A 55427-nucleotide genomic window follows, 5' to 3' on the forward strand; every position below is an offset into this window, starting at 1 on the left:
GCCATCAAGGCCTTGCGTAATACAGAAATAGACAAGTGGGTGGTCCTCACAATCAGTGCCTGGGTAGCGGCAATGTGGCCGCACACGCAAAACCGGCGCGCAACTTACCTTCGCAGCTTCGATGCCGCAATCATCAATTGCCTTTCATGGCCTCTGGGCCGGGCAACCCCGGCCCAGAGCGCCTCGCATCGGGCTTACTTGCCCGACTTGATCTTGGTCCAGCTGCGGGTGATCACACGCTGCACAGAAGCGTCAGGCGCAGCGATCGCGTACAGCTGCTTCTTCACTTCGGCAGGCGGGTAGATGCTCGGGTCGCTGGTGATGTCTTTGTCCACGAACGCGGTGGCGGCAGCGTTGCCGTTCGGGAAGCGCACGGCGTTGGTGATCTCAGCCATGATTTCCGGCTGCATCAGGAAGTCCATGAACTGGTAGGCAGCGTCTTTATGCTCGGCATCTTTCGGGATGGCGACCATGTCGTAGAAGGTACCGGCACCTTCTTTCGGAATGACGTAGTCCACTTTGACCTTGTCGCCAGCTTCGTGGGCGCGGGCCTTGGACTGCTCCAGGTCACCCGAATAACCGACGGCTACGCAGATGTTGCCGTTGGCCATGTCGCCGATGTACTTGGAGGAGTGGAAGTAGGTGATCGAAGGACGGATCTTGAGGAACAGGTCCTCGGCGGCCTTCAGGTCTTCCTTCTTGGTGCTGTTGCTTGGCAGGCCCAGGTAGTGCAGCGCGGCCGGGATCATCTCGGTCGGCGCATCCAAGAAGCTCACGCCGCAGCTCTTGAGCTTGGCGATGTTCTCAGGCTTGAACACCACGTCCCACGAATCGATCTTGTCCACGCCCAGCGCGGCCTTGACCTTCTCCGGGTTGTAGCCAATGCCGATAGAGCCCCACATGTACGGGAAGGCGTGCTTGTTGTCCTTGTCGCTGGCATCGCCAACGGCCTTGAGCAGGTCGGTGTCGAGGTTCTTCCAGTTCGGCAGTTTGGAGCGGTCCAGTTCCTCGTACACGCCAGCCTTGATCTGCTTGGCCAGGAAGTTGTTCGAAGGCACGACGATGTCGTAGCCCGACTTGCCTGCCAGCAGCTTGGCTTCCAGGGTTTCGTTGCTGTCGAAGACGTCGTACTTGACCTTGATGCCGGTCTGCTTCTCGAACTTGGCGATGGTGTCCGGAGCAATGTAGTCCGACCAGTTGTAGACGTTCAATACCTTGTCTTCAGCCTGAACAGCGGTCGCCATGGCACCCATCAGGGCGGCGGCCAGCAACGTCTTGCCCATTTTCTTCATGCGTCATGCTCCAGATTTTTTTGATTAGCCATCCGTTCAGCTGCCAGGTCCCGCAGTACACGCGTCGGGCGACTGAAACAGTCGCTAGTCTGGCAAGTTACAAGGCGCTGTTTCAAGGAAAGCAGCCCCTTGTAACCAACTAATGTCACAACGCTAGCCTAGCAGGTGCTCATCTGATCGCTTCGAGGGTCAGGTCGAGGCACTTGCGCGCCTTTTCCACCAGCTCGTCGATCTCTGCATGGCTGATTACCAGTGGTGGCGCGATGATCATGGTGTCACCGACCGCGCGCATGATCAGGCCGTTCTCGAAGCAGAAGTTGCGGCAGATCATGCCCACGCCCTTGCCTTCGTAACGGCTGCGGGTGGCCTTGTCCTTGACCAACTCGATCGCGCCGAGCAGGCCCAGGCCGCGTACCTCGCCCACCAGCGGGTGGTCTTGCAGCTCACGCAAACGCTTTTGCAAATACGGTGCCGCTTCTGTGCGCGCCTGCTCGACGATTTTTTCGTCGCGCAGAATGCGCAGGTTTTCCAGGCCTACCGCGGCCGCGACCGGGTGCCCTGAATAGGTGAAGCCGTGGTTGAAGTCGCCGCCTTCGCTGATCACCTTAGCCACGGTGTCACGCACGATCACACCACCCATGGGGATGTAACCGGAGGTCAGGCCCTTGGCGATGGTCATCAGGTCTGGCTTGAGGTCGTAGTAGTCGGAGCCGAACCACTCGCCGGTACGGCCGAAACCGCAGATCACTTCGTCGGCCACGAACAGGATGTCGTACTTGGCGAGGATCTCCTTGACCTTCGGCCAGTAGGTTTCTGGCGGGATGATCACCCCACCGGCACCCTGGATCGGCTCGGCGATGAAGGCGGCGACGTTGTCTTCGCCGACCTCGAGGATTTTCTTCTCCAGTTGCTCGGCAGCCCACACACCGAATTCGTCCGGGCTCATGTCGCCGCCCTCACCGAACCAGTACGGCTGCGGAATGTGCACGATGCCCGGAATCGGCAGGCCGCCCTGCTCGTGCATGCCGCTCATGCCGCCCAGGCACGCACCGGCGAAGGTGGAGCCGTGGTAGCCGTTGATGCGGCCGATGATGGTCTGCTTGTGCGGTTTGCCCTTGAGTGCCCAATAGTGACGGACCATGCGCAGCACGGTGTCGTTGCCTTCGGAGCCGGAGCCGGTGAAGAACACATGGGTCATGCCTTCCGGCGCCACGTCGGTGATGGCTTTGGCCAGTTCCAGCGCAGGCGGGTGGGCGGTCTGGAAGAACAGGTTGTAGTACGGCAGCTCGCGCATCTGCTTTTCGGCAGCCTGCACCAGCTCTTCACGGCCGTAACCTACCGCCACGCACCACAGGCCGGCCATGCCGTCGAGGATCTTGTTGCCCTCGCTGTCCCACAAATGCACACCCTGGGCCTTGGTGATGATGCGCGGCCCCTTTTCCTTCAGCTGTTTGTAGTCGCTGAAGGGCGCGAGGTGGTGCTCGCCGCTCAGGTTTTGCCATTCACGGGTTTGCGGGTTTTTGACGCTCATGTGCTTCTCCGTTATCCGACAGCCGCGCTCCTGCGGCACCAGGGTTGATCAGACAGCAAACAGCAGGAACTCACGCTCCCAGGAACTGATGACGCGTTTGAAGTTTTCGTGCTCGGCGCGTTTGGTGGCGACGTAGCCAGTGATGAACTTCTTGCCCAGGTATTGGACCAGCGCACGGCTGATTTCCATGCGCTCCAGGGCGTCTTCGATGGTCAGCGGCAGGCGCAGGTTGCGGCGTTCGTAACCGCGGCCCTGCACCGGTGCACTGGCTTCGATGCCTTCGACCATGCCGATGTAGCCGCACAGCAAGCTGGCGGCGATGGCCAGGTAAGGGTTGGCATCGGCGCCCGGCAGGCGGTTCTCGACCCGGCGGTTTTGCGGGCCGGCATCCGGTACGCGCAGGCCGACGGTGCGGTTTTCTTCGCCCCACTCGACGTTCACTGGCGCCGAGGTGTCGGGCAGGAAGCGGCGGAACGAGTTGACGTTGGGGGCGAACAGCGGCAGCGCTTCGGGGATGAACTTCTGCAGGCCACCGATGTGGTGCAGGAACAGCTCGCTCATGCTGCCGTCTTCGTTGCTGAAAATATTTTTGCCGGTGACCACATCAACCACGCTCTGGTGCAGGTGCATGGCACTGCCCGGCTCGCCGGTCATGGGCTTGGCCATGAACGTTGCGGCCACGTTGTGCTTGAGCGCGGCCTCGCGCATGGTGCGTTTGAACACCAGGATCTGGTCGGCCAGGTGCAGGGCGTTGCCGTGACGGAAGTTGATTTCCATCTGCGCCGTGCCGTCTTCGTGGATCAGCGTGTCGAGGTCCAACTGCTGCAGTTCGCACCAGTCATAGACGTCCTCGAACAGCGGGTCGAATTCGTTGGCGGCCTCTATCGAGAACGACTGGCGGCCAGTTTCCGGGCGGCCCGAACGGCCTACCGGAGGCTGCAGCGGGAAGTCCGGGTCTTCGCTGCGCTTGGTCAGGTAGAACTCCATCTCGGGCGCGACGATTGGCTGCCAGCCTTTGTCAGCGTAGAGCTTGAGCACTTTTTTCAAGACGTTGCGCGGCGACAGTTCGACCGGGTTGCCCTTCTTGTCGTAGGTGTCGTGGATCACCTGCGCCGTCGGCTCAATGGCCCAGGGCACCAGGAACACGGCGTCTTCATCGGGGCGGCAGATCATGTCGATGTCGGCCGGGTCGAGCAGCTCGTAATAGATGTCGTCGTCGACGTAGTCACCCGTCACGGTCTGCAGCAGCACGCTCTCAGGCAGGCGCATGCCTTTTTCGGCGATGAACTTGTTGGTCGGCGAGATCTTGCCGCGCGTGATGCCGGTCAGGTCGCTGATCATGCATTCGACTTCAGTGATCTTGTGCTCTTTCAACCAATCGGTGAGCTGGTCGAGGTTGTTACTCATAAATACCTCAGGAGGTAAGGTGGTCCGCGCCTTGATTCTGGATGGAGAAGATTGCTAAAGCAAAAACCCCCACGCAGGAGCACAGTGGATACACTGAAAACAAGCGTGTCCGTAATGAGTTTGAAGGGCAGGAAGGCGAATCGAAGCGTGTGAAGCCGCTACGGGGAATGGTCCGGGTGCGCCAAGCGTCAATTATTGCGGCCAGGGCGGCCACACCGTTGACGGTGCGTGCATGAACGACAGGGGTACCCGATGGCACTGCGCAGGCAGTGCTTTCAGGTCGCGACAAGCGGACCATGTGACCCTCGTATTATTGTGTTCTGGGTTGAATCCGAGCTTAGCCTTGTTCATTTTTTTACACAACACCTCCGTAAAAAATAAAACACGGCACGCTTGAGATAGCCCTTCAGGCGGGAAATAGCGGATAATGGTTCGCCCCGATATGCAGCAAATCTGCCGTAGATGTGCCATTTCAGGGCATCATGGGGTTGGCTTGACATCAGTAGGGCTTTTCGATTGACTGGTCTTGCAAGCCCCCCTTGATTGATATTTTTAACAACAAAGGTGTTGCATCATGTCGGTACCCCCGCGTGCCGTTCAGCTTAACGAAGCGAACGCGTTCCTTAAGGAACATCCTGAGGTTCTCTACGTTGACCTTCTGATTGCAGATATGAATGGTGTGGTGCGCGGCAAGCGCATAGAGCGCACCAGCCTCCACAAGGTTTACGAGAAAGGCATCAACCTGCCGGCCTCCCTCTTCGCCCTGGATATCAACGGTTCCACCGTCGAAAGTACCGGCCTTGGCCTGGACATCGGCGACGCCGACCGCATCTGCTATCCCATCCCCGATACGCTGTGCAACGAGCCGTGGCAGAAACGCCCCACCGCACAGCTGCTCATGACCATGCACGAGATCGAAGGCGAGCCGTTCTTCGCCGACCCTCGTGAAGTGTTGCGTCAGGTTGTCAGCAAGTTCGACGACATGGGCCTGACCATCTGCGCCGCGTTCGAGCTGGAGTTCTACCTGATCGACCAGGAGAACGTGAACGGCCGCCCGCAACCGCCGCGCTCGCCGATCTCGGGCAAGCGCCCACAGTCGACCCAGGTGTACCTGATCGACGACCTCGACGAATACGCCGACTGCCTGCAGGACATCCTCGAAGGTGCCAAAGAGCAGGGTATTCCGGCCGACGCCATCGTCAAGGAAAGCGCCCCGGCGCAGTTCGAAGTCAACCTGCACCACGTCCCAGACCCGCTCAAGGCCTGTGACTACGCAGTGCTGCTCAAGCGTTTGATCAAGAACATCGCCTACGACCATGAAATGGACACCACGTTCATGGCCAAGCCCTACCCGGGCCAGGCAGGCAACGGCCTGCACGTTCACATCTCCGTGCTGGACAAAGATGGCAACAACATCTTCACCAGCGAGGATCCCGAGCAGAACGCCGCGCTACGTCACGCTGTCGGCGGTGTGCTCGAGACCCTGCCCGCGTCCATGGCGTTCCTCTGCCCGAACGTCAACTCGTACCGTCGTTTTGGCGCACAGTTCTATGTGCCGAATGCACCGAGCTGGGGCCTGGACAACCGCACCGTCGCGCTGCGCGTGCCGACCGGCTCTGCAGACGCCGTGCGCATCGAGCACCGGGTAGCCGGCGCCGATGCCAACCCGTACTTGATGATGGCGGCCGTGCTGGCCGGCGTGCACCACGGCCTGACCAACAAGATCGAGCCGGGCACGCCGATCGAAGGCAACTCGTACGAGCAGTTGGAGCAGAGCCTGCCGAACAACCTGCGCGATGCCCTGCGCGAGTTGGACGACAGCGAGATCCTCAACAAGTACATCGATCCGAAGTACATCGACATCTTTGTCGCGTGCAAGGAAAGCGAGCTGGAGGAGTTCGAGCACTCGATCTCCGACCTCGAGTACAACTGGTATCTGCATACCGTGTAACTGAAAACGCCGCCCAAAGGGCGGCGTTTTTCTGAGACCGGTGTCGCCTGCTTCGCGGGGCAAGCCCGCTCCCACAAGTCCTCCGCATGGCTCAGGCCTAGTGAGATTCCTGTGGGAGCGGGCTTGCCCCGCGAAGAGGCCGGTACAGGCTTACAAGGACTTCTCGAAAATCTTCGAATTACGCTGGTAGTTGTACAGCGATGCCCGCGCCGCCGGCAGCCGCTCCACGCCACTGGGCGCAAAGCCCCGCTCGCGGAACCAGTGCGCAGTCCGGGTAGTTAACACGAACAACGTATTCAGCCCCATCTGCCGCGCACGGCTCTCGATGCGCTCCAGCAACTCATCGCCCCGCCCGCCATGCCGGTACTCCGGGTTCACCGCCAGGCACGCCAGCTCCCCCGCCTCGGAATCGGCAATCGGGTACAGCGCTGCACACGCGATGATCATGCCCTCGCGCTCGACCACACTGAACTGCTCGATTTCCCGCTCCAGCACCTCGCGCGAACGGCGCACCAGGATGCCTTGCTCTTCCAGCGGGCTGATCAGCTCCAACAGGCCGCCCACATCCTCGATGGTCGCCTCACGCACGACTTCGAACTGCTCCTGCGACACCAGCGTGCCGCCACCACCGCGGGTGAACAGCTCGGTCAGCAGCGCGCCGTCTTCGGCATAACTGACGATATGGCTACGCGCCACGCCGCCCTTGCAGGCCTCGGCGGCCGCATCCAGCAATTCACCCTGGTAGTCGCTGCCCAGGCGCAGCAAATGCGGCGCCACCTGCTGTGGGCGCAGCTCACGCACCAGCTTGCCCTGCTCATCCAGCAGGCCCGGTTCGGCGCCGAACAGCAGCAGCTTGTCGGCACCCAGCTCGATGGCCGCGCGGGTGGCCACGTCTTCGCAAGCCAGGTTGAAAATTTCGCCTGTGGGCGAGTAACCCAGCGGCGACAGCAATACGATGGAACGCTCGTCGAGCAGGCGGCTGATACCTTTGCGGTCGACCCGGCGCACTTCGCCGGTGTGGTGGTAGTCCACACCCTCGAGCACACCGATCGGCCGCGCCGTGACCAGGTTGCCGGACGCCACGCGCAGGCGCGAGCCCTGCATCGGCGAGGCGGCGATGTCCATCGACAGGCGTGCTTCGATGGCCAGGCGCAGGGCACCCACGGCATCGATCACGCAATCCAGAGTCGCCGCATCGGTGATGCGCATGCCACGGTGGTAGTGCGGGGTCAGGCCACGGTCGGCCAGGCGGCTCTCGATCTGTGGGCGCGAGCCATGCACCAGCACCAGCCGCACGCCCAGGCTGTGCAGCAGCACCAGGTCGTGAACGATGTTGCCGAAATTAGGGTGGTCCACCCCATCGCCAGGGAGCATGACTACAAACGTGCAGTCGCGATGGGCATTGATGTACGGGGAAGCATGACGCAGCCAGTTGACGTAATCGGGCATGACAGGGCCTGTGGATAAGTGGACGGAGAACGGCGATACAGGGGGCGTTCAAGATCATCGTCGGAACAGGCTTGCGGTCACGCGCGGTCTCCTCTAGGCAGGAACGAATAAGCTCAATGGACGTTTAGTGCAGGCAATAGTGCCGAATCAAGTCACGCAATAGACGCACGGTAGGCTCGATTCGTGACATTTCCAGGTACTCGCCAGGCTGATGGGCACAGGCGATGTCGCCAGGGCCCAGCACGATGGTCTGGCAGCCCAGCTGCTGAAGATAAGGTGCTTCGGTGCCAAACGCTACCGCTTCGGCGCGGTGACCGGTCAGGCGTTCGGCCACCTGTACCAGCTCGGCGTCCGCCGCCTGCTCGAAGGCGGGCACTTCCGGGAACAGCGGGGCATAGTCGATGCGCACCTCGAACCGCTCCGCCACCGGCGCCAGCTTCTGGCGAATCGCTGCCCGCAGTTGCTCGACATCCATCCCCGGCAACGGCCGCAGGTCGAATTCCAGCGCGCATTGGCCGCAGATCCGGTTGGGGTTGTCGCCGCCATGGATGCAGCCGAAGTTCATCGTCGGTGTAGGCACGGTGAACTGTGGGTTGCGGAAGGTTTGCTGCCATTCGCCGCGCAACTGCATCAGTTCGCCCATCGCGGCGTGCATGGCTTCCAGGGCGCTGCGGCCGAGGGACGGGTCCGACGAATGGCCGCTGCGCCCGAGGATGTCGATGCGGTCCATGAGGATGCCCTTGTGCATGCGGATCGGCCGCAGGCCCGTGGGCTCGCCGATCACCGCGGCGCGGCCCAACGGTTGGCCGGCCTCGGCCAAGGCACGCGCGCCGGACATGGAGCTTTCTTCGTCGCAGGTGGCGAGAATCAGCAGCGGCTGCTTGAAGTCATGCTCCAGCAACGGCACCACCGCCTCGATGACCAAGGCGAAAAAGCCCTTCATATCGCAGCTGCCCAGGCCAACCCAACGGCCATCGACCTCGGTCAGCTTCAGCGGGTCGCTCGACCACAGCTGCTCGTCGTAGGGCACGGTGTCGCTGTGCCCCGCCAGCACCAGGCCACCCGGGCCGGTGCCACGGCTGGCCAGCAGGTTGAACTTGCCGGGGCTGACCTGCTGGATGTCGCACGTGAAACCCAGGTCACCCAACCAGCCGGCCAGCAGGTCGATGACCTGACGGTTGGACTGGTCCAGCGCAGGCTGGGTACAACTGACCGAAGGTGCGGCGATCAAAGCGGCGAACTGGTCTTTCAGCGTCGGCAACGGCATGCCTGTACTCCTCGGAAGCGTTGCCCATCATAGGACCATCTGCCGTCTGGAATAAACCGTTGACGGCCGACTCCTGTAGACTCTCTGCCAACGAGCCCCTCCTTCGAGCCTGCGATGCACAAAGAAACCGAACTCAAGCTCCGCGCCAGCCGCGAGACCCTTGCCGCCCTGCGTGAGCACCCCCTGCTGAAAAAGCGCAACAAGTCCGGTTGGCAGACCCGTGAACTGCTCAACCAGTACTTCGACACCCCGGAGCGCGAGCTTTCCGCCGCCCGTGTAGCCCTGCGCCTGCGCCGCGATGGTGATGCAATCATCCAGACCTTGAAGTGCCGCGGGCAAAGCGTGGCCGGGCTGTCCGAGCGCAACGAGTACGAGTGGCACCTGGACAAGGTCAAGCTCGACCTGAAAAAGCTCGACGGCACCTGCTGGCCCGAGCAGTTGGCTGCGCTCGACAAGAAAACCATCAAGCCGCTGTTCACCACCGACTTCAGCCGTGAATACGCCGAAATCGCTTGGGGCCGCGGCAAGAGCAAGGTCGTGATCGAGGCCGCGCTGGACCAGGGCTTCGTAATCGCCGGCAAGCGCAAGGAAGAAATCTGCGAGTTGGAGCTCGAACTGCGCGAAGGCGCACCTGAAGCCCTGCTGGAACTGGCCGCCGAGCTCGCCGCCAGCCTGCCGCTGATGCCTTGCGACATCAGCAAGGCCGAGCGTGGCTACCGCCTGCTGGAGCCCGAAAGCTACGAGCTGGGCCTGCCCCAGACCGAGCTGGACGCCGAAATGGCCCTGGACGATGCCTTCGCCGCCCTCGCCTGGCAGTTGCTCGGCAGCAGCCAGCGCCTGGCCGAGCAATACCGCCACAATGGCCACTGGCGCCTGCTGCAGGACTGGGTGCAGTCCCTGGCCGAACTGCGCGCACTGGTCGCCAGCCTGGGCCAGGCCGCACCGCGCGCCACCACCCGCGAACTGCGCGCCAGCCTCGACGCGCTGCTGGAAGACTGGCGCCCACTGGTGCAGGCCGGCAACGATGACGAAGACATCCGCCGCGCTGCGCCTGAGCAATTTGCCGAAGAACTCGAAGACGTGCGTTGGGGCCAGTTCTCGCTGGAAACCTCGCGCTGGCTGCTGGCCCGTGGCTGGACCGTCGAGCGCAAAGGCCGTGGCGAACGCCAGGGCAAGGCGCAACTGGCCAGCTGGATGGCGCACCTGCTGGGTGAAGAAGGCCGTTCGCTGAAACTGCCGCTGTACACCCAGCGCCCGGAAGACCTGGCCGAACAGCTGCCGCGCATCGAACAGTTGCTCGCCTGGCTGCACCATGCCCGCCAGGTGCTCGAAGCGCCGCAGATGGACCGCCTGTACGGCGACCTGAAAAAGCTGCACGAGCTGGCTGAACTGCCGCTGTCCGAAACGCCCGACGAGCTGCTTGAAGCCCGTATCGAGCAGGCCCGCGCGGTTGATCAAAGCCGTGGCTGGAAGTACCTGCTCAAGGCCTGATCGGCGTCGCTAGCCCTGTAGAAGCAGCCTTGCGCTGCGAAGAGGCCCGTTTTGCCACAGATTTTTTCTGGCCAAACCGGCCCCTTCGCAGCACAAGGCTGCTACAGATCGTGTCCTATCTCGACAGTGGCAGGCTGGTGGTGGATTTGATCTCCGAAAGCGCCACGATCGAATTGACCTCCTGAATCCCCGGCACATTCGACAGTTTTTCGAAGAAAAACCGTTCATACGCCTCAATGTCCGAGGTAACGATACGCAGCAGGAAGTCCACCGAGCCCATCAGCACGTAGCACTCCAGCACCTCCGGAAAACCTCGGATCGCCTCGGTGAACTCGGTGAAATTGGAGCGCCCGTGCGCGTTGAGCTTCACCTCTGCAAAAATCTGAGTATTCAGGCCGATCTTCTTGCGGTCGAGCAGCGTCACCTGCCCGCGAATCACCCCCTCCTCCTTCAGCCGCTGGATGCGCCGCCAGCAAGGCGACTGCGAAAGCCCCACACGCTCGGCGATCTGTGCGCTGGACAGCGAAGCGTCCTCCTGCAGCAATTCGAGGATGCGCCGATCATAGGCGTCCAGTTCGCTTTGCATTAATAAGTCTCCAAGTCACGATAATCCGAATAAAACAATCTGCCATACCGGCCAATTGGTCGAATCATAGCGAAAAAATACCCGCCTCAACGTGCAAGAATTTCTCCCACATTTGCGGAGACCAGCATGAACGCACTGCCACGTACCGACGCCTGGGCCGCCAGCAACGCCCACAGCACCGTGCACTACCGCCTGCAGGCCGAGGCCGAGCCCGACAGCTTATGCCGGGTGCTCAACCTGTTTGCCTTGCAGTTTCTGACCCCGCACCACGTGCAGGTCAGCCAACAGGATGACTGGCTCGCCATCGAGATCGGCATTGGCGGGCTGAGCTGGCACCGGGCCGAGGTGATTGCGCAAAAATTGCGCAACTTGGTGTGCGTGGGCGACGTAAGCCTGATGAACCTGGCGCGCGTGGAGCTGGCGGTGGTCTGACACCGCAAGATCCAGAAACCCTTTGCCCGCCGTAAGCGCACCACACCCGGCTAGCCTTCAGCAGGACTCCCCTCCTGGCAAGGACGCCGCCATGCATACCCCCGACAACCAAGCCCTCGACCTCAAGCGCCTGCTCCAGGCCTTGCTCACCGACCGGCACCTGGACGCCAGCGACACCCTGCTGGTACTGCAGCAGGCCGCGTCACGGCCGACCTGCCACCCTCTGGAACTCATCGCCGCCCAAGGCCTTGAAGACCGCAAGCACCCCGGACAGCCCTTGGACCTGGACCGCCTCTGCCAATGGCTGGCTGACAAGATCGGCCAGCCGTTCCTGCGCATCGACCCCATGCAACTCGACATGGCCCAGGTCAGCGGGCTGATCTCCCCCGCTTTCGCCCAGCGCCATGGCATTCTCGTCGTCGCCGCCGACCCTTCCGGCGTCACCGTGGCCAGCGCACAGCCCTATCAGGATGACTGGCAAGCGGACTTGGCCAGGAGCCTGGGCAGGCCCATCCGCCGCGTGCTGGCCAGCCCGCTGCAGATCCGCCAGCTGGGGCAGTCGTTCTTCCGCCTGGCCCAATCGGTACAGGGCGCGCAGCACCAGCAGTCAGCCAGCCTGGGCGAGCTCGAACACCTGCTGGAGCTGGGCAAACGCCAGGCCGAAGCCAGCGCCGATGATGCTCACATCGTGCACATCGTCGACTGGCTGCTGCAGTACGCCATCGAGCAACGCGCCAGCGATATCCACTTGGAGCCCCGCCGCGACAAAGGGCAGCTGCGCTACCGCATCGACGGCCTGCTGCACACCGTCTACGCCTTCCCCGCGGGCGTCACCCTGGCGCTGGTCAGCCGCCTCAAACACCTCGGGCGCATGGATGTGGCAGAGAAACGCCGGCCACAGGACGGCCGGTTGCAAAGCCGCCTTGCCGGCGGCGGCGAAGTGGAATTGCGCCTATCGACCTTGCCGACGCCCTTTGGCGAAAAACTGGTACTGCGCCTGTTCGACCCGCAACAGCTGCATGAAGGTTTCGACCGCCTGGGCCTGGAAGGGCAGCAACTGGAGCAATGGCGCGCGCTGCTGGGCCAACGCCAGGGCATCATCCTGGTGACAGGCCCCACGGGTTCTGGCAAGACCAGCACGCTCTACGCCAGCCTCAAGCTGCTGGCCACCCCGCAAGTCAACCTGTGCACCATCGAAGACCCCATCGAGCGGCTAGAGCCGGCCTTCAACCAACTGCAAGTCCAGCCCGCACTGGGCCTGTGCTTCGCCGACGGCGTGCGGGCGATGCTGCGCCAGGACCCGGACATCATCATGGTCGGCGAGATCCGCGACCGGGAAACCGCCCTGGTGGCCGTGCAGGCAGCCCTCACCGGGCACCTGGTGCTGTCGACCCTGCACACCAACGATGCCTGCGGCGCGATCACCCGGCTGCAGGAACTGGGCGTGGCTGATTACCTGATCAAGGCAACGCTGATCGGGGTCATGGCGCAGCGCCTGATTCGCACCTTGTGCAGCGATTGCCAGGGGTGTGCCTCGGCAGCCAGCGGCCAGCCCTGCCGCACCTGTCGCGGTACCGGTTTTCAGGGCCGTACTGGCCTGTTCGAACTGTTGATACCCAGCGAAAGCCTGCGCGCGCAGATAGGCCCACACACCGACCTGGCGCAGTTGCGACGCCAAGCGCTGAGCGAAGGCTTGGTAGACCTGCGCCGCTGCGGGGAGGCGAAAGTAGCCCGGGGCCTGACCGCTACAGAGGAAGTGCTAAGGGCCTGCTCCTGAGCAAAAAACCCTTGTATTCAAGGAACTTGCACCCCCTCGGCAGGATCAAAGCGCGCATCTTCAACCCTCACCCTTCGAGGTGTTTCAACATGCGTCTCAAAACCGCCATCGCGACCGCTGCCTTGCTTTCGCTGCCAATGGGCTCCGCCATGGCCGATACCTTCTGGCGTAACGTGATTTCTTCCGGTGCAACCACGGCGTCGACCTACCTGACGTCGAAGGATCACAAACTGGTAATGGCCGCGCAGGACGACGCCGGCAGCTTCGTGGCCAGTGAAGGCGCAATCCGCGGGCCGTTCCTGGAATCGGCGATGCGCCAGGTGCGCGCTGAAAACCCAGGGATGCAGGCAAGCGACATGGAACTGGCCAATGCCATCCTGGCCAAGAACGCGGTAGCCGAATAAGTTTTTGGGGGGCCAGCCCCCCAAAAATCAGCGATAAGCCTCCATCGGCACACACGCGCAAAACAAGTTCCTGTCCCCATACACATTGTCGACCCGGTTCACCGCTGGCCAATACTTGTGCTGGCGTACGTGAGCGCTGGGGGCGATGCCCTGCTCAAGGCTGTACGGCCTGTTCCACGGTGCCAACACGTCAGCCAAGGTATGCGGCGCATGCTTGAGCGGGTTGTCTTCGGCCGGCCAGTTGCCTTCCTGCACCTGAGCGATTTCTGCACGGATCGCCAGCATCGCTTCGACGAAACGGTCCAGCTCGGCTTTCGACTCACTCTCGGTCGGCTCGACCATCAGCGTGCCCGGCACCGGGAATGACATGGTCGGGGCATGGAAGCCGTAGTCCATCAAACGCTTGGCCACGTCTTCCTCGCTGATACCGGTCTGCGCCTTGAGCGGCCGCAGATCGAGAATGCACTCGTGGGCCACGCGCTGGTTACGCCCGCGGTAAAGCACCGGGAAAGCCCCGCCAAGTTGGCTGGCCAGGTAATTGGCCGAGAGGATCGCCACCTCACTGGCATCGGCCAGTTGCGGGCCCATCATGGCGATATACATCCAGCTGATCGGCAGAATGCTCGCGCTGCCCCAAGGCGCGGCACTGACCGCGCTGTTGTTCGGGTCCAAACCCGGCACCGGCACCACCGGGTGGCTGGCGACAAAGGGCTTGAGGTGGGCGCGGATACCGATCGGGCCCATGCCGGGGCCGCCGCCCCCGTGGGGGATGCAGAAGGTCTTGTGCAGGTTCATGTGCGACACATCGGCGCCGATGTCGGCTGGGCGCGTCAGGCCGACCTGGGCATTGAGGTTGGCGCCGTCCATGTACACCTGGCCACCGTGCTGGTGCACCACGTCGCAGATTTCACGAATACCCTCTTCATACACCCCGTGGGTCGAGGGGTAGGTGACCATCAGGCACGACAACCGATCCCCGGCCGCTTGCGCTTTGGCCTTGAGGTCCGTGAGGTCGACGTTGCCGTCGTCGTCGCAATCGACGATCACCACCTCCATGCCGGCCATCTGCGCCGAGGCCGGGTTGGTGCCGTGGGCCGAGGACGGAATCAGGCACAAGGTACGCTGAGGCTGGTGGCGGCTGCGGTGGTAGCGGGTGATGGCCATGAGGCCGGCGTATTCGCCCTGCGCGCCGGAGTTGGGCTGCATGCAGATGGCGTCGAAGCCGGTGATGGCACATAGCCAGCTTTCCAGCTCGTCGATCATCGCCTTGTAGCCCACTGCCTGGGCAGCCGGGGCGAACGGGTGCAACTGGGCGAAGGCTGGCCAGGTGATGGGGATCATCTCGCTGGTGGCGTTGAGTTTCATGGTGCAGGAGCCCAGCGGGATCATTGACTGGTTCAGCGCCAGGTCCTTGTTTTCCAGCTGCTTGAGGTAGCGCAGCATCTCGGTTTCGCTGTGGTGCAGGTTGAAGACCGGGTGCGCAAGGATCGGCGTGCGCCGCACCAGCCCCGCCGGGATGCCTTCTGGCAGCGCCAACTGGTCGAGCGCGGCAATGTCCAGGCCGTGATCGACGCCGAGGAAAATATCCAACAGGCGCAACACGGTCTGCTCGTTGCAGGTTTCGTCCAGGCTCACGCCCAGGTGCCCGCGCCCGAGGATGCGCAGGTTGATACGCGCGTGCTCGGCACTTTCGATGATCGCCGCCTGCGCGCCGCCCACCTCCAGCGTCAAGGTGTCGAAGAAATGCTGGTTGAGCCGCTTGATGCCCTTGGCCTCCAGGCCGGCCGCCAGAATGAAGGTCAGCCGGTGCACCCGCTGGGCGATGCGCTGCAAGCCTTCTGGGCCATGGTAGACGGCGTAGAAGCCGGCGATGTTGGCCAGCAGCACCTGGGCCGTGCAGATGTTGGAGTTGGCCTTCTCGCGGCGGATGTGCTGCTCGCGGGTCTGCAGGGCCATGCGCAGCGCGGTGTTGCCCCGGGCATCGCGCGACACACCGATGATGCGCCCCGGCATGGCCCGCTTGAATTCGTCGCGGCAGGCGAAATAGGCGGCATGAGGGCCGCCATAGCCCATCGGGACGCCAAAGCGCTGGGTCGAGCCCAACACCACATCGGCGCCCAGCTCACCGGGTGGCGCCAGCACCACCAGGCTGAGCAGGTCGGCGGCGACGCAGGCCAAGGCATGCTGGCTGTGCAGATGATCGATGAGCGGGCGCAGGTCGCGTACCTCGCCGTGGGTGTCCGGGTACTGCAGCAAGGCGCCGAATACCGCGTGCTTGGCCAGGTTATCCACAGAATCGACGATCAGGTCGAAGCCAAACCCTTCAGCGCGGGTTTTCAGCACCGAGAGGGTTTGCGGGTGGCAGTGCTCGTCGGCGAAAAACGCGTTGCTCTTGTTGCGCGCCACGCGCTTGGCCAGGGCCATGGCCTCGGCAGCGGCGGTGGCCTCGTCGAGTAGCGAGGCGTTGGCCAGGGTGAGGCCGGTGAGGTCGATGACCATCTGCTGGAAATTCAACAACGCTTCCAGCCGGCCTTGGGCGATTTCGGGTTGGTAAGGCGTGTAGGCGGTGTACCAGCCAGGGTTTTCCAGCACGTTACGCAGGATGACGGTCGGCGTGACGGTGCCGTGGTAGCCCATGCCGATGAGGCTGGACCAGACCTGGTTCTGCTCGGCATAACCGGCGAGCTTGGCCAATGCGGCCTGTTCGTCCAGCGCCGGCGGCAGGTCGAGGGGGCGATTGAGGCGGATCCCCGGCGGGACCGTCTGCTCGATCAGCTCGCTGCGGCTGGCAACACCCAACGCGCTGAGCATGGCCTGCTGCTCCGAGGCATCGGGGCCCAGGTGGCGACGCAGGAACGGGTTGAGCTCTTGCAGTTGATGCAGGGACGGCGACTGGGACATGACGACGCTCTCTTCCTAGACCAGGCCTCATGGAGACTTATAAGTCTAGGAAGGATTGCCGATTGTGCGGGGAAACTTGCTTGCAGGCCCGGCCTCATCGCGGGCAAACCCGCTCCTACAGGGGTATCAGCTGCCGTGCAGTACCTGTGGGAGCGGCTTTAGCCGCGAAGAAAGCGACGCGGTATTACTCGCCGATAGCAGCCTGATAACCCGCAGCATCCAGCAGCTTGTCCAGCTCAGCCTTGTCGCTTGGCTTCAGCTTGAAGATCCAGGCACCGTAAGGCTCTTCGTTGAGCAGCTCTGGGCTGTCGGCCAGTGCTTCGTTGACCGCGATCACTTCGCCACCGATCGGGGCGTAGATGTCGGAAGCAGCCTTGACCGACTCGACCACGCCAGCCGCGTCGCCTTGGGCGAACACCTTGCCGACTTCCGCCAGTTCGACGAACACGACGTCACCCAGGGCTTCCTGTGCGTGGTCGCTGATGCCAACGGTCACTGTGCCGTCGCTTTCCAGGCGTGCCCACTCGTGGCTTTCGGCAAAACGCAGTTCGGCGGGGATATTGCTCATGTCTTGAATTCCTCGATTGGCTCAGCGGTCGGCCCGCCGGTTAAAAATTATTCAAATCAGGATTTTGCCGTGGCGCACGAAGGTCGGTTTGACCACCCGCACCGGGTACCACTTGCCGCGAATCTCGACCTCGGCGCGGTCGCCGGTGGCCATGGGTAAACGCGCCAGGGCAATAGACTTGCTCAGCGTAGGAGAGAAACTACCACTGGTGATCTCCCCTTCGCCAATGCCGGCAACGCGAACCACCTGATGGGCACGCAAAACGCCGCGTTCTTCCAGCACCAGGCCAACCAGTTTTTCCTTCACACCTTGCTCGATTTCCGCCAGCAGGCCCGCGCGGCCGATGAACTCGCGCTCAGCCGGCTCCCAGGCGATGCTCCAGCCCAGGTTGGAGGTGAGTGGGGTATGGGTTTCGTCGATGTCCTGGCCATAAAGGTTCATGCCGGCTTCCAGGCGCAGGGTGTCACGGGCGCCCAGGCCACTGGGGGCGATGCCGGCGCCGACCAGGTCGTTGTAGAAAGTAACGGCCTCGTGGCCTGGCAGGATGATCTCAAGGCCGTCTTCACCGGTATAACCGGTGCGGGCAATGAACCAGTCGCCGTCGGCAATGCCTTCGAACGGGCGCAGCGCGCGAATCAGCGCGGCGCGCGAGGCGCTGAGCAAGGCGGCGACCTTGTCACGGGCCTGCGGGCCTTGGATGGCAAGAATGGCCAGGTCCGGGCGCACCTCGAAATCGACCGAGAACTCGCTCTGCTGGGCCTTGAGCCAAGCCAGCACCTTGGCGCGGGTAGCGGCGTTGGTGACCAGGCGGTAGCCGGCTTCGGTGCGATAGGCGATGAGGTCATCGATGACCCCGCCCTCTTCGTTGAGCAGTGGGCTGTACAGCGCCTTGCCGACACTGTCGAGGCGGGCAACATCGTTGGCCAGCAAATGCTGCAACCAAGCGGTAGCATCACGGCCACTGATGTCGATCACGGTCATATGGGAAACATCGAAGATCCCGCAGTCACTGCGCACCTGATGGTGCTCCTCGACTTGCGAGCCATAGTGCAGGGGCATGTCCCAACCGCCAAAATCGACCGTCTTGGCGCCGAGCGCCAGGTGCAGGTCATACAAAAGCGTGCGCTGTCCCATGGGTTTCTCCTTCCGGGCGTGGCGAAGCGGCGGCGGTCGATGACGTTTGGTCGTCAGCTCTTCTTGTAGGACCCGCCGCGCGAATGCCGCGCATTGTAGCCGCATGGGCGCAGGCTGGCATCCTTACTGTCAGTGACCGGGGCGCCGAGCTGAGCGGCGAATCAGCCCGATGACCGGCAGCAAGCCCACCAGCACCAGGGTCAAGGCAGGCAGCGAGGCACGCGCCCACTCGCCCTCGCTGGTCATCTCGAACACCCGTACCGCCAAGGTGTCCCAGCCGAACGGACGCATCAGCAAGGTGGCCGGCATCTCCTTCAACACATCGACGAATACCAGTAGGGCAGCACTCAGTGCACCGGGCACCAGCAACGGCAGATACACCTTGAAAAACAATGCCACGCCGCCGACGCCCAAGCTGCGCGAGGCCTCCGGCAATGAGGGCCGGATACGCTCCAGGCTGCTTTCCAGCGGCCCGTAGGCCACGGCGATGAAGCGCACCAGGTAGGCCAGCAGCAAGGCCGCAAGGCTGCCCAGCAGCAAGGGTTTGCCAGCGCCGCCCAGCCACGTCGAAATCGGCACCACCAGCCGGTTATCGAGGTAACTGAAGGCCAGCATGATCGACACGGCCAGCACCGAGCCTGGCAAGGCATAACCAAGGTTGGCCAGGCCGACCCCGGCGCGGATGCCGCCGGTCGGCGCCTGGCGCCGGGCGAAGGCCAGCAGCAGCGCCACGCTCACCGTGATCAATGCAGCCATGCCGCCCAGGTACAAGGTGTGCAACACCAGGCCGACATAACGCTCGTCCAGGTCATGCCGCCCACGCTGCCAGCACCACACCAGCAGTTGCAGCAGCGGTATGACGAAGGCACAGGCGAACACCAGCAGGCACCAGCCGCTGGCCAGCAGCGCCTTGGCCCCACGCAGGTGATAGAGCGCCTTGCCGCGCGCGCGCTCATTACCCGTGCGGCTCGCGCCGCGGGCACGGCGCTCGCCGTACAGCACCAGCATCACCGCCAACAGCAGCAGGCTGGCCAACTGGGCCGCGCTGGACAGGCTGAAGAAGCCGTACCAGGTCTTGTAGATGGCCGTGGTGAAGGTGTCGAAATTGAACACCGCCACCGCACCGAAGTCGGCCAGGGTTTCCATCAATGCCAGGGCGATACCGGCACCGATCGCCGGCCGCGCCATGGGCAGTGCGACGCGCCAGAACGCCTGCAGCGGTGACAGCCCCAGTACCCGGGCCGCCTCCATCAGCCCCCTGCCCTGCGCCAGGAAGGCCGTGCGCGCCAGCAGGTAGACATAGGGGTAGAACACCAGCACGAGCACGATGATCACCCCGCCCGTGGAGCGCACGCGCGGCAGGCGCATCGGCCCGAACACTTCGCGCAGGGCGCTTTGCACCGGGCCGGCAAAATCCAGCAGGCCGACGAAAACGAATGCCAGCACGTAGGCGGGGATGGCAAACGGCAGCATCAGCGCCCAGTCCAGCCAGCGCCGGCCAGGGAATTCGCAGAGGCTGGTGAGCCAGGCCAGGCTGACCCCCAATACGGTCACGCCGATGCCTACGCCTACTACCAGGGTCAGGGTGTTGCCGAGCAGGCGGCTCATCTGGGTGTCGAGCAGGTGTGACCAGATCTGCAGGTCGATCGACTGCCATGACAGCAGCAGGACGCTCAGAGGCAACAGCACCAGGGCGGCGACCAGGGCGACCGGGAGGTACCAGCGACGTTGGGGGGTGTGGGGCAAGTTCAGAACTCTCGGTTGCGATTGCGACCGCTGCGCGGTCGTTCGCGGGCAAGCCCGCCCCCACAGGGTTTACACACGCTTCAGTGGAAAACCTGTGGGAGCGGGCTTGCCCGCGAAAGGGCCCTTGCAGGCCCCGGAAGGATAACTTAGTTCCAGCCAGCCCGATCCATCAAGCGAATCGCTTCGGCCTGGCGCTTGCCAGCGATTTCGACCGGAATGCTGTCAGCCTTGAAGCTGCCCCAGGCGGCTACCTCGTCCGATGGCTTGACCTTCGGGTTGGCCGGGAACTCCTGGTTGATGTCGGCGAACAGCTTCTGCGCGTCCTCACCCGTCATCCATTCCACCAGCTTTTTCGCAGCCTCAGGGTGCGGTGCATGCTTGGTCAGGCCAATACCCGACAGGTTGACGTGCACACCGCGGTCACCTTGGTTGGGCCAGAAGATCTTGACTGGCAACGTGGGGTTTTGTTTGTGCAGGCGCCCGTAGTAGTAAGTGTTGACCACGCCCACGTCGCACTGGCCAGCTTCGATGGCCTGGATCACGGCGTTGTCATCGGAGAACACGTCGGTGGACAGGTTATTGACCCAACCTTTGACGATGGCTTCGGTTTTCGCCTCGCCGTGGTTCTCGATCAAGGTGGCGGTCAGCGACTGGTTGTAGACCTTCTTCGCAGTGCGCAGGCACAGACGCCCTTCCCACTGCTTGTCGGCCAGGGCTTCGTAGGTGCTCAGCTGCTCCGGTTTGACCCGGTCGGTGGAGTAGATGATGGTGCGCGCGCGCAGGCTCAGGCCGGTCCAGTCATGGGACGAGGCCCGGTATTGCGGCGGGATGTTCTGGTCGATGATGTCCGATTTGATCGGTTGCAGGATGCCCATCTGCTCGGCCTGCCAGAGGTTGCCGGCATCGACGGTCAGCAGCAGGTCGGCCACACCGTTCTCGCCCTCGGCCTTGATGCGTTGCATCAACGGGGCTTCCTTGTCGGTGATGAACTTGACCTTGACCCCGGTCTTGGCGGTGTAGGCGTCGAACACCGGCTTGATCAGCTCATCGATGCGCGAGGAGTACACCACCACTTCTTCCGCTGCCTGGGCAGTGCCGCCGAACAACGTCAGGGCCAAGGCGGCCAGTAGGGGCTTGCGTGGCAACATGAAATGCACTCCTCGGATCGTATGAGAGGCGCAAATGGTAGTGAATCCCATTTTGTCCCTCACCCTCGGAGCCGTTACCGGATGTTGCAGCCCGCGCAAGCGCCTCTTGTAGGAGCAGCCTTGTGCTGCGAAGAGGCCACAACGGTGCTCGTCATACCGGCCCTTTCGCAGCGCAAGGCTGCTCCTACAGAGGCCGTGCTAACGTCAGGGTTTGGCCAACTCCGGTAGGTCCCCAGTCAGCCCCAACGCTTGGCGCACGAACAATGCCTTGGCCTCCGGCATCTGCTCCACCAGCTTCAAGCCACTGTTACGCAACCAGCGCAACGGCAGCGGATTGGCCTGGAACAGCCGCTCGAACCCTTCCATGGCGGCCATCAGCCCCAAGTTGTGCGGCATGCGCCGGCGCTCATAGCGGCTCAGCACCTTTACATCCGCCAGCCGTTCGCCGCGCTCGCTGGCATTCACCAGCACCTCGGCCAGCACGGCGGCATCAAGGAACCCCAGGTTGACGCCCTGCCCGGCCAACGGGTGAATGGTGTGCGCGGCATCGCCGATCAGCACCAGGCCTTCAGCCACATAGCGCTTGGCATGGCGCTGACGCAGCGGCACGCACACGCGTGGGTCGGCCTGCAGCACCTCGCCCAGGCGCCCCTCGAAGGCCCGCTCCAGGGCCTTGAGAAAGGCCGGCTCGTCCAGCGCCATCAGTTGCTCGGCATGCTCTGGCGTGGTCGACCAGACGATCGAGCACCAGTCCTGCTGGCCCTCACGTGTCAGCGGCAGAAACGCCAGCGGGCCCTCGTCGGTAAAGCGCTGCCAGGCCGTGGCCTGGTGCCCGGCGCTGCAACGTACGCTGGTGACGATGGCGTGGTGCAGGTAATCCCACTCACGGGTTTCGCAGCCGGTCAGGCGGCGTACCGCCGAGTTGGCGCCATCCGCCGCCACCACCAACGGCGCCCGCAGTTGGCGGCCGTCGGCCAGGGTCAGCAGCCACTCGTCACCGGAACGGCGCAGTTGCTCGAGCCGCGCGTTGGGCAACAGGCCGATGTCGCTGTCATGCAGACGCTCCAGCAAGCCATCCTGCACCACCCGGTTTTCGACGATGTGGCCGAGCACCTGGGCATGCACGCTGGCCGCCGAGAAGTGGATCTGGCCCGTACCGCTGCCATCCCAGACGTGCATGTCGGTATACGGCGTGGCCCGTCGCCGGGCGATGCCATCCCAGGCGCCAAGGCGCTCCAGAATGCGCTGGCTGGCCGCCGACAATGCACTGACGCGCGGCTCGAACGGCGCTTCGGTATCGAAGGGTTTTACCGACAGCGGGCTGCCGTCGAGCAGGAGAATGTCCAAGCCACTGTGGCGCAATGCCAGGGCCAGGGCGCTGCCGACCATACCGGCACCGACAATCAACAGATCTGCGCGCATTTCCATGCCTTACGCCTGCCTCGCTTGCGGCTTGAGCCGCACGTATAGGGTTTTATCGACCCGCGCTACCAGTTCGCCGGCGCCGTCGCGGATGTCCACCTGCAGCCGCGGCAGGCATTTCTTGCCGGTGGCGGTCTGCTGACGAATGTCGTCGAGCAGGGCGTCATCGAGGTGGAACTCGGCGTACACGGGGCCTTTGCCCGGCGAGATGAAATCGATGCTCGCCGCCTTGTCCCAGACGATGTACTCGCGCCCCAACTGCTCGATCAGCAGCAGCATGTAGAACGGGTCGACCATCGAGTAGAGGCTGCCGCCGAACTGGGTACCGACGTAGTTGCGGTTCCAGCGGGTGAGCTTCATGCGGACCTTGACGCTGCGCATGTCCGGGCTGATGTGCTGCACGCGGATACCGGCGCCCAGGTACGGCGGGTAAAGGTTCAGTAACCAGCGCAACATGCGGGCCCGGCGCGCCAGTCTGCGCGGATTGCTCATGCCTGGCCCCGCGGATCGGGGCGCGTACCCAGGCCCATGGCCTGGCGGGCAAACCAGCTTTTTGCCGGCGGCAGCAGGTCGAGCCCGAGCAGGCCAATGTTGCGCCCGGCAGCCAGCAACGGCTGGTTGCTGCCGAACAGACGGGTGACCTGGTCAGAGAAGCCGATGGTCAGCGCCTGGTCCAGGCGCTGACGCTGGTGGTAGGCCCGCAAGGTGCCCAGGTCACCGGGGTGCTGCGGGCCCGCCAGCAGAGCGTGTGCAAGCACTTGGACGTCACGCAGCGACAGGTTGAAGCCCTGGCCGGCAATGGGGTGCAGGCTGTGCGCAGCGTTGCCCAGCACCACCAGGTGCGGGCGTACCTGTTCTTCGGCCTCGACCAGTGCCAACGGGTACAGATGCCTTGCACCCACTTGGCGCAATGCCCCAAGACGATAGCCGAAGGCGTCCTGCAGTTCGCGCAGGAAGCTGCGTTCATCGATTTCGGCCAGGCGCTGAGCGTCCATGCCCTGACGGGTCCAGACCAGCGCACAGCGGTTTTCCGGCAGTGGCAGCAGGGCCATCGGGCCGGTTTCGGTGAACCGCTCGAACGCCTGGCCGCGGTGGGCTTCGCCAGGCGTGATGTTGGCGATCAGGGCGCTTTGCTCATAGGGCGTGCGGCGCACATGAATACCCAGCTGCTCACGCAGGCCAGAGCGGCCGCCATCGGCCAGCACTGCCAAGTCGCATTCCAGGCTGGTGTCGTCATCCAGCTGCAGGCGATAACCGCCTTCGATGGCGTGCATCGCCCTCACTTCGGCGGGGCAACGCCAGCTCACCACCTCAGGGTCCAACCCCTGCCACAGGCACTGCCCGAGCCAGGCGTTTTCCACCACGAAACCCAGCGCTGGCACGCCTTCTTCGTGGGCATCGAGGCGCGTGGCACCGAACCGGCCACGGTCCGATACCTGAATCTGCAGGATCGGCTCGGCGCGCTGGCTGATGGCCTGCCACAGCCCCAACTGCTGGTAGATCTGTTGCGTGCCATACGACAACGCCGACGAGCGTGCATCGTAGCTGGGCTGGAAACTGTGGCCGGGTGCGAACGGCTCGATCAGCAGGATCTTCCAACCCCGCGCCTTGGCCCCGGCCTGCAGGGCCAACGCCAGGCTCGCGCCGACCAGGCCGCCCCCGATGATCGCCAAGTGGACCCGGTTCATGCCGCGTCCTTGCGCGCAGCCTGCATCAGCGCCTCGATCTCGGCGACTGTGCGGGGTACACCCGACGTCAGAATTTCACAGCCCTGCCTGGTCACTACCACGTCGTCCTCGATCCTTACGCCGATGCCGCGCCACTTCTTGGCCACCGCCTGGTTGTCGGCGGCGATGTAGATGCCCGGTTCGACGGTCAGCGCCATGCCGGGCTCCAGCACGCGCCACTGGCCGCCCACTTTGTATTCGCCCACATCGTGCACATCCATGCCCAGCCAGTGCCCGGCGCGGTGCATGTAGAACGCGCGGTAGGCTTCGCTTTCGATCAGCCCCTGCACATCGCCCTTGAGCAGCCCCAGTTCCACCAGGCCCTCGGTGATGACCTGCACGGTCGCCTCGTGGGCGTGGTTCCAGTGCTTGCCGGGGGCGATTTCGGCGAAGGCTGCGGCCTGTGCCTTCAGCACCAGCTCGTAGATGGCCTTCTGCTCGGGCGAAAAACGCCCGCTGACCGGGAACGTACGGGTGATGTCGCTGGCATAGCAGTCGATTTCGCAGCCCGCGTCGATCAACACCAGGTCGCCGTCCTTGAGCGGGGCGTCATTCTGCTGATAGTGCAGGATGCAGCCATTGCGCCCGGCCGCGACGATCGAGCCATAGGCCGGCATTTTCGCGCCGCCTTTGCGGAACTCGTAATCCAGCTCGGCTTCCAGGCTGTACTCGTGCAGCCCGGCCCGGCAGGCCTGCATGGCACGCACGTGGGCACGGGCGGAAATGTCTGCGGCAACGCGCATCACCTTCACTTCTGCCGCCGATTTATACAGGCGCATGTCGTGCAGCAGATGATCCAGCGCAACGAACTCGTTCGGCGGCTGGGCACCCAGGCGCGCCTTGGAGCGGATCACGTTGATCCAGTCCATCAGCCGGCGATCGAATTCCGGGTTGCTGCCCATGGCGCTGTACACCCGCTCCCGGCCCTCGATCAGGCCCGGCAGGATCTCGTCGATGTCGGTGATCGGGAAGGCATCGTCGGCGCCAAAATCACGCACCGCACCTTCCTGGCCCGCGCGCAGCCCTTCCCACTGCTCGCGCTCAGGGTTGCGCTCGCGGCAGAACAGCACGTACTCGCCATGTTCACGGCCCGGGATCAGCGCAATCACCGCCTCGGGCTCGGGAAAGCCGCTGAGGTACTGGAAATCGCTGTCCTGGCGGTACACGTGCTCGACGTCGCGGTTGCGAATGGCAACGGCGGCGGCGGGCAGGATGGCGATGCTGTTGGGGACCATCTGCGCCATCAGCGCCTTGCGCCGACGGGCATACTCGGCCTTGGGAATGTGGCTCATGGGCAGACTACCCCCGGTTGATCAGTGCAACGATGGCTTGGACGCAGGCGCGGCCGGCTTGGCCAGCTCGGAGAACAGCAGCAGCGGCGCGACGCGCAGGTATTCCATGACTTCCATGTAGTCGCTCTCGCCGTCTTCGGACTCTTCGAGGGCTTCTTGTACCTGGGAGATTGCCACCAGGTCCTGCAGCACGTCTTTGGCTTCGGTGGACAGCTCCTTGCCACCGGCGTTCAGGCCAAAGCCCGTGATGAAGCCTTGGCACCACTGGCCCAGCGCCGCAGCACGGTCAGCCAGCGCGGCATCATCGGTCGGCAGCAGCAGGACGATGGCCATGTCATCGCTGGTGAGCTCGCCCTTGACCATCTCTTGCAAGCCGATCAAGGCGTTGCGGACGGTGTCACCGGGTTCGTTTTCCAGCAGTTGGGCGGCGTCGGCCAGCCAGGCGTCGGCATCGAAGCCGGCACCGGCGCAGCTGCGCCCGACCAGCAAGCCGTGCAGCTCGGCAGGAGTGACAGGGTGGCCGTTGCTGGCAAGCAGCATGGCGAAGGCAATGTAGGGCGATTGGGTATTGGGCATGGGCAACTAGGCGCCAGACGGCGCAATGACTAGAATGGAGACCTTGTATCCTAGCACCGGCAGGCGCGCCAAGACCATCGGCACTGGCCGTCGCGGCCCGGGGAGAGGCATCATCGCCAGGTGACTCAACGACGGAGCGATTCGAGTGCAACCCACGCAAGAGAACGACCTGCAAGCGCTGATGAGCCGATTCGAGTTGCTGATCGAACGTGTCGAGCAACTAAAACGGCAAAATGCACTCCTAGTAGCTCAGGAAAAATCCTGGCGCGAAGAGCGCGCCCACCTCATCGAAAAGAACGAGATCGCAAGGCGCAAGGTCGAGTCGATGATTTTACGCCTCAAGGCTCTGGAGCAAGACTCATGAGTTCAAGCAATAGCGTCACCGTGCAGATCCTCGACAAGGAATACTCGATCATCTGCCCGCCGGAAGAGCGCAACAACCTGGTCAGCGCCGCGCGCTACCTGGACGGCAAGATGCGCGAGATCCGCAGCAGCGGCAAGGTGATCGGCGCCGACCGCATCGCGGTCATGGCTGCGTTGAACATTACCCACGAGATGCTGCACCGCCAGGAAGACCGTAGCGCTGCCCCGGTCGCTGGCACCAACCGCGAACAGGTGCGCGACCTGCTGGATCGGGTCGATAAGGCTTTGTCCGACGACACGGATACCAAAATCGGCTGAGATTGGTATACTGGCGCCACTCCCTGGGGGATGCGCCAGTCGGTTATGTCCCTGAGCCGATACGCACAACCACGGGGGTTGCACGCTGGGGCCGGTGTGCATGTCCGCTCGACGGAAAGCCTTAACGCCCCCTGCAATCTCCACCTTGAACTTTCGGGTTCAAGGGCTACACCGATAGCGGTCTTATCGGGGAGCCTTATTTTTTTGTCCGCCCTTGCTGCGGGCATACCCCTACCAGTCGCGACAACTGGGAACGCCTGTGCCATGACCGACACCGCGCCGCTCACCCGCCCCCAGCTTCGTCGCCTGCTCCGCAATGCCCGCCGCGCACTGACGCCTGCCCAGCAGCGCCAAGCCGCCCTTGGCCTATACCGCCAGCTGGCGCAAGACCCGCTGTTTCGCCGCGCCCGGCACATTGCCCTGTACTTGCCCAACGACGGCGAAATCGACCCCTACCTGCTATTGCGCGAAGCCCAGCGACGCGGCAAACGCACTTACCTGCCGGTGCTGCACGCCTGGCCGCGCACACGCATGGTGTTTCAGCGGTTCGAGCAGGGTGAAAAACTCAAGCGCAACCGCTTCCGTATTCCAGAGCCACTGACCGACCGCAAACGCCAACGCCCGATCTGGGCCCTGGACCTGATCCTGCTGCCGCTGGTGGGTTTCGATGCAGTGGGTGGCCGCTTGGGCATGGGCGGTGGTTTCTATGACCGCAGCCTGGCCTACCAGGCGCGCCGCAAGACCTGGAAGAAACCTTTGCTATTGGGGCTGGCGCATGAATGCCAGAAGGTCGAGCGGCTGGCACAGGGCAGTTGGGATGTACCATTGCAAGGCACGGTCTCGGACCGCGACTGGTACCTGGCGCCGAACTGAGCGGCGCCAGCGGAGGGCATCAACGTTGCGGCTGGCTGGCGTCGACCGGCATTTGATAGGCGGTGTCCAGCTTGCGCTCCAGGAACCCTTGCGCATAACCAGTGGTGACCACACCCAGGCCAAAAATGAACACCAGGATCCACAGCAGATCCGGCTTTTTGCGTTGATTCATCGAAGATTGCCCCCCAGGCAAACTGTTTCGGCTTGGCGATTTTCTGAGTATCGCCAGAGCATCTCGCTTTAAACGGGGCGCATTTTCCGACAACCTGCGCCGACACGCAAACATTGGCGCCAACCGGCTGTCGGTTTCGTGCAACAGGTTATTTCAAACCTTTTCAGGAGCAGCATGCATGGCCTATTGGCTGATGAAATCCGAGCCTGACGAGCTCTCGATCGAAGCCCTTGGCCGGCTGGGCGAAGCGCGCTGGGACGGCGTGCGTAACTACCAGGCGCGCAACTTTTTGCGGGCCATGAGCGTGGGCGACGAGTTCTTCTTCTACCACTCCAGCTGCCCGCAACCGGGCATTGCTGGCATCGCCCGCATCACTGCGGCGGCCTACCCGGACCCGACCGCACTGGACCCAGAAAGCCACTATTACGACCCCAAGGCCACCGCCGAGAAGAACCCGTGGAGTGCGGTGGACGTGGCCCATGTGAAAACCCTGCCCAAAGTGCTCGACCTTGGCCGGCTTAAACAACAGGCCGCGCTTGCCGAATTTCCGCTGGTGCAAAAAGGCAGCCGCCTGTCGGTGATGCCGGTTACCCCCGAACAATGGGCGGCCATTGTCGCGCTGAACTGAAGGTGGGCTAGGATCAAGGGGTTTGACCGATATCAACACGCCATGGATAGCCGCACGCCACGATAGGGGCGTGCATTGAGCAGGATGCTGACTGATGAATCGATATGCCCCCAGGGTCTTCGCCACTGCGTTGATCGCCCTTCTGGCGACCGCGGCAGGGCTGGGTTACTGGAAGTCGCTGCATGACCAGCTGCCGGAAGGCCTGAGCATGGGCAACGGCCGTCTCGAGGCGACCGAAGTGCAAATTGCCACCAAGGTCCCCGGGCGTTTGGCTGAAGTGCGGGTCGACGAAGGCGACAAGGTGACCCGTGGTCAGCTGCTGGCGCGTATCGACACCCGCACAATGGAAGCCCAGCGCAACCAAGCCGAGGCCGAAGTGCTGCGCGCCCAGGAAAACTACGCGGCGGCCCAGGCCAGCGTGCAACTGCGCCAGAGTGAGCTGCTGCTCGCCGGGCAGGAACTCAAGCGCGTGCGCGAGATTTTCAAGCGCAACTATGCCAGCCAACAACTGCTCGACCAGCAGCAGGCCCGCTTCGACACCGCGAACGCGGGGGTGGTTGCCGCGCGCGCCCAGCTGGCAGCCGTCAAAGCCGCCATCGGCGCGGCCCAGGCCCAGGTCGCCCAGCTGACCAGCGAGATCGACGACAGCAGCCTGCGCGCGCCCATCGACGGCATCATCCAGCTGCGCCTGGCCGAGCCGGGTGAGGTGTTGGGCGCTGGCGGTCGCGTGCTGATGCTGATCGACCCGAGCGACCAGTACATGAACCTCTACCTCCCAGCCTCCACCAGCGGCCGGCTGACCGTTGGCGATCAGGCACGCATCGTCCTCGACGCGCTGCCCGATCAGGCGTTGCCGGCGAAGGTAGCGTTTGTCGCAGCCAAGGCGCAGTTCACCCCGAAACAGGTCGAAACCCGCGATGAGCGGCAGAAACTGGTGTTTCGCGTAAAACTGCGCCTGAGCGACCCAAGCGCCGTGCCGCAAGCCAAGCCGGGCATGCCGGGCGCTGGCTATGTGCGCACGGCTGACGTGGACTGGCCGGCCAACCTGCAATGAACGCGCCGGCATTGCTGGCCGAGGGCATCAGCCACCGTTATGGCGACCTGATCGCCTTGCAGACGCTGGGTTTCAGCCTGCCCAGCGGCACCCGCTGTGCACTGATCGGGCCTGATGGGGCCGGCAAATCGACCCTGCTCGGGCTGATCGCCGGCGTAAAACGCCTGCAGCAGGGCGAGTTGCAGGTGCTGGGCGGCTCGATCCGCCAACGACGCCACCGCGCTGCGCTGTACCCCAAGGTCGCGTTCATGCCCCAAGGGCTGGGCAACAACCTGTACCCCGAGCTGTCGATCAGCGAGAACATTCGTTTTTTCGCCACGCTGTTTGGCCTTGGCCGGCACGAATGCGAACAACGCATGGCCAACCTGCTGCAGGCCACCGACCTGCATCGCTTCGCCGAGCGCCCGGCCGGCAAGCTGTCGGGCGGCATGAAGCAGAAACTGGGCCTGTGCTGCGCGTTGATCCACGAACCTGACCTGCTGATCCTCGACGAACCCACGACCGGGGTCGACCCCCTGTCGCGGCGACGCTTCTGGGAACTGGTCGAGCAGGTACGCGAACAACGCCCGCAATTGACGCTGCTGGTGGCCACTGCCTATATGGAGGAAGCCGAGCAGTTCGAGCATTGCCTGATGCTCGATGGCGGCCGGCTGATTGCCGCGGGCCCCAGCCACACATTGGCGGGCGTCACGCCCAGCGGCAAACTGGACGATGCCTTCACCCATTTCCAAGGGGCAGGCAGTACGCAACCTGCGCCGTTGGCTATCCCACCACGCTCGGCAAATGACGGCCTGGTCGCCATTGAAGCGCATGACCTGACCCTGCGCTTTGGTGACTTCACCGCGGTCAACAAGGTCAGCTTCGCCATTGGCCGTGGGGAAATTTTTGGTTTTCTCGGCTCCAACGGCTGCGGCAAGACCAGCACCATGAAAGTGCTTACGGGCCTGGTACCCGCCAGCGAGGGCAGTGCCAGCCTGCTGGGCCGCCCGGTGGACGCCAGCGACCTGGCCACGCGCAAGCGGGTTGGTTTCATGTCGCAGAGTTTCTCGCTATATGGTGAGCTCAGCACCCGTCAGAACCTCACGCTGCATGCGCGCCTGTTCGACCTGCCCAAGGCCGACAGCGCGCAGCGCATCAGCGAACTGATCGAGCGCTTCGGCCTGCGCGACATCGCCGACCAACCGTCAGGCGCCCTGCCCCTCGGCCTGCGCCAGCGCCTGTCACTGGCCGTCGCGGTGCTGCACCGCCCTGAAGTGCTGATTCTCGACGAGCCGACTTCCGGCGTCGACCCTGCCGCCCGCGATGACTTCTGGCGACTGCTGGTGGAGTTGTCGCGCGAGCAGGGCGTGACCATTTTCCTCTCTACTCACTTCATGAACGAAGCCCAGCGCTGCGACCGCATTTCGTTCATGCACGCCGGGCGCGTGCTGGCCTGTGACACGCCTGATGCCCTGCAACACCAGTACGCCGGCGAAACCCTGGAAGACGCCTTCGTGCGCTGCCTGGAGCAAGCCCAGGGGGCCGTACCCCAGGCCCCGCAAAACACTGTGCTGGAACAGCCGGCAGCGGCCACACCACCGTTGCGCCAAGGTTTCAGCCTGCGCCGCCTGCTGGCGGTGGCCAGCCGGGAGGGCAAGGAGCTGCTGCGCGACAAGGTGCGCCTGGCCTTCGCCCTGCTCGGCGCCGTGTTCATGATGGTGATCTTTGGCTATGGCATCTCGCTGGATGTAGAGAACCTCGCCTTCGCCGTTCATGACCAAGACCAAAGCCCGCAAAGCCGGGCCTACCTCGAAGCGTTTCGCGGATCACGCTATTTCGCCGAGCAGGCGCCGATTCGCGATACCCGTGAAATGCACCAACGCCTGCAACGTTCCGAAATCAAACTGGCGCTGGAGATCCCACCCGGCTTTGGCCGCGACCTTTACGCCGGTCGCCAACCGGTGGTGGCCGCCTGGCTCGACGGCGGCATGCCGTTTCGTGCGGAGACCAGCCGCAACTACGTCGAAGCAGTGCACCAGGCGAACCTCGAACAATTTGCCGCGGCCAGCCAGCAACCGGTGCAGCGCCAAGACCCGGTGCGCTTGGAAACACGCTTCCGCTACAACCAGGACGTGGTCAGCGTGAATGCCATCGGGCCCGGCGTCATGGCGCTGATCCTGGCGTTCATCCCGGCCATGCTCACCGCCCTGGGCATCGTCCGGGAAAAAGAACTTGGCTCCATCACCAACTTCTACGCCACGCCCCTCACCCGCCTGGAGTTTCTGCTCGGCAAACAGCTGCCCTACCTGGCCGTAAGCCTGGTCAACCTGGCGTTGCTGGTGGCGATGAACCGCTGGTTGTTTGCCGTACCGCTCAAGGGCAGCGTGCTGGCCCTGGCCTGCGGCGGCATCGCCTACCTGCTGGCGACCACCAGCCTGGGCTTGCTGATCTCGGCCTTCACCCGCACCCAGATCGCGGCCATCCTGGGCACCATGATCATCACCAGCCTGCCGACCATCCAGTTCTCCGGCCTGATCGTGCCACGCTCGTCGCTCGATGGCGCCGCGGCAGTGATGGGCCAGCTGTTCCCGGCGGGTTACTTCCTGGACATCGCGGTCGGCACCTTCACCAAAGCGCTGGGCCTGCGCGAGCTGTGGCCGCAGTGCCTGATCCTGCTGAGCTTCTTCGCCGTGTTCACCGGCCTGAGCCTGGCCATGCTGAAGAAGCAGGAGGCCTGACATGTCGCGCCTGAACCACACCCTGCGCCTGGGCCTGAAAGAGCTGACCAGCCTGCGCCACGACAGCGTGCTGCTGCTGTTTTTGCTGTATGCCTTCAGCGTGGCGATCTACATGCCGGCGGCGGGCTCGGTGATCGGCGTGCACAACGCCAGCGTTGCCGTGGTGGACGAAGACCATAGCCAGCTCTCGCGCAAGCTCACCGAGTCACTGCAACCACCCGAGTTTCAACCTGCCGTGCCCCTGCCCCCGGACCGCCTGGACCAGGCCATGGACAGCGGCCAGTACACCTTCGTGATCAATGTACCGGTGAACTTCCAGAGCGACCTGCTGGCCGGGCGCTCACCCGAGCTGCAGATCAACGTCGACGCCACGGCCATGAGCCAGGCGTTCATGGGTGCCGGCTACATCGGCCGGATTTTCGAGCGTGAGCTGTTCGACTATGCCCAGCGCACCACAACCCAGAGCCCCGTGCTGATCAACCCCAAGGCACTGTTCAACCCCAACCTGGAGGGTGGCTGGTTTCTGGCCGTGATCCAGATCATCAACAACATCACCATCCTGGCGATCATCCTCACCGGCACGGCGCTGTTGCGCGAGCGTGAGCACGGCACCCTCGACCACTTGCTGGTGCTGCCGTTGACCGCCCTGGAAATCATGCTGGCGAAAATCGCCAGCAACGCGCTGGTGGTGGTGCTGTGTACCTGGGTTTCGCTCATCGTGGTGGTCAAAGGCGCCCTGGGCGTGCCGCTGTCTGGCTCCATCGGACTGTTCCTGGCCGTGACCGCGCTGTACCTGTTCGCCAGTACCGCCTTGGGCATCTTCCTCGCCACCCTGGCGCGCTCGACGCCTCAATTCGGCCTGTTGGCGATCCCGGTCATCATCCCGATGCTGTTGCTGTCTGGCGGCAGTACCCCGCTGGACAGCATGCCGCAGTGGCTGCAGTGGGTCATGCAGGGCTCGCCGTCGACGCATTTCGTCAGCCTCGGCACCGCGATCCTGTTCCGCGACGCCGGCGTGGTCGTGGTATGGCCAGACATCCTGGCCCTGGCCGTGATCGGCCTGGTGTTCTTCAGCGTGGCGCTGGCGCGCTTTCGGCGGACGCTGGCGTCCTGATCACTGCACAATCAGGTTGTTGAACAGCAGGTCTTCGACAATTGGCTTGCCCTCTTCCGCTTCCATCACCTGCTGCACCTGCTTCAAGGCTTCCTGGCGCAGTTGCTCCTTGGCGTCGACGTTGCTCATCTTGTCCACGGTCTGCTGGGTGAACAGCGCCACCAGCTGGTTACGGATCAGCGGCTCGTGGTGTTTCACGGCCTTGGCGGCTTCATCACCGGTCACGCGCAGGGCTACGTCGGCCTTGTAGACACGCAGCTTGGGGCTGCCGTCGAGGGCATAGTTACCGACAAAGGGTGGGCTCAGGGTGATGTAGGCGACCTTGGGCGCCCCTTCCTTGGCTTCTTCGGCCACGGCCGCAACTGGCAGCATCAGGGCCAGCACCATCAAGATCCACGCTTTCACGAATTCGCTCCTCAATACAATTGGCGCCAGCTTACCCAGCACACCGCTCAAACCCAAGCCCTGGCTTATGCCGGCCCATCAGGGTAGGCCATGCTCGTTGACCCGGCAGGTGGCCCTCCTACACTTATCGGCCACTACCCGCAAAGGAATAGCCCCGATGAAAGCTGTGTTGTGCAAAACCTTGGGCCCGGCGCGCGACTTGGTACTGGAAGACGTCGCCAGCCCCGTGCCGAAAAAGAACGAGATCCTGCTGGATGTGCAGGCTGCGGGCGTCAACTTCCCCGATACCTTGATCATCGAAGGTAAATACCAGTTCCAGCCACCGCTGCCGTTTTCCCCAGGTGGCGAAGCGGCCGGTGTGGTGGTTGCGGTCGGCGAGAAGGCCGGTGCGTTCAAGGTGGGCGATCGGGTCATGGCCCTCACGGGGTGGGGTGCGTTCGCCGAACAGGTGGCGGTGCCCTTCTACAACGTGATGCCGATCCCCGAGCACATGGACTTCACCACCGCCGCCGCCTTCGGCATGACCTATGGCACCTCGATGCATGCACTCAAGCAGCGCGGCCACCTGCAGCCGGGTGAAACCCTGCTGGTGCTGGGGGCCTCAGGGGGTGTGGGCCTGGCGGCCGTGGAAATAGGCAAGGCCATGGGCGCCCGGGTGATCGCTGCTGCCAGCAGCGCCGAAAAACTGGTCGTGGCCAAGGCTGCCGGCGCCGATGAGCTGATCGACTACAGCCAGGCCAGCCTCAAGGACGAGATCAAGCGCCTGACCGGCGGCCAGGGTGTGGACGTGATCTACGACCCGGTGGGTGGCGAGCTGTTCGACCAGGCGGTAAGGGGCCTGGCCTGGAATGGCCGGCTGCTGGTGGTGGGGTTTGCCAGCGGGGCGATCCCACAGCTGGCGGCGAACCTGGTGCTGCTCAAGGGCGCAGCGGTCGTGGGGGTGTTTTGGGGGGCGTTTGCCCAGCGTCAGCCGGAGCAGAATGCAGCTAACTTCCGTCAGCTGTTTGCCTGGCAGGGTGAAGGCAAGCTGAAGCCGCTGGTGTCGGAGACTTATCCACTGGGTGAGGCTGGGGCTGCCATTGAGAAGCTGGGGCAGCGGCAGGCTGTGGGTAAGTTGGTGGTGCTGGCCAGGTAAGGCTTGAATACCTGGTTAACACTGCTGGCCTCTTCGCGGGCAAGCCCGCTCCTACAGGATCACTACTGACTCGAACATTATGGGGCTCCTGTGGGAGCGGGCTTGCCCGCGAAGAGGCCGGTGCAGGCTGATCAGACTTCCCGCAGGTTATGGCAGCGCCTGAACCGCGCCTCCAGGTTGCGATCCGGCATTTGGTGGCTGCGCAACGCATTCAAGGTCTGCTCCACATACTCGCGCGTGGTGCCATATCGCCCCTTGGCACTGGCAAGGATCTGGCTGAGCAGTGTGTCGGGCAAATTCCCCGCATAGCACGGCAAATGGCGCTCCAGCACAAAACCCAAGGCCTGCACCTTGCTGCCATCACCCAACCGGCAGCTGAGCCAATGCGGGCGGTAGGCCGGGTACGGCATTTCGCGTTGCCACAGGGCCATCAGCGAATCATCCAGGTTGCTTTCATCCAGCCGATAGGCAAAACCACTGCATGACCCACCACGGTCCAGGCCGAACACCAGGCCGGGCGTTTCCGGTGTGCCACGGTGCTCGTGCGACCACAGGTACAGCCCACGGTGATAACCGTGCACCCGTGCGCGCTGCCGCTCTACCGAACTGCACTCCGGTCGCCAGATCAATGAACCATAGGCGAACAACCACACAGGCCCGCCTTCATGGCGTGACATGGTCAGTTGCATGGAGTTGATCAATTGCTCGCGGGTCAGTTGCTGGCCGAAGTCGAGCGCCGGAGGGTAAGCACTTTTCCAGGACAAACTTTCAATTGCCGACATACGCTGCCGCCATTATTCCCTGTGAACTACAGATAAAGCGAGAATCGCTGTGTGCCGGGGTTTGCGCCCCGCACCTAAGGTGTTTGCATTAACCTTAGGATAGAAACGCGCCAACACTCAAGCCCGAAAGCTAAAGTTTCACGCGAACTTCCGACGATTGGAGAGCATTGTTTCGAGCGGAGTGAAAGTTATTAGCCAAGGCGGTAACAATTACCGCCTTATACCCACTCGTTTGAACTTGAGTTATTAGCCGCGCGGCGCGTAGGCAAATACATCGGCGCGCATGCGGTGCGCATCCATACCGGCCTCGACCAGGGCATCGAGGGTGGCATAGACCATGTTTGGCGAGCCGCTGGCGTAGACGTGCACGCCGTTGAGGTCGTGGATGTCTTCACAAACGGCCTCGTGCAGCATGCCGCAACGGCCTTCCCACCCACACAGGTCACTGACGACCTTATGCAGGAACAGGTTGGGCAGGCGCAACCATTCGTCCCAATGCTCGATCTGGTAAAAGTCCTCAGGCCGACGCACACCCCAGTAAAGGTGTACCGGATGCTTGAAGCCCTGGGCACGGCAATGCTCGACCAGGCTGTGCATCTGCCCCATTCCCGTACCGGCGGCGATCAGCACCAACGGCCCGTCTGGCAACTCGGCCAGGTGCGCATCACCGAAAGGCATTTCGATGCGCGCCAGGCGATCACGCTGCAGTTGCTCGATCAGCTGCAGCGCGCTGGGCTCACGCGCCAGCACGTGCAGTTCCAGCTCACGCCCACCATGCGGCGCAGAAGCCAGGGAGAACGCCGCCTGCTTGCCGCCTTCGCGCTCGATCATCAGGTACTGACCGGCGTGATAACGCAGCGGTTTGCCGGCAGGCGCACGCAGGCGCACGCGCCAGACGTCGCCACCGACCTCGACGCATTCGCTCACGCTACACGCCAGCTTGCGCACTGGCAGCTCGCCCAGGGCGAGCACACCGTCCCAGAGCAACACGCAATCCTCCAGCGGTTCGGCAATACAGGTGAACAGCTCGCCATGGTCGCGTACTTCGCCGTTCTGGCGGACGCTCCCTTCCACCAGCAAGGCGGCGCAAACATGGCAATTGCCATTGCGGCAGCTGTTCGGGCAGTCATAGCCGAGCCGCCGCGCTCCATCCAGGATCCGTTCCCCGGGTTCAAGCGCCAGCACTGCCCCGGACGGCTGCAACGTTACCTGCATCAATCTATTCCCAACTGATCCCACAGCTCATCGATACGGCGGGTGACGGCCTCGTCCTTGACGATGACCCGTCCCCATTCGCGTGTAGTCTCGCCCGGCCACTTGTGGGTGGCGTCCAGGCCCATCTTTGACCCCAACCCCGACACCGGCGACGCGAAGTCCAGGTAGTCGATCGGGGTGTTGTCGATCATCACCGTATCACGCTTGGGGTCCATGCGCGTGGTGATGGCCCAGATCACATCGTTCCAGTCGCGGGCGTTGATGTCATCGTCGGTGACGATAACAAACTTGGTGTACATGAACTGTCGCAGGAACGACCACACACCCAGCATCACGCGCTTGGCGTGGCCTGGGTATTGTTTTTTCATGGTCACCACCGCCATGCGGTACGAGCAACCTTCCGGTGGCAGGTAGAAGTCGACGATCTCCGGGAACTGCTTTTGCAGGATCGGCACGAACACTTCGTTCAGCGCTACGCCGAGAATCGCCGGCTCATCCGGCGGACGGCCCGTGTAGGTACTGTGGTAGATCGGTTTTTGCCGGTGAGTGATGCGCTCGACCGTGAACACCGGGAAGCTGTCCACTTCGTTGTAATAGCCGGTGTGGTCGCCGTAGGGGCCTTCCGGCGCCATTTCGCCCGGGTGAATCACACCTTCGAGAATGATCTCGGCGGTGGCCGGCACCTGCAGGTTGCTGCCACGGCACTTGACCAGCTCGGTGCGGTTGCCACGCAGCAGGCCCGCGAAGGCATATTCGGACAGGGTATCCGGCACTGGCGTCACGGCGCCCAGGATGGTTGCAGGGTCTGCGCCCAGCGCCACGGCCACTGGGAACGGCTGGCCGGGGTGCTTCTCGCACCATTCGCGGTAATCCAGCGCGCCACCACGGTGGCTCAGCCAGCGCATGATGACTTTGTTGCGGCCGATGACCTGCTGGCGGTAGATGCCCAGGTTCTGGCGATCCTTGTTCGGGCCGCGGGTAACGGTCAGGCCCCAAGTGATCAGCGGGGCCACATCGCCTGGCCAGCAGTGCTGGATCGGCAACTGGCCAAGGTCGACGTCGTCACCTTCGACAACGACTTCCTGGCACACCGCGTCCTTGACCACCTTCGGTGCCATCGACACGACCTTCTTGAAGATCGGCAGCTTCGACCAGGCATCCTTCAGGCCTTTCGGCGGCTCTGGTTCTTTGAGGAAGGCCAGCAGCTTGCCGATTTCGCGCAGTTCTTCGACCGACTCGGCGCCCATGCCCATGGCCACCCGCTCGGGCGTGCCAAACAGGTTGCCCAGTACCGGGATGTCGTACCCCGTGGGCTTCTCGAACAGCAACGCCGGGCCTTTGGCACGCAGGGTGCGGTCGCAGACCTCGGTCATTTCCAGGACGGGAGAGATCGGAACCTGGATGCGCTTGAGTTCACCGCGCTGTTCCAGGCCACGGATGAAGTCGCGCAAGTCGCGATACTGCATGCAGGAGCCTCGTGTTGGCCGTATCGGTCGGGGTGCAGAGTGTAGCGCCTAAGGGGGCAAATTGGCCAAAGGAGTCTGGGATCAGCCGCTGTGGTGCTGTTCACTATTATGCGAAACCACTTTTGACAGCCCGATTCCCAGTGCTTGCAGCACCTTCAGCACGGTCGATAGCCGAGGATCACCGTCCGCTGCCAGCGCGCGATAGAGATTGGGGCGGGCAAGCCCCGTGGCCTGCGCAAGATTGCCCATGCCGCCGCGCGCTTCAGCCACGCGGCGGACCGCCGTCAGAAAGCCCGCAGCACCACCAGGCTCATCGATTTCCTCGAGTGCCACTGCGAGATAGTCGATGGCGAAGGCTTCGTCATTGCGAAGCATCTCAAGAATACTTTCTTCATGCGAACGTGTGCCGGTCATAGCGTTACCTTGTGCCTGTGCCAAAGCAACTTGGCTTGGTCGATATCAGCCTGCTGCCGGTCTTTCGACGTGATGAACTGTGTACATCCATATTGTACCTTATAAGAGACAATCCATGTGTCGACTTATTCACCGACCCTAGGGGCTAGGCTCGATGACGGCGTGAGGTTGATGCCTGCAGGGGCATGACCGAAAACCGCAGGCAGCATGGTGGCCTGCGTTCTGGGCGTTGGCGAACGATCTTTTGTGACAGACAGCAAAAAGCCGGGTTTCCCCGGCTTTTTGCGTGATGCAGCGAAGCTTACTTACGCTTCATCGACAAGAAGAACTCGTCGTTGGTCTTGGTCTGCTTGAGCTTGTCGACCAGGAACTCGATGGCGGCGATTTCGTCCATCGGGTGCAGCAGCTTGCGCAGGATCCACATGCGCTGCAGTTCGTCGTCGGCGGTCAGCAGCTCTTCGCGGCGGGTGCCGGAGCGGTTGATGTTGATGGCCGGGAACACACGCTTCTCGGCGATACGACGGTCCAGGGGCAGCTCCATGTTGCCGGTACCCTTGAACTCTTCGTAGATCACTTCGTCCATCTTCGAGCCGGTTTCGACCAGCGCGGTGGCGATGATGGTCAGCGAACCGCCTTCTTCGATGTTACGCGCGGCACCGAAGAAACGCTTCGGCTTCTCCAGGGCGTGGGCGTCGACACCACCGGTGAGGACCTTGCCGGAGCTCGGGATCACGGTGTTGTAGGCACGTGCCAGACGGGTGATGGAGTCGAGCAGGATGACCACGTCTTTCTTGTGCTCGACCAGGCGCTTGGCCTTCTCGATGACCATCTCGGCAACCTGCACGTGGCGGGTTGGCGGCTCGTCGAAGGTCGAGGCGACCACTTCGCCGCGCACGGTGCGCTGCATTTCGGTCACTTCTTCCGGGCGCTCGTCGATCAGCAGGACGATCAGGTGGCACTCGGGGTTGTTACGGGTGATGTTCGCCGCGATGTTCTGCAGCATGATCGTTTTACCCGCTTTCGGCGGGGCGACGATCAGGCCACGCTGGCCTTTGCCGATCGGGGCGCACAGGTCGATGACGCGGCCGGTCAAGTCTTCGGTGGAACCGTTACCGGCTTCCATCTTCAGGCGCTTGTTGGGGAACAGCGGCGTCAGGTTTTCGAACAGGATCTTGTTCTTCGCGTTTTCAGGGCGATCGAAGTTGATCGTGTCGACCTTCAGCAGGGCGAAGTAACGCTCCCCTTCCTTCGGCGGGCGGATCTTGCCGACGATGGTATCGCCGGTACGCAGGTTGAAACGGCGGATCTGGCTAGGCGAGACGTAGATGTCGTCGGGGCCGGCCAGGTAGGACGCATCAGCCGAACGCAGGAAACCGAAACCATCCTGGAGAATCTCCAGCACGCCGTCACCCGAGATCTCTTCGCCGCTTTTCGCGTGCTTCTTCAGCAGGGCGAAAATCACGTCCTGTTTGCGCGAACGGGCCATGTTTTCGATGCCCATCTGTTCGGCCATTTCCAGCAGATCGGTAATCGGCTTTTGCTTGAGTTCAGTCAGGTTCATAAGGGGAGTGACGTAATCATGTATGAAGGGAGGATTAAGCTTCTGGCTTAATGAAGCCGCGCCGCTAGAAGGCGATAGGATCGCGCACAGATTCTAATTAGGAGTGCGTCGGCGACGGCGTGCAGGGGGCACTGGAGAAGCAGTGCGAGGCCGAATGTAACACTTGCTTTTTTCGACGTCTAGTGGGTTGGAAAAGAAAAGCCCCGGTATTTCCGGGGCTTTTTCACATCACAGGTGGGCGTCGAGGAACGCGGCCAGCTGCGATTTGGACAGTGCGCCGACCTTGGTGGCCTCGACGTTGCCGTTCTTGAACAGCATCAGCGTCGGGATGCCACGCACGCCATGCTTGGCCGGGGTTTCCTGGTTGTCGTCGATGTTCAGCTTGGCGACAGTCAGTTTGCCTTCGTAGGTAGAAGCGATGTCGTCCAGAACCGGAGCGATCATCTTGCATGGACCGCACCATTCAGCCCAGTAGTCGACCAGCACCGGGCCTTGGGCTTGCAGGACTTCGGCCTCGAAGGTGGCGTCGGTGACGTGTTTGATCAGATCGCTGCTCATGGATATCTCCGGGGTCGTAAGCATAAAAACGTGGCCCATCATAGCCGCAGAGGCTGACTACAGGAAGTCACAGACGATTGAGTGTAACTATAGTTGTGCAAGACGCCGCGAATCGAAACTGTCATATGCGTGTCATAACATCGAATGGCACATTGCCCTGCATCAAGCCTTGGCGTGCCACGCGTTGGCGACAGCCCCGTATCGTGGCACGATTGCCAGGTTAACGACCGAGAACATCCAGATCATGCCGCATACCAACGCGAAGAACCTGTCTCTGATCGCCGCCATCGACCTTGGCTCCAACAGTTTTCACATGGTCGTGGCCAAGGCCCACCACACCGAGATCCGCATTCTCGAACGGCTGGGGGAAAAGGTTCAGCTGGCCGCCGGCATCGACGAAGAGCGCAAGCTCAGCGAAGAAGCCATGGAACGAGGCCTCGACTGCCTCAAGCGCTTCGCCCAACTGATCAACGGGCTGCCCGCGGGTGCGGTGCGCATCGTTGGCACCAACGCCCTGCGCGAAGCGCGCAACCGCAACGAATTCATCCAGCGCGCCGAGGCCATTCTCGGGCACCCGGTGGAAGTGATTTCCGGCCGTGAGGAAGCCCGCCTCATCTACCTCGGCGTCTCCCACACCCTGGCCGACAACCCCGGTAAGCGCCTGGTCGCCGACATCGGCGGCGGCAGTACCGAGTTCATCATCGGCCAGCGGTTCGAGCCACTGCTGCGCGAGAGCCTGCAAATGGGCTGCGTCAGCTTCACCCAGCGCTACTTCCGCGACGGCAAGATCACCCCGGCGCGTTATGCCCAGGCCTACACCGCCGCGCGGCTGGAGCTGATGAGCATCGAAAACGCCCTGCACCGCCTGACCTGGGACGAAGCCATCGGTTCGTCCGGCACCATCCGCGCCATCGGCGCAGCCATCAAGGCCAGCGGCCTGGGCAATGGCGAGGTCAACGCCGAAGGGCTGGCGTGGGTCAAACGCAAACTGTTCAAGCTGGGCGAGGTCGACAAGATCGACTTCGAAGGGGTCAAGCCAGACCGCCGCACCATCTTCCCGGCAGGCCTTGCGATTCTCGAGGCCATCTTCGACGCCCTCGAACTGCAACGCATGGACCACTGCGACGGCGCCCTGCGCGAAGGCGTGCTGTTCGACCTGCTCGGCCGCCATCACCACGAAGACGTGCGCGAGCGCACCCTCAATTCATTGATGGAGCGTTACCACGTCGACCAAGGCCAGGCCGCGCGCGTCGAGCGCAAGGCACTGCATGCGTTCGACCAGGTAGCAAAAGCCTGGAAGCTGGAAGAGGGAAATTGGCGCGATCTTCTGGGATGGGCCGCGAAAGTGCACGAAGTTGGGCTGGATATCGCCCACTATCACTACCACAAGCACGGCGCCTACCTGATCGAGCACTCCGACCTGTCGGGCTTCTCCCGTGAGGATCAGCAGATGATGGCCCTGCTGGTACGCGGCCATCGCCGCAATATCCCCAAGGACAAGTTCGCCGAGTTCGGCGATGAAAGCGTGCAGCTGATTCGCCTGTGCGTGCTGCTGCGCTTCGCCATCCTGTTCCACCACATTCGTGGCACGCAGCAAATGCCGAAGGTACAGCTGCAAGCAGGCGACAACAGCCTCGATGTGGTCTTCCCAGAAGGCTGGCTGGAGCAGAACCAGCTGACCCAGGCCGACTTCGCCAACGAGGCGGAGTGGCTGGCCCGGGTCGGCTTCGTCCTCAGCGTACGTTGAGGACCGGGTTGCTCAGGCGCTCCAGCAGGGTCGCCTGGGCACTGCGCGGGTTCTGGTTGCCGGTCGGGGTGCTGCGCACGTAGCGCCCATCCGACTGCAGCGTCCAGGCATGGGTGTTGTCGGTCAGGTAGCTTTCCAGCTCTTTCTTCACCCGCAGCAACAGCTTCTTGCCTTCGACCGGGAAGCAAGTCTCGACACGCTTGTCGAGGTTGCGCTCCATCCAGTCGGCACTGGACAGGTAGATCTGCTCCTCGCCGCCATTGAGGAAGTAGAACACCCGGGTGTGCTCCAGGAAGCGGCCGATGATCGAGCGCACGTGAATGTTGTGCGAAACCCCCGGAATACCTGGCCGCAGGCAGCACATACCGCGCACCACAAGGTCGATGCGCACACCGGACTGGCTGGCCTTGTACAGCGCCTTGATGACCTTGGCATCGGTTAGCGAGTTGAACTTGGCGATGATGTGCGCGGGTTTGCCTTCGAGCGCGAACTGGGTCTCGCGGGCAATCATGTCGAGCATGCCCTTCTTCAGCGTGAAGGGTGCGTGCAGCAGCTTTTTCATGCGCAGGGTCTTGCCCATGCCGATCAGCTGGCTGAACAGCTTGCCGACGTCTTCGGTGAGGGCGTCGTCAGAGGTCAGCAGGCTGTAGTCGGTGTACAGGCGGGCGTTGCCGGCGTGGTAGTTGCCGGTACCCAGGTGCGCATAGCGGACGATTTCGCCCTGCTCACGCCGCAGGATCAGCATCATCTTGGCGTGGGTCTTGAACCCGACCACCCCGTAAATCACCACCGCACCCGCCGCTTGCAGGCGGCTGGCCATCTGAAGGTTGGACTCTTCGTCGAAACGCGCGCGCAATTCGATCACCGCAGTGACTTCCTTACCGTTACGGGCAGCGTCCACCAACGCGTCGACGATTTCCGAGTTGGCACCGGAGCGGTACAGGGTCTGGCGCACGGCCAGCACATGCGGGTCCTTGGCGGCCTGGCGCAGCAGGTCGACCACCGGCGTGAACGACTCGAACGGGTGCATCAGCAGCACGTCCTGTTTACTGATCACGCTGAAGATATTGTCGGCGTTCTGCAGCAGCTTGGGGATCGCCGGGGTGAACGGCATGTATTGCAGCTGCGGGTGGCTGTCGAGGCCGGTGATGCTGAACAGGCGGGTCAGGTTGACCGGGCCATTGACCTGGTACAGCTCGCTCTCGCTCAGGCTGAACTGCTTGAGCAGGTAGTCCGACAGGTGTTTCGGGCAGGTATCAGCCACCTCAAGCCGCACGGCATCACCGTAACGGCGCGAGAACAGCTCGCCGCGCAGGGCGCGGGCCAAGTCGTCGACTTCTTCGGAGTCCAGCGCCAGGTCGGCGTTTCGGGTCAGGCGGAACTGGTAGCAGCCCTTGACCTTCATGCCCTGGAACAGGTCGTCGGCGTGCGCGTGGATCATCGACGACAGGAACACGTAGTTAGCGCCCGGGCCACCGACTTCTTCAGGCACGCGGATGACCCGCGGCAACAGGCGCGGCGCCGGGATGATCGCCAGGCCCGAGTCGCGGCCGAAGGCATCGACGCCTTCGAGTTCAACGATGAAGTTGAGGCTCTTGTTCACCAGCAAGGGGAACGGGTGCGTCGGGTCGAGGCCGATCGGGGTGATGATCGGCGCGATCTCGTCACGGAAGAAGCGCCGCACCCAGGTCTTGAGCTTGGGCGTCCAGTGACGGCGACGGATGAAGCGGATGTGGTGTTTTTCAAGCTCTGGCAGCAGCACGTCGTTGAGGATCGCGTACTGGCGATCCACCTCGGTGTGCACCAGCTCGCTGATGCGCGCCAGCGCCTGGTGCGGCTGCAAGCCGTCGGCCCCAGCCTGTTCGCGGGCGAAATTGATCTGCTTCTTCAGGCCGGCGACGCGGATCTCGAAGAATTCGTCGAGGTTGCTGGAGAAGATCAGCAGGAATTTCAGACGCTCGAGCAGCGGGTAGCTCTCGTCCAGTGCCTGCTCCAGCACCCGAATGTTGAACTGCAACTGCGACAGCTCGCGATGAATGTACAGGCTGCTGTCGTCAAGGCCCGGGACGGTGATCGCCGGTGCCGGCGCGGGGGCCGGTGCCGCGGCCTCGACCACATGCTCGGGCTCTGGCGCCGGCGGCAGGTCTGGCGGGGTTTGCACCATCTCTTCGGGGACTGCCTGGGCGTCCTTGATCGCGACAGGGGTGAGCACTTCATTATTCATCTGGACGTTCCTGGAGGACGTTAACGCCCTATCATCAATTGAGCGGGACGATAAGCGGCCATTATGACGCCTGTGTTACACCCACTGGCAAGCCTGCGACTTGTGTCCGGAGGCATTGTCCTTGTAGGAATTGTTCACGTCGAGACACATTTGGACACTTTCATCCACGCGCGCGAAGGGGTAGGCTGCGCGTTCATTTCGCCAGCACCTCAGAAAATGCTTCAACAATTCCTGCAGGATTTCGGCTACTTCGCCCTTTTTCTAGGCACCTTCTTTGAAGGCGAGACCATCCTGGTGCTTGCGGGTTTCCTCGCGTTCCGCGGTTACATGGACATCAAGCTGGTGTGCTTGGTGGCCTTCTTCGGCAGCTATGCCGGCGATCAGCTGTGGTACTTCATGGGCCGTCGCCATGGGCGCAAGATCCTGGCACGCAAACCGCGCTGGCAGGCCATGGGTGATCGGGCGCTGGACCACATCCGCCGCCACCCCGACATCTGGGTGCTGAGCTTCCGCTTCGTTTATGGGCTGCGCACGGTCATGCCGGTGGCCATTGGCCTGTCGGGCTATCCGCCGCGCCGCTACCTGCTGCTCAACGGCCTCGGTGCCGCCATCTGGGCGCTGGCCCTGGGCGCAGCGGCCTACCACTTCGGCGCCATCCTCGAAGGTTTGTTGGGCAATGTGAAGAAGTACGAGCTATGGGTGCTCGGCGGCCTGTTGTTGCTCGGCGTCCTGCTCTGGCTGCGCCGGCGCTTCCGCACCCTGCGCGCGGAGCGCAAGGCGGCGGCACTGGCTCAGGCCCCAGACGCTGAGCAGGCTGTAAGCCAGGAGCAGGACCCACCCAAGCGGCGTGATCACCGCTAAGCCCAGAGCGCCAGCCAGGTACAGCGCTGGCGCATTCGACAGCAACCGCGCCCGCTCCAGGCGCACGGCCCAGGGCCGGTTCTCCAGCAGCGCGCCGAGCACGAACAGGCCCAAGGCCATGATCGACCAGCCCAGTATCAGGGCGGCGGCAGGCACGCGCTCCGCGGCCTCCATCAAATAGCTGCCCAATGCCACATAGACGACGAACTGCGCCGCTACATAGGCCTGCTGCGCCCGCCCCAGGGCAACCTCGAACTTGCGAAACAGCGCCAGGTCCGGCTTGGCCTGCGGGTAACGCGCCGCGACATCGGCCGGGCGCCAGCCCGTGGGCATGAACCAGATCCGCCACTTGTCCCACACGCTGCGCGTGCGCCGGGCATCACGCCACAGCTGGGCGTAGAACTGCAGGTTGGCCCACAGCGGGTTCCAGCTGGCCAGCGGGGTGGTCACGCCGAACACCACAGGCTCGGCCGGGTCCTCTTCCTTGAACGTTCCGAACAGGCGGTCCCAGAGAATGAACACGCCGCCGTAATTGCGATCCAAGTAAACAGGATTTTGCGCATGGTGGACGCGATGGTTGGATGGCGTGATGAATATCCACTCAAGCCAACCGAGTTTGGCAATGTGCCGGGTATGCACCCAGAACTGGTACAGCAGGTTCAGCGACGCCACGGTGATGAACACCAGGGGCGGCACGCCGATCAGCGCCAATGGCAGGTAGAAGATCCACGAAAAGATGAAGCCGCTGCTGGTCTGGCGCAGCGCCGTGGTGAGGTTGTACTCCTCGCTTTGGTGGTGCACCGAATGGGCCGCCCACAGCACGTTGCGTTCGTGCCCCAGGCGGTGCAGCCAGTAGTAGCAGAGGTCGTACAGGACGAACGCCAGCACCCACACCCACCACGCTTGCTGGGGCAAGCGCAGCAGCGCCAGATGCTCCCAGGCCAAGGCATAGGTCAGCAGCCCGACCCCTTTGGTCAACAGGCCAGTGCTGGTCGACAAGACGCCTGTACTCAGGCTGTTGATCGCGTCGGCCAAGGTGTAATTACGCTGGCCACGCACGCGGTCAGCCACCAGTTCAACGGCGATCAATACGAAGAAGAACGGCACGGCCAGCAGTATCAGGTCCATGGTGACGACCTCAGGCGTTATCCACAAAGATTAGGCCGCGACCGCGGGAATCCCTATGGCTACATCTGCCAAACTAGAGGACATTTAGCGCCTCGACACTGGAGTAATGAGCATGACGAAAAAAGTAGCGGTGATACTTTCCGGCTGTGGCGTCTATGACGGCGCCGAAATCCACGAAAGCGTGATCACCCTGCTGCGCCTCGACCAGCGCGGGGCGCAGGTGCAGTGCTTTGCGCCGAACATCGCGCAGATGCATGTGATCAATCACCTGACCGGCGAAGAGATGCCCGAGTCGCGCAACGTGCTGGTGGAGTCGGCGCGTATTGCCCGTGGCGAGGTCAAGGACATCCGCGAAGCCAATGCCGAAGACTTCGATGCACTGATTGTGCCCGGTGGTTTCGGGGCGGCGAAAAACCTCTCCAACTTCGCCGTCGAAGGCACCAACTGCAGCGTCAACCCAGACGTGCTGGCCCTGGCCGAAGCCTTTGCCGATGCCTGCAAGCCGGTTGGGCTGATCTGCATCTCGCCAGCACTGGCGGCGAAGATCTACGGCCCAGGCGTGGTCTGCACCATCGGCAACGATGCCGGCACGGCTGCTGCGGTAGAGAAGATGGGTGGCAAGCATGAAGAGTGCGATGTGCACGACATCGTTGAAGACACCCAGCGCAAGTTGGTGACGACCCCGGCCTACATGGTTGCCAAGTCGATCAGCGAAGCGGCCGGTGGGATCTACAAGCTGGTAGACCGGGTGCTGGAGCTGACCCACGAGGGCGACCAATAACCCCCAGCCTGCGCTGCCTTTGTAGGAGCAGCCTTGCGCTGCGAAGAGGCCGTTGAAGCCTCAAGAGATTCAGTGGCCATGCCGGCCCTTTCGCAGCACAAGGCTGCTCCTACAAAAGCCGTGGACGTCAGGTGGGCTTGGACAAGCGCGCGATAATCCGGTCCAGCGCATTGGCGAATGCCTGTTTCTCGCGCTCGCCATAAGGCGCCTGCCCTCCCCCAACCTGCCCTTGCTCGCGCAAATCGGTGAACAGGTTGCGCGTCGCCAGCCGGTCACCCATGTTGCGCTCGTCAAACTCGCGCCCGCGCGGGTCCAGCGCCGCCACGCCTTTCTTGACCAGCCGATCGGCCAACGGCACGTCGCTGCAGATCACCAGCTCACCAGGCGCGGCGTTGTCGACCAAATAGTCGTCGGCCGCATCCATACCGCTGGGTACCACGATCAGCCGCACACAGGCAAAGGCCGGCTTGCTTTGCGCCTGGCCGGCCACCATCACCACCTCGAGTTTGCGCTTGAGGGCGAACTTGACGATCAAATCCTTTGCCGCCTTGGGGCAAGCGTCGGCATCGATCCATACACGCATCCGTAAACACCTCTAAATCAGCGAGACTACGCTCATGCAGCCCATCATGCCCGAAGCGGGCTGAAAGCTGGAGTCGGCGGGTTTCACCCACACGCAAGGACGCTGGAAAAATGACGCCAACAAATCGATTTAGCGCTTATCCGACTGGTTCACTCAGGCTAAACTCGCCGCAGCCCTACTGGCCTGCCACGAGCGCGCAATGAACCACCCCCAAGAAATCCGCCCAGACCTGGACGAAGGCATCGACCGCAAAGTTCTGGCGACCTTGCGTGCGCGCTTTCTGACGCTCAACCAGGGTCGCCTGCAACGTGCGATGGAGGGGCTGTCGACCCGCCAGCAACAGGTACTGACGCTGTTGCCGCTGCTGTTCCACGTCAACCACCCACTGCTGCCCGGCTATGTCTCCAGCAGCACGCCCGCCGGGGTGGCCGGTTTCGAGCCTGCCGACGACCTGGTCGCCGAAGCGCAACGGCTGGCACGCTCGTTCGCCTACAAGGCTCGCCAGGGGCAGGCTGCCCGCCCAATCCATGGCGTGTTCCTGATGGGCAGCCTGGGCTCGCTGGCCCAGGCCGAACAAAGCGACATGGACTTGTGGGTCTGCCATGCGCCAGGCCTGGGTGATGACCTGCTGAACGAGCTGCGCCGCAAATGCCAACTGCTGGAAACCTGGGCCGCCAGCCTGGGCGCCGAGGCACACTTCTTCCTCATCGACCCGCAAGGCTTTGCACAAGGCGAGCGGGACGGCCAGCTTGGCTCCGACGACTGCGGCACCACCCAGCATTACCTGCTGCTCGACGAGTTCTACCGCACCGCCATCTGGCTGGCTGGGCGTACGCCGCTGTGGTGGCTGGTGCCGGTCTACGAAGAGCACAACTACAGTGCCTATACCCAGACCTTGCTCAGCAAGCGCTTCATCCGCAGCCAGGACGTGCTCGACCTCGGCAACCTGGCGCATATCCCCCCCGGCGAGTTCGTGGGTGCAGGGCTGTGGCAACTGTTCAAAGGCATCGACTCGCCCTACAAATCGCTGCTCAAACTGCTGCTGACCGAAGCCTACGCCAGCGAGCACCCTGCCGTGCGCTGCCTGAGCCTGGACTACAAGCATGCGGTGTTCGCCAACCAGCTCGACCTCGACGAGCTGGACCCTTACGTGATGGTCTATCGGCGCATCGAGCACTATCTCCGGCAACGCGGCGAAACGGCGCGCCTTGAGCTGGTCAGGCGCAGCCTGTACCTGAAGGTCAACAAGAAACTCAGCGGCCAAGTGCGCGCCAACGGTTGGCAGCGCCAATTGCTGCAGCGCCTGGCGGACGAATGGGGTTGGGACGAGCGCCAGCTGGCCCTGCTCGACAGCCGCAGCCAATGGAAGGTTGGCCAGGTCGCGGTCGAACGCCGCGAGCTGGTGGCTGAGCTGAACCACAGCTACCGCTTCCTCAGCCAGTTCGCCCAGACCCGCAACGCCAGCAGCCGCGCCGACCAGCGTGACCTCAATGTGCTGGGCCGGCGCCTGTACGCCGCCTTCGAGCGCCGTGCCGGCAAGACCGAGGTGATCAACCCTGGGATCGCCCCGGACCTGGCAGAGGGCACCCTCACCCTGGTCCAGGCCCCCAACCGCAAAGAGCCGGGTAGCCACCACTGGGAGCTTTACACCGGTAACCTGAGCACGCACGAGGTCACGCATTTCAGCCCTATCAAACGCTGCCGCGAGCTGCTCGAACTGCTGACCTGGGCCCATCGCAATGGCGTCATCGACAGCAGTACACGCTTCGCCGTGCACCCTGGCGCCAGTGACCTGCGCGAGCTCGAGCTGTTCAACCTGCTGGGCAGCTTGCAGCAGACCCTCGACCTGCCGCTGCCGACCGTCAGCGAAGTCCGCCTGCTGCAACCCAGTGTGGCCGACGAAATCCTGTTGCTGATCAACGTCGGCATCGACCCGCTGCGCCAGCACCGCGACCTGAACATCCTGATGACCACCGAGCGCACCGACTCGCTGAGCTACGCCGGCGTGCGCGAAAACCTGGTGCTGACGCTGGACCAGGTCACCCTCAACAGCTGGAACGAAGTGCTGGTACAGCGCTACGACGGCGAGCACGCGTTGCTGCGCTGCCTGCGCGATTACCTCAACAGCCTCGGCCAGCGCGGCCACCGCCCCCGGCTACGGGTGCGCTGCTTCTGCCACAACCGCGCCCAGGCCATCGAGCAGCGGGTCGAGGAGGTGTTCGCCACGGTGCAACAGTTGCTCGACCAGGGGGCGAACTACCGCTACCTGCTGCAGGTAGCCCAGCACACCCATGTGCTGGAGTTGCTGCCTGGCCAGGTAAGCCTGGCGACCCTGGCCAACCATGAGGCGCTGCTGGACTACCTGAGCGAAGAACGCAGCCGCTACAGCCCGCTGCACCTGGACGCCAATGCCCTGCAGGACCACGACCTGGCCCTGGTGCTGGAGCAGGGGCGGCCCGCGTGCATCCAAGTGTTCTATCGCCTGCAAGGCGCCTGGGCCGATCTGTATGTGCTGGATGAGTACAACGCGCTGTGGCAACAGCGCCTGCCATTGCAGGATGAAGCCCATCTGCTGCTGCCGCTGCAACGCTTCCTGCGCTCGGTGCTGATGCGCCGCGATACCCAACTGCCGTTCGACGCCCTGCGCCCCGCTTCGCTGGATATCCACTATGGGCAGTTACTGCCGTCAGGCCCTGGCAAGGCGCGCAGCATCGAGCCACGGCTGGTGCCTGTCGAGGGCAGCGGCCAGCCGTACTATGAGGTTCAGGCGATTATCCAGGGCGGTGCTGCGGGTGCCGTGACGGTGACGTTGTACTGTGACCAGCAGGAGTTCTCCGAGCTGGACCATGGCGACCAGCTGTACGCCGTGGTCGCCCGGCAGATCATCGGGCAACGCCGCAGCGCCGGTCATTACCGCTGCTACATTACCGACCTGGATTTGTCCGAGCTGCTGGGTGATGAGCTGGGCGCGACCGTTTTGTACCTGCGTTACAAGCGGGAGCTGGAACAGGCGCTGAATGAGGGGCTAGAGCAGTTGCAGGCAGCGATCGGGGGGTGAACCAGCGGGGCCGTATGGGAGCGGGCTTGCCCGCTGCCACAGGAGACTTGGCGCAGCGGCCCTCAAGGCTCACAGGTCGAAATCACCCGCCGCTTCTGGCTGGTACTCGACTTCCAGCAGCTTCAGCTTGAGGGTCTTGCCGCCCGGCGCCGGCCAGTCGATCTGCTCACCGACTGAAAGGCCCAGCAAGGCACAACCAATCGGCGCCAGGATCGATACCTTGCCTTCCGGCCCAGCATCCTTCGGGTACACCAAGGTCAAGTGGTAGTCCTTGCCGCTGGCCTCTTCACGGCAGTGCACGCGCGAGTTCATGGTCACCACCCCGGCCGGGACGTCCTCGTGACCGACCACCTGTTCGGCGCGGTCAAGCTCGTCCTGCAGGGCGAGCACACCCGGCGTACTTTCGTCGAGGCTGTCGATCAGACGCTCGAGACGTTGTACGTCCAATCGGGTGAGGATGAGGGAAGGCTTGGTGCTCATGATCCAGTCAGACTCCTTTGAACAGGCAATTTTCGTCGGGCAAATAAAGCAAAACCCCGCCCAAGGGCGGGGTTTATGATGACTTTGGCGTCACCGACGCAGAACCTGACACTACCACAGCCGGGCAAATACTCAAGCCCGTGCGCGCAAGGTCTCGGCTTCGCGGCAGATCTGCCGGCGCCGCTCGTCGTCTGCAGACCGCCATTCGCGGATGTGCTCCACAGGGCGGTGGCAGCCGGTGCAGACACGCTGCTCATCCAGGCGGCAGACGCTGATGCACGGCGATTTCACGGCCGTGCTGACATTGCTGTAGAGCGGCTTGGGCGGCCGCGGCTGCTCACTCATCTCAGATCTCGTCAAAGTCCAGCTTCTCGCCGGCCCGCTCCCAGACGATGCGCTCCAGCATCTCGCCGAGCAGCTCTTCGCTCTTCTCGCAGATCCACTTCTTGCTCTCTTCGTCATAATCGAAGTGGAAGCCACCCGACTTGTCCGCCAGCCACAACTGGCGCAGGGGCTCCTGGCGGCTGAAGATCAACTGGCTGCCGTTGTCGAACTTGATGGTCAGGACACCGGCGGAGTTCTCCATGTCCAGGTCCATGCCGCTCTCGTCGAACAGGTCTTCCAGGGCCTGTTGGGTCGCGTCGACCAGATCATGGAAACGCGCTTCGCTCAAACTCATTGCAGGAACCTCGAAATTGGCTGCGTTACAGGCAAGCCGGGCAAGATACGGGCGCTTGCCGCCGAATGCAAAGATTAGCCATTGCAGGCGGCAAGAATAGCCCGCCCGGCGGACCGGCTCTTGCATAGGCAATCCGCCGGTCGCTCGGTATACTCGGGCGCAATACTGCATATTTCAAAGGATTTCACCCATGAAGCGCCTGATTTCCTCGCTCGCGGCGCTGGTCGCGGTTGCCTGCCTCGTTTCGGCCTGCGGTCAGAAGGGCCCCCTGTACCTGCCGGAAGACGGCAAGGACGGCAAGGGCAGCCAGAAGTCGCATCAGCACAAGCACGCTCCGGCGGTACAGCCGCAAGAAGAGCAGCCTATCCAGCCCGAGCAAACGCCAGAGCAGTAAGGAAATCAGATGAACGCTTTCAATTACCGCGACGGTGAACTGTTCGCGGAAGGTGTAGCCCTGTCGGCCATCGCCGAACGTTTCGGCACCCCGACCTACGTGTACTCGCGCGCCCACATCGAAGCCCAGTACCGCAGCTATACTGACGCGCTGCAAGGCGTCGAACACCTGGTGTGCTTCGCAGTCAAAGCCAACTCCAACCTCGGTGTGCTGAACGTGCTGGCCCGTATGGGCGCAGGCTTCGACATCGTCTCCGGCGGTGAGCTGGAGCGTGTACTGGCCGCTGGCGGCCGTGCTGATCGTGTGGTGTTCTCCGGTGTCGGCAAGACCCGCGCAGACATGCGCCGCGCGCTGGAAGTTGGCGTGCACTGCTTCAACGTCGAATCCACCGACGAGCTTGAGCGCCTGCAAGTGGTGGCCGCCGAGATGGGCAAGGTTGCCCCGGTCTCGCTGCGGGTCAACCCGGACGTCGACGCCGGCACCCACCCGTACATCTCCACCGGCCTCAAAGAAAACAAATTCGGCATCGCCATCGCCGACGCTGAAGCCATCTACGTGCGTGCCGCCCAACTGCCGAACCTGGACGTGGTCGGTGTCGACTGCCACATCGGTTCGCAGCTGACCACCGTCGAGCCGTTCCTCGATGCCCTCGACCGCCTGCTGGACCTGGTCGACCGCTTGGCCGACTGCGGCATCCACCTGCGCCACCTTGACCTGGGTGGCGGCGTTGGCGTGCGCTACCGCGATGAAGAGCCGCCTTTGGTGGCCGACTACATCAAGGCCATCCGCGCGCGCGTCGGCGACCGCGACCTGGCCCTGGTCTTCGAGCCGGGCCGCTACATCGTGGCCAACGCCGGTGTTCTGCTGACCCGCGTCGAGTACCTCAAGCACACCGAACACAAAGACTTCGCCATCATCGATGCGGCGATGAACGACCTGATCCGCCCGGCCCTGTACCAGGCCTGGATGGGCGTCAGCGCGGTCACCCCACGCGAAGGCCAAGGCCGCGCCTACGACCTGGTCGGGCCGATCTGCGAAACCGGCGACTTCATTGCCAAGGAGCGCGAGCTGAACCTGGCCGAAGGCGATCTACTGGCTGTGCAGTCTGCCGGCGCCTATGGTTTTGTCATGAGCTCGAACTACAACACCCGTGGCCGTTGCGCCGAAATCCTGGTCGACGGTGACCAGGCGTTCGAAGTACGCCGCCGCGAAACCGTCGCCGAACTGTATGCTGGCGAAAGCCTGCTGCCGGAGTGAGCCCATGCTGCTGCGTTTCACCAAGATGCATGGGCTGGGCAATGACTTCATGGTCCTCGACCTGGTCAGCCAGCACGCACACATCCAGCCCAAGCATGCCAAGCAATGGGGCGACCGCCACACCGGCATCGGCTTCGACCAGCTGCTGATCGTCGAGGCACCGAACAATCCAGAAGTGGACTTCCGCTACCGGATCTTCAATGCCGACGGCTCCGAAGTCGAACAGTGCGGCAACGGTGCGCGCTGCTTTGCCCGCTTCGTGCTGGACAAGCGCCTGACCGCGAAAAAGCGCATCCGCGTCGAAACCAAGAGCGGCATCATCGAGCTGGACGTGCAGAACGACGGCCAGGTGAGTGTCGACATGGGCCCGCCGCGCCTGGTGCCGGCCGAAATCCCCTTTGTCGCCGACGAGCAGGCACTGAGTTACCCACTGGAAGTCGACGGCGAGGTTCACGCCATTGCCGCTGTGTCCATGGGCAACCCACATGCCGTGTTGCGCGTCGATGACGTGCATACCGCGCCTGTGCATGCCCTGGGCCCGAAGATCGAAAACCATCCGCGCTTCCCGCAGCGGGTCAACGCTGGCTTCATCCAGGTCATCGACCGTCACCGTGCCAACCTGCGGGTCTGGGAACGCGGTGCCGGCGAGACCCAGGCCTGCGGCACCGGCGCTTGCGCTGCGGCCGTGGCGGCTATCAGCCAAGGCTGGATGGACTCACCGGTGACCCTCGACCTGCCGGGTGGCCGCCTGCACATCGAATGGGCCGGCCCCGGCAAGCCCGTGTTGATGACCGGCCCGGCCGTACGCGTCTACGAAGGACAGGTTCGTCTCTAAGCGAGTAACCGCCATGACCGATCAGCCCAAGGTTGTACCCCAGCAGTCCACCGAGCTCGATGCCGAGGCGGTGGTCGCGTACCTGCGCGCCCACCCGACCTTCTTCGCCGAGCACGACGAACTGCTGGTCGAGCAGCGCATCCCCCACCAGCGTGGCGACAGCGTGTCGCTGGTGGAGCGCCAGCTCAAGCTGCTGCGCGACCGCAACATCGAGATGCGCCATCGCCTGTCGCAACTGATGGACGTGGCGCGAGACAACGACCGGCTATTCGACAAGACCCGCCGGCTGATCCTCGACCTGCTCGATGCTGGCAGCCTGGAAGAAGTGGTGATGGCGGTCGAAGACAGCCTGCGCCAGGAGTTTCAGGTGCCCTTCGTCAGCCTGATCCTGTTCGGCGATAACGTCGCGCCAGTGGGCCGCTGGGTCAGCAACGCCGAGGCGCACCAAGCCATCGGCGGCCTGCTGGGGGGCGGTAAAACGGTCAGCGGCAACCTGCGCGACCATGAGCTGGCATTTCTGTTCG

52 protein-coding genes, 1 other RNA gene and 1 pseudogene (2 of these 54 cut by a window edge) are annotated in these 55427 nt (G+C 63.2%); 23 read left to right on the forward strand and 31 right to left on the reverse strand.

Annotation, left to right across the window (positions count from 1 at the left end):
- From AC5PZ0_RS06040 to AC5PZ0_RS06055, 4 genes are all read right to left on the reverse strand, one after another.
- On the reverse strand, positions 1 to 35 hold the 5' portion of the coding sequence (locus tag AC5PZ0_RS06040; protein ID WP_099455669.1) for a polyamine ABC transporter substrate-binding protein. 1060 nt of this gene lie to the left of the window's left edge; only the first 35 of its 1095 coding nucleotides appear in the window; it begins with the start codon at positions 33 to 35; the stop codon falls past the left edge of the window.
- A gap of 159 nt (positions 36 to 194) precedes the next feature.
- Positions 195 to 1292, reverse strand: coding sequence for a polyamine ABC transporter substrate-binding protein (locus AC5PZ0_RS06045; protein WP_099430738.1), 1098 nt, complete (start codon positions 1290 to 1292; stop codon positions 195 to 197).
- Between the two features lie 169 nt (positions 1293 to 1461).
- Positions 1462 to 2823 (reverse strand): aspartate aminotransferase family protein, encoded by a 1362-nt coding sequence (locus AC5PZ0_RS06050; protein WP_099430739.1) that lies wholly within the window; start codon positions 2821 to 2823, stop codon positions 1462 to 1464.
- Between the two features lie 48 nt (positions 2824 to 2871).
- A complete protein-coding gene (locus tag AC5PZ0_RS06055; RefSeq protein ID WP_027592252.1) occupies positions 2872 to 4230 on the reverse strand; it encodes a glutamine synthetase family protein in 1359 nt (452 codons plus the stop codon).
- Between the two features lie 41 nt (positions 4231 to 4271).
- On the opposite strand from AC5PZ0_RS06055, the gene AC5PZ0_RS06060 reads away from it, so the two are divergent.
- A complete protein-coding gene (locus AC5PZ0_RS06060) occupies positions 4272 to 4466 on the forward strand; it encodes a hypothetical protein (protein WP_225876673.1) in 195 nt (64 codons plus the stop codon).
- A 338-nt stretch (positions 4467 to 4804) separates the two neighbouring features.
- The gene (locus AC5PZ0_RS06065) at positions 4805 to 6181 is read left to right on the forward strand and encodes a glutamine synthetase family protein (RefSeq protein ID WP_027592251.1); all 1377 of its coding nucleotides are present in this window, start codon (positions 4805 to 4807) and stop codon (positions 6179 to 6181) included.
- A 150-nt stretch (positions 6182 to 6331) separates the two neighbouring features.
- Here the strand turns inward: AC5PZ0_RS06065 and argA are convergent, their stop codons facing one another.
- Together argA and argE are read right to left on the reverse strand one after the other, a co-directional pair.
- Positions 6332 to 7630, reverse strand: coding sequence for an amino-acid N-acetyltransferase (gene argA, locus AC5PZ0_RS06070; protein WP_027592250.1), 1299 nt, complete (start codon positions 7628 to 7630; stop codon positions 6332 to 6334).
- A gap of 124 nt (positions 7631 to 7754) precedes the next feature.
- Positions 7755 to 8897 (reverse strand): acetylornithine deacetylase, encoded by a 1143-nt coding sequence (argE, locus tag AC5PZ0_RS06075; protein WP_186681408.1) that lies wholly within the window; start codon positions 8895 to 8897, stop codon positions 7755 to 7757.
- A gap of 114 nt (positions 8898 to 9011) precedes the next feature.
- Here argE and AC5PZ0_RS06080 point away from each other — a divergent pair, with 114 nt between their 5' ends.
- Positions 9012 to 10388, forward strand: coding sequence for a CYTH domain-containing protein (locus AC5PZ0_RS06080; RefSeq protein WP_027592248.1), 1377 nt, complete (start codon positions 9012 to 9014; stop codon positions 10386 to 10388).
- 115 nt (positions 10389 to 10503) lie between these two features.
- Here the strand turns inward: AC5PZ0_RS06080 and AC5PZ0_RS06085 are convergent, their stop codons facing one another.
- On the reverse strand, positions 10504 to 10974 hold the full coding sequence (locus AC5PZ0_RS06085) for an Lrp/AsnC family transcriptional regulator (RefSeq protein ID WP_085272198.1): 471 nt from the start codon (positions 10972 to 10974) through the stop codon (positions 10504 to 10506).
- 126 nt (positions 10975 to 11100) lie between these two features.
- Here AC5PZ0_RS06085 and AC5PZ0_RS06090 point away from each other — a divergent pair, with 126 nt between their 5' ends.
- The 3 genes from AC5PZ0_RS06090 (at position 11101) to AC5PZ0_RS06100 (ending at position 13587) form a co-directional block, all read left to right on the forward strand.
- A complete protein-coding gene (locus tag AC5PZ0_RS06090) occupies positions 11101 to 11406 on the forward strand; it encodes an ACT-like domain-containing protein (RefSeq protein ID WP_027592246.1) in 306 nt (101 codons plus the stop codon).
- A gap of 91 nt (positions 11407 to 11497) precedes the next feature.
- Entirely contained in the window at positions 11498 to 13183 is a 1686-nt protein-coding gene (locus tag AC5PZ0_RS06095) for a GspE/PulE family protein (RefSeq protein WP_493854534.1), read from the forward strand.
- Positions 13184 to 13272: 89 nt separating this feature from the next.
- Positions 13273 to 13587, forward strand: a complete 315-nt coding sequence (locus tag AC5PZ0_RS06100; protein ID WP_027592244.1) for a DUF2388 domain-containing protein — start codon at positions 13273 to 13275, stop codon at positions 13585 to 13587.
- Positions 13588 to 13614: 27 nt separating this feature from the next.
- Here AC5PZ0_RS06100 and gcvP read toward each other — a convergent pair whose 3' ends face one another.
- The 10 genes from gcvP to AC5PZ0_RS06150 all read right to left on the reverse strand — a co-directional run bounded on the left by gcvP (position 13615) and on the right by AC5PZ0_RS06150 (position 26101).
- Positions 13615 to 16488: an aminomethyl-transferring glycine dehydrogenase gene (gene gcvP / locus AC5PZ0_RS06105; protein WP_493854535.1), complete on the reverse strand. Its 2874-nt coding sequence runs from the start codon at positions 16486 to 16488 to the stop codon at positions 13615 to 13617.
- A 184-nt stretch (positions 16489 to 16672) separates the two neighbouring features.
- Positions 16673 to 17056 carry a glycine cleavage system protein GcvH gene (gene gcvH / locus AC5PZ0_RS06110; RefSeq protein ID WP_027592242.1) on the reverse strand — a complete coding sequence of 128 codons (384 nt, stop codon included), beginning with the start codon at positions 17054 to 17056 and terminating at the stop codon, positions 16673 to 16675.
- Between the two features lie 51 nt (positions 17057 to 17107).
- Entirely contained in the window at positions 17108 to 18190 is a 1083-nt protein-coding gene (gene gcvT, locus AC5PZ0_RS06115) for a glycine cleavage system aminomethyltransferase GcvT (RefSeq protein WP_493854536.1), read from the reverse strand.
- Positions 18191 to 18319: 129 nt separating this feature from the next.
- Positions 18320 to 19936: an ABC transporter permease gene (locus tag AC5PZ0_RS06120; RefSeq protein ID WP_274888520.1), complete on the reverse strand. Its 1617-nt coding sequence runs from the start codon at positions 19934 to 19936 to the stop codon at positions 18320 to 18322.
- A gap of 146 nt (positions 19937 to 20082) precedes the next feature.
- The gene (locus AC5PZ0_RS06125) at positions 20083 to 21084 is read right to left on the reverse strand and encodes an extracellular solute-binding protein (protein ID WP_099455677.1); all 1002 of its coding nucleotides are present in this window, start codon (positions 21082 to 21084) and stop codon (positions 20083 to 20085) included.
- Positions 21085 to 21288: 204 nt separating this feature from the next.
- Positions 21289 to 22506, reverse strand: coding sequence for a 2-octaprenyl-3-methyl-6-methoxy-1,4-benzoquinol hydroxylase (locus tag AC5PZ0_RS06130; RefSeq protein WP_493854620.1), 1218 nt, complete (start codon positions 22504 to 22506; stop codon positions 21289 to 21291).
- A gap of 9 nt (positions 22507 to 22515) precedes the next feature.
- The gene (locus tag AC5PZ0_RS06135; protein ID WP_027592237.1) at positions 22516 to 22998 is read right to left on the reverse strand and encodes a DUF4442 domain-containing protein; all 483 of its coding nucleotides are present in this window, start codon (positions 22996 to 22998) and stop codon (positions 22516 to 22518) included.
- Positions 22995 to 24194 carry a 2-octaprenyl-6-methoxyphenyl hydroxylase gene (ubiH, locus tag AC5PZ0_RS06140; protein WP_265968692.1) on the reverse strand — a complete coding sequence of 400 codons (1200 nt, stop codon included), beginning with the start codon at positions 24192 to 24194 and terminating at the stop codon, positions 22995 to 22997. The genes AC5PZ0_RS06135 and ubiH overlap by 4 nt, the downstream gene beginning before the upstream one ends.
- A complete protein-coding gene (gene pepP / locus AC5PZ0_RS06145; protein WP_027592235.1) occupies positions 24191 to 25525 on the reverse strand; it encodes a Xaa-Pro aminopeptidase in 1335 nt (444 codons plus the stop codon). The genes ubiH and pepP overlap by 4 nt, the downstream gene beginning before the upstream one ends.
- A 21-nt stretch (positions 25526 to 25546) precedes the next feature.
- On the reverse strand, positions 25547 to 26101 hold the full coding sequence (locus AC5PZ0_RS06150) for a YecA/YgfB family protein (protein ID WP_493854537.1): 555 nt from the start codon (positions 26099 to 26101) through the stop codon (positions 25547 to 25549).
- 181 nt (positions 26102 to 26282) lie between these two features.
- Between AC5PZ0_RS06150 and AC5PZ0_RS06155 the strand changes: the two genes are divergently transcribed.
- The 4 genes from AC5PZ0_RS06155 to AC5PZ0_RS06170 all read left to right on the forward strand — a co-directional run bounded on the left by AC5PZ0_RS06155 (position 26283) and on the right by AC5PZ0_RS06170 (position 27655).
- Positions 26283 to 26465: a TIGR02449 family protein gene (locus tag AC5PZ0_RS06155; protein WP_033693939.1), complete on the forward strand. Its 183-nt coding sequence runs from the start codon at positions 26283 to 26285 to the stop codon at positions 26463 to 26465.
- Positions 26462 to 26782: a cell division protein ZapA gene (locus tag AC5PZ0_RS06160; protein WP_027592233.1), complete on the forward strand. Its 321-nt coding sequence runs from the start codon at positions 26462 to 26464 to the stop codon at positions 26780 to 26782. The genes AC5PZ0_RS06155 and AC5PZ0_RS06160 overlap by 4 nt, the downstream gene beginning before the upstream one ends.
- Before the next feature lie 17 nt (positions 26783 to 26799).
- Positions 26800 to 26979, forward strand: a non-coding RNA gene (gene ssrS, locus AC5PZ0_RS06165) — 6S RNA.
- Positions 26980 to 27046: 67 nt separating this feature from the next.
- Positions 27047 to 27655 carry a 5-formyltetrahydrofolate cyclo-ligase gene (locus AC5PZ0_RS06170; RefSeq protein ID WP_493854538.1) on the forward strand — a complete coding sequence of 203 codons (609 nt, stop codon included), beginning with the start codon at positions 27047 to 27049 and terminating at the stop codon, positions 27653 to 27655.
- Positions 27656 to 27674: 19 nt separating this feature from the next.
- Here AC5PZ0_RS06170 and AC5PZ0_RS06175 read toward each other — a convergent pair whose 3' ends face one another.
- Positions 27675 to 27827 (reverse strand): hypothetical protein, encoded by a 153-nt coding sequence (locus tag AC5PZ0_RS06175; protein WP_172960392.1) that lies wholly within the window; start codon positions 27825 to 27827, stop codon positions 27675 to 27677.
- A 178-nt stretch (positions 27828 to 28005) separates the two neighbouring features.
- Between AC5PZ0_RS06175 and AC5PZ0_RS06180 the strand changes: the two genes are divergently transcribed.
- The 4 genes from AC5PZ0_RS06180 to AC5PZ0_RS06195 all read left to right on the forward strand — a co-directional run bounded on the left by AC5PZ0_RS06180 (position 28006) and on the right by AC5PZ0_RS06195 (position 33340).
- Positions 28006 to 28455 carry an EVE domain-containing protein gene (locus AC5PZ0_RS06180; RefSeq protein WP_493854539.1) on the forward strand — a complete coding sequence of 150 codons (450 nt, stop codon included), beginning with the start codon at positions 28006 to 28008 and terminating at the stop codon, positions 28453 to 28455.
- A gap of 94 nt (positions 28456 to 28549) precedes the next feature.
- A complete protein-coding gene (locus AC5PZ0_RS06185) occupies positions 28550 to 29509 on the forward strand; it encodes an HlyD family secretion protein (RefSeq protein WP_493854540.1) in 960 nt (319 codons plus the stop codon).
- Positions 29506 to 32226: a ribosome-associated ATPase/putative transporter RbbA gene (rbbA, locus tag AC5PZ0_RS06190; protein WP_493854541.1), complete on the forward strand. Its 2721-nt coding sequence runs from the start codon at positions 29506 to 29508 to the stop codon at positions 32224 to 32226. Before AC5PZ0_RS06185 ends, rbbA begins: the two co-directional genes overlap by 4 nt.
- A gap of 1 nt (position 32227) precedes the next feature.
- Positions 32228 to 33340 (forward strand): ABC transporter permease, encoded by a 1113-nt coding sequence (locus AC5PZ0_RS06195; RefSeq protein WP_493854542.1) that lies wholly within the window; start codon positions 32228 to 32230, stop codon positions 33338 to 33340.
- On the opposite strand, the gene AC5PZ0_RS06200 is transcribed toward AC5PZ0_RS06195, so the two are convergent.
- Entirely contained in the window at positions 33341 to 33745 is a 405-nt protein-coding gene (locus AC5PZ0_RS06200) for a flagellar basal body-associated protein FliL (RefSeq protein ID WP_027592226.1), read from the reverse strand. It lies immediately after the preceding gene.
- 157 nt (positions 33746 to 33902) lie between these two features.
- Between AC5PZ0_RS06200 and AC5PZ0_RS06205 the strand changes: the two genes are divergently transcribed.
- Complete coding sequence (locus AC5PZ0_RS06205) at positions 33903 to 34880, forward strand: NADPH:quinone oxidoreductase family protein (RefSeq protein WP_493854543.1); 978 nt, start codon at positions 33903 to 33905, stop codon at positions 34878 to 34880.
- A gap of 131 nt (positions 34881 to 35011) precedes the next feature.
- Here AC5PZ0_RS06205 and AC5PZ0_RS06210 read toward each other — a convergent pair whose 3' ends face one another.
- The 6 genes from AC5PZ0_RS06210 to trxA all read right to left on the reverse strand — a co-directional run bounded on the left by AC5PZ0_RS06210 (position 35012) and on the right by trxA (position 40876).
- Complete coding sequence (locus tag AC5PZ0_RS06210; protein WP_099455685.1) at positions 35012 to 35662, reverse strand: gamma-glutamylcyclotransferase; 651 nt, start codon at positions 35660 to 35662, stop codon at positions 35012 to 35014.
- A gap of 246 nt (positions 35663 to 35908) precedes the next feature.
- Positions 35909 to 36877 carry a CDP-6-deoxy-delta-3,4-glucoseen reductase gene (locus AC5PZ0_RS06215; RefSeq protein ID WP_099430760.1) on the reverse strand — a complete coding sequence of 323 codons (969 nt, stop codon included), beginning with the start codon at positions 36875 to 36877 and terminating at the stop codon, positions 35909 to 35911.
- A complete protein-coding gene (gene ubiD, locus AC5PZ0_RS06220) occupies positions 36877 to 38343 on the reverse strand; it encodes a 4-hydroxy-3-polyprenylbenzoate decarboxylase (protein ID WP_033702193.1) in 1467 nt (488 codons plus the stop codon). Before ubiD ends, AC5PZ0_RS06215 begins: the two co-directional genes overlap by 1 nt.
- Before the next feature lie 81 nt (positions 38344 to 38424).
- The gene (locus tag AC5PZ0_RS06225) at positions 38425 to 38757 is read right to left on the reverse strand and encodes an addiction module antidote protein (protein WP_493854544.1); all 333 of its coding nucleotides are present in this window, start codon (positions 38755 to 38757) and stop codon (positions 38425 to 38427) included.
- Positions 38758 to 39058: 301 nt separating this feature from the next.
- Positions 39059 to 40318 (reverse strand): transcription termination factor Rho, encoded by a 1260-nt coding sequence (gene rho / locus AC5PZ0_RS06230; RefSeq protein ID WP_003253661.1) that lies wholly within the window; start codon positions 40316 to 40318, stop codon positions 39059 to 39061.
- Between the two features lie 228 nt (positions 40319 to 40546).
- Positions 40547 to 40876, reverse strand: coding sequence for a thioredoxin TrxA (trxA, locus tag AC5PZ0_RS06235; RefSeq protein ID WP_009684153.1), 330 nt, complete (start codon positions 40874 to 40876; stop codon positions 40547 to 40549).
- A 244-nt stretch (positions 40877 to 41120) separates the two neighbouring features.
- Between trxA and ppx the strand changes: the two genes are divergently transcribed.
- The gene (gene ppx, locus AC5PZ0_RS06240; RefSeq protein WP_099430761.1) at positions 41121 to 42623 is read left to right on the forward strand and encodes an exopolyphosphatase; all 1503 of its coding nucleotides are present in this window, start codon (positions 41121 to 41123) and stop codon (positions 42621 to 42623) included.
- On the opposite strand, the gene ppk1 is transcribed toward ppx, so the two are convergent.
- A complete protein-coding gene (gene ppk1 / locus AC5PZ0_RS06245) occupies positions 42610 to 44847 on the reverse strand; it encodes a polyphosphate kinase 1 (protein ID WP_493854545.1) in 2238 nt (745 codons plus the stop codon). The two genes, ppx and ppk1, sit on opposite strands and share 14 nt — an antisense overlap.
- A 216-nt stretch (positions 44848 to 45063) precedes the next feature.
- Between ppk1 and AC5PZ0_RS06250 the strand changes: the two genes are divergently transcribed.
- The gene (locus tag AC5PZ0_RS06250) at positions 45064 to 45708 is read left to right on the forward strand and encodes a DedA family protein (RefSeq protein WP_177323866.1); all 645 of its coding nucleotides are present in this window, start codon (positions 45064 to 45066) and stop codon (positions 45706 to 45708) included.
- Positions 45709 to 46209: 501 nt separating this feature from the next.
- On the opposite strand, the pseudogene AC5PZ0_RS06255 reads toward AC5PZ0_RS06250, so the two are convergent.
- A pseudogene (locus tag AC5PZ0_RS06255) lies at positions 46210 to 46836 on the reverse strand (sterol desaturase family protein); the annotation flags it as partial.
- Between the two features lie 112 nt (positions 46837 to 46948).
- On the opposite strand from AC5PZ0_RS06255, the gene elbB reads away from it, so the two are divergent.
- Complete coding sequence (gene elbB, locus AC5PZ0_RS06260) at positions 46949 to 47617, forward strand: isoprenoid biosynthesis glyoxalase ElbB (RefSeq protein WP_027592215.1); 669 nt, start codon at positions 46949 to 46951, stop codon at positions 47615 to 47617.
- Between the two features lie 127 nt (positions 47618 to 47744).
- Here elbB and AC5PZ0_RS06265 read toward each other — a convergent pair whose 3' ends face one another.
- Positions 47745 to 48200 carry a YaiI/YqxD family protein gene (locus AC5PZ0_RS06265; RefSeq protein ID WP_186703088.1) on the reverse strand — a complete coding sequence of 152 codons (456 nt, stop codon included), beginning with the start codon at positions 48198 to 48200 and terminating at the stop codon, positions 47745 to 47747.
- Between the two features lie 199 nt (positions 48201 to 48399).
- Between AC5PZ0_RS06265 and AC5PZ0_RS06270 the strand changes: the two genes are divergently transcribed.
- Positions 48400 to 51258 (forward strand): class I adenylate cyclase, encoded by a 2859-nt coding sequence (locus tag AC5PZ0_RS06270; RefSeq protein ID WP_454242780.1) that lies wholly within the window; start codon positions 48400 to 48402, stop codon positions 51256 to 51258.
- A gap of 69 nt (positions 51259 to 51327) precedes the next feature.
- Here the strand turns inward: AC5PZ0_RS06270 and rnk are convergent, their stop codons facing one another.
- The 3 genes from rnk to cyaY all read right to left on the reverse strand — a co-directional run bounded on the left by rnk (position 51328) and on the right by cyaY (position 52417).
- Positions 51328 to 51738 carry a nucleoside diphosphate kinase regulator gene (rnk, locus tag AC5PZ0_RS06275; RefSeq protein WP_027592212.1) on the reverse strand — a complete coding sequence of 137 codons (411 nt, stop codon included), beginning with the start codon at positions 51736 to 51738 and terminating at the stop codon, positions 51328 to 51330.
- Between the two features lie 132 nt (positions 51739 to 51870).
- Positions 51871 to 52083, reverse strand: coding sequence for a DUF1289 domain-containing protein (locus AC5PZ0_RS06280; protein ID WP_493854546.1), 213 nt, complete (start codon positions 52081 to 52083; stop codon positions 51871 to 51873).
- Between the two features lies 1 nt (position 52084).
- Positions 52085 to 52417: an iron donor protein CyaY gene (gene cyaY, locus AC5PZ0_RS06285; RefSeq protein WP_027592210.1), complete on the reverse strand. Its 333-nt coding sequence runs from the start codon at positions 52415 to 52417 to the stop codon at positions 52085 to 52087.
- A 190-nt stretch (positions 52418 to 52607) separates the two neighbouring features.
- On the opposite strand from cyaY, the gene lptM reads away from it, so the two are divergent.
- The 4 genes in view from lptM to AC5PZ0_RS06305 are tightly spaced (at most 13 nt apart) and all read left to right on the forward strand, a layout consistent with a single transcriptional unit that may run on beyond the window.
- Entirely contained in the window at positions 52608 to 52811 is a 204-nt protein-coding gene (gene lptM, locus AC5PZ0_RS06290) for an LPS translocon maturation chaperone LptM (RefSeq protein ID WP_033693895.1), read from the forward strand.
- A gap of 9 nt (positions 52812 to 52820) precedes the next feature.
- The gene (gene lysA / locus AC5PZ0_RS06295; protein ID WP_099430766.1) at positions 52821 to 54068 is read left to right on the forward strand and encodes a diaminopimelate decarboxylase; all 1248 of its coding nucleotides are present in this window, start codon (positions 52821 to 52823) and stop codon (positions 54066 to 54068) included.
- 4 nt (positions 54069 to 54072) lie between these two features.
- On the forward strand, positions 54073 to 54903 hold the full coding sequence (dapF, locus tag AC5PZ0_RS06300) for a diaminopimelate epimerase (protein WP_027592208.1): 831 nt from the start codon (positions 54073 to 54075) through the stop codon (positions 54901 to 54903).
- 13 nt (positions 54904 to 54916) lie between these two features.
- Positions 54917 to 55427: the 5' portion of a DUF484 family protein gene (locus AC5PZ0_RS06305; protein ID WP_493854547.1), read on the forward strand. 200 nt of this gene lie beyond the right edge of the window; only the first 511 of its 711 coding nucleotides appear in the window; the start codon lies at positions 54917 to 54919; its stop codon lies beyond the right edge, outside the window.

The organism is Pseudomonas sp. 5.2 (genome assembly GCF_059025405.1).

Bases quoted from the DNA above. Each gene is read 5' to 3' on its own strand.
- ubiD (WP_033702193.1), bottom strand. From the start codon at position 38,343: ATGCAGTATCGCGACTTGCGCGACTTCATCCGTGGCCTGGAACAGCGC.
- rnk (WP_027592212.1), bottom strand. From the start codon at position 51,738: ATGAGCACCAAGCCTTCCCTCATCCTCACCCGATTGGACGTACAACGT.
- AC5PZ0_RS06265 (WP_186703088.1), bottom strand. From the start codon at position 48,200: ATGCGTGTATGGATCGATGCCGACGCTTGCCCCAAGGCGGCAAAGGAT.
- argE (WP_186681408.1), bottom strand. From the start codon at position 8,897: ATGCCGTTGCCGACGCTGAAAGACCAGTTCGCCGCTTTGATCGCCGCA.
- gcvH (WP_027592242.1), bottom strand. From the start codon at position 17,056: ATGAGCAATATCCCCGCCGAACTGCGTTTTGCCGAAAGCCACGAGTGG.
- AC5PZ0_RS06270 (WP_454242780.1), top strand. From the start codon at position 48,400: ATGAACCACCCCCAAGAAATCCGCCCAGACCTGGACGAAGGCATCGAC.
- AC5PZ0_RS06125 (WP_099455677.1), bottom strand. From the start codon at position 21,084: ATGTTGCCACGCAAGCCCCTACTGGCCGCCTTGGCCCTGACGTTGTTC.
- AC5PZ0_RS06055 (WP_027592252.1), bottom strand. From the start codon at position 4,230: ATGAGTAACAACCTCGACCAGCTCACCGATTGGTTGAAAGAGCACAAG.
- AC5PZ0_RS06045 (WP_099430738.1), bottom strand. From the start codon at position 1,292: ATGAAGAAAATGGGCAAGACGTTGCTGGCCGCCGCCCTGATGGGTGCC.
- ubiH (WP_265968692.1), bottom strand. From the start codon at position 24,194: ATGAACCGGGTCCACTTGGCGATCATCGGGGGCGGCCTGGTCGGCGCG.
- elbB (WP_027592215.1), top strand. From the start codon at position 46,949: ATGACGAAAAAAGTAGCGGTGATACTTTCCGGCTGTGGCGTCTATGAC.
- AC5PZ0_RS06130 (WP_493854620.1), bottom strand. From the start codon at position 22,506: ATGCGCGCAGATCTGTTGATTGTCGGTGCCGGTATGGTCGGCAGCGCC.
- AC5PZ0_RS06095 (WP_493854534.1), top strand. From the start codon at position 11,498: ATGCATACCCCCGACAACCAAGCCCTCGACCTCAAGCGCCTGCTCCAG.
- AC5PZ0_RS06215 (WP_099430760.1), bottom strand. From the start codon at position 36,877: ATGCAGGTAACGTTGCAGCCGTCCGGGGCAGTGCTGGCGCTTGAACCC.
- ppx (WP_099430761.1), top strand. From the start codon at position 41,121: ATGCCGCATACCAACGCGAAGAACCTGTCTCTGATCGCCGCCATCGAC.
- AC5PZ0_RS06195 (WP_493854542.1), top strand. From the start codon at position 32,228: ATGTCGCGCCTGAACCACACCCTGCGCCTGGGCCTGAAAGAGCTGACC.
- AC5PZ0_RS06060 (WP_225876673.1), top strand. From the start codon at position 4,272: ATGGAGAAGATTGCTAAAGCAAAAACCCCCACGCAGGAGCACAGTGGA.
- AC5PZ0_RS06155 (WP_033693939.1), top strand. From the start codon at position 26,283: ATGAGCCGATTCGAGTTGCTGATCGAACGTGTCGAGCAACTAAAACGG.
- pepP (WP_027592235.1), bottom strand. From the start codon at position 25,525: ATGAGCCACATTCCCAAGGCCGAGTATGCCCGTCGGCGCAAGGCGCTG.
- AC5PZ0_RS06210 (WP_099455685.1), bottom strand. From the start codon at position 35,662: ATGTCGGCAATTGAAAGTTTGTCCTGGAAAAGTGCTTACCCTCCGGCG.
- AC5PZ0_RS06085 (WP_085272198.1), bottom strand. From the start codon at position 10,974: ATGCAAAGCGAACTGGACGCCTATGATCGGCGCATCCTCGAATTGCTG.
- AC5PZ0_RS06185 (WP_493854540.1), top strand. From the start codon at position 28,550: ATGAATCGATATGCCCCCAGGGTCTTCGCCACTGCGTTGATCGCCCTT.
- lysA (WP_099430766.1), top strand. From the start codon at position 52,821: ATGAACGCTTTCAATTACCGCGACGGTGAACTGTTCGCGGAAGGTGTA.
- gcvP (WP_493854535.1), bottom strand. From the start codon at position 16,488: ATGTCCCAGTCGCCGTCCCTGCATCAACTGCAAGAGCTCAACCCGTTC.
- AC5PZ0_RS06250 (WP_177323866.1), top strand. From the start codon at position 45,064: ATGCTTCAACAATTCCTGCAGGATTTCGGCTACTTCGCCCTTTTTCTA.
- lptM (WP_033693895.1), top strand. From the start codon at position 52,608: ATGAAGCGCCTGATTTCCTCGCTCGCGGCGCTGGTCGCGGTTGCCTGC.
- cyaY (WP_027592210.1), bottom strand. From the start codon at position 52,417: ATGAGTTTGAGCGAAGCGCGTTTCCATGATCTGGTCGACGCGACCCAA.
- AC5PZ0_RS06170 (WP_493854538.1), top strand. From the start codon at position 27,047: ATGACCGACACCGCGCCGCTCACCCGCCCCCAGCTTCGTCGCCTGCTC.
- AC5PZ0_RS06080 (WP_027592248.1), top strand. From the start codon at position 9,012: ATGCACAAAGAAACCGAACTCAAGCTCCGCGCCAGCCGCGAGACCCTT.
- rbbA (WP_493854541.1), top strand. From the start codon at position 29,506: ATGAACGCGCCGGCATTGCTGGCCGAGGGCATCAGCCACCGTTATGGC.
- AC5PZ0_RS06150 (WP_493854537.1), bottom strand. From the start codon at position 26,101: ATGCCCAATACCCAATCGCCCTACATTGCCTTCGCCATGCTGCTTGCC.
- trxA (WP_009684153.1), bottom strand. From the start codon at position 40,876: ATGAGCAGCGATCTGATCAAACACGTCACCGACGCCACCTTCGAGGCC.
- AC5PZ0_RS06180 (WP_493854539.1), top strand. From the start codon at position 28,006: ATGGCCTATTGGCTGATGAAATCCGAGCCTGACGAGCTCTCGATCGAA.
- AC5PZ0_RS06100 (WP_027592244.1), top strand. From the start codon at position 13,273: ATGCGTCTCAAAACCGCCATCGCGACCGCTGCCTTGCTTTCGCTGCCA.
- AC5PZ0_RS06160 (WP_027592233.1), top strand. From the start codon at position 26,462: ATGAGTTCAAGCAATAGCGTCACCGTGCAGATCCTCGACAAGGAATAC.
- AC5PZ0_RS06225 (WP_493854544.1), bottom strand. From the start codon at position 38,757: ATGACCGGCACACGTTCGCATGAAGAAAGTATTCTTGAGATGCTTCGC.
- ppk1 (WP_493854545.1), bottom strand. From the start codon at position 44,847: ATGAATAATGAAGTGCTCACCCCTGTCGCGATCAAGGACGCCCAGGCA.
- AC5PZ0_RS06280 (WP_493854546.1), bottom strand. From the start codon at position 52,083: ATGAGTGAGCAGCCGCGGCCGCCCAAGCCGCTCTACAGCAATGTCAGC.
- dapF (WP_027592208.1), top strand. From the start codon at position 54,073: ATGCTGCTGCGTTTCACCAAGATGCATGGGCTGGGCAATGACTTCATG.
- AC5PZ0_RS06090 (WP_027592246.1), top strand. From the start codon at position 11,101: ATGAACGCACTGCCACGTACCGACGCCTGGGCCGCCAGCAACGCCCAC.
- AC5PZ0_RS06205 (WP_493854543.1), top strand. From the start codon at position 33,903: ATGAAAGCTGTGTTGTGCAAAACCTTGGGCCCGGCGCGCGACTTGGTA.
- gcvT (WP_493854536.1), bottom strand. From the start codon at position 18,190: ATGGGACAGCGCACGCTTTTGTATGACCTGCACCTGGCGCTCGGCGCC.
- AC5PZ0_RS06065 (WP_027592251.1), top strand. From the start codon at position 4,805: ATGTCGGTACCCCCGCGTGCCGTTCAGCTTAACGAAGCGAACGCGTTC.
- AC5PZ0_RS06175 (WP_172960392.1), bottom strand. From the start codon at position 27,827: ATGAATCAACGCAAAAAGCCGGATCTGCTGTGGATCCTGGTGTTCATT.
- argA (WP_027592250.1), bottom strand. From the start codon at position 7,630: ATGCCCGATTACGTCAACTGGCTGCGTCATGCTTCCCCGTACATCAAT.
- AC5PZ0_RS06050 (WP_099430739.1), bottom strand. From the start codon at position 2,823: ATGAGCGTCAAAAACCCGCAAACCCGTGAATGGCAAAACCTGAGCGGC.
- rho (WP_003253661.1), bottom strand. From the start codon at position 40,318: ATGAACCTGACTGAACTCAAGCAAAAGCCGATTACCGATCTGCTGGAA.
- AC5PZ0_RS06135 (WP_027592237.1), bottom strand. From the start codon at position 22,998: ATGAGCAATCCGCGCAGACTGGCGCGCCGGGCCCGCATGTTGCGCTGG.